Origin of the sequence: Acinetobacter sp. MYb10, from assembly GCF_002980175.2 — a bacterium.
In the GTDB taxonomy this organism is placed as follows: Bacteria; Pseudomonadota; Gammaproteobacteria; order Pseudomonadales; family Moraxellaceae; genus Acinetobacter; species Acinetobacter guillouiae.
In genome coordinates, this window is the sequence record NZ_CP058272.1 from 518,921 (window position 1) to 576,591 (window position 57,671).

Below are 57,671 nucleotides of genomic sequence, written 5' to 3' on the forward strand. Positions count from 1 at the left end.
TTATAAAGGCGGCCATGATAAGTTTAGTGGAATATCTTCCTGATCAGCGCCTTTGGTATGCCAAACTCGAATTGGGTTTTCAGGCTCAAACTGAGCGAACGATATTGGCGCATCGTAGACATTTTGGACCTGTACGTGTGCAAAAGATGCTGTGGCCAGAAAAAACTGGAATTTGTCATGCGATTATTGTCCATCCGCCTGCGGGTATTGCAGGTGGCGATCATTTAACATTTGAGATCAGTGTAGATGATGCTGCCCATGCCTTAGTCACAACCCCAGGTGCTGGTAAATGGTATCGAACCAATGGCAAACAAGCTTATCAACATATCCATATCTCAGTTAAACACAATGCTGTATTTGAATGGCTTCCTCAAGAAACCATGTTATTTGATGGTGCCAATGCTCACTCAGAAACATTGATTCAGCTTGATCAGACAGCAAGCTTTATCGGTTGGGATATGTTGGTAATTGGTCGACAAGCTCGAGATGAAAAATTCCAATCTGGTGCTTATCACAGTCATTTTAAATTATGGCGAAATCAGCAATTACTGGTGGCAGACACACTGAGTTTTAAAGGCAATGATCGTTGGCTAAGTTCTTGTCTAGGCATGAATAATCATGCCGTTATGGGGAGTTTATGGGCAGTTCCTCCTGAAAAATACCGAACAAACATTTATTTAGAGGCACATATCGATTTAATTCGTGAGTTGATGATGCGAATGGATATGCCTGTAAGGTTAACCTTATTGGGTGATGTCATCAGTGCACGTTTTTTAGGCGATGATGTTCGACATTGCCATGACGCCTTTGCAGCAATTCGCGCCAGATTAAGGCGATATTGGTTTGATTTGGATGAAGCATTTCCACGCATTTGGCGAACTTGATTCATTCAAAGATCACCTTTTAGAAATAAAATCTGCGTGTTTAATTTAAAACTGAGCACATATTTTGCATAAAAAATGTGAGAACTTTAGGAAATACATATGGAACTCAATCCTACTGAAAAAGATAAACTGCTGATTTTTACAGCGGGTTTGGTTGCAGAACGTCGCAAAGCACGTGGATTAAAACTCAATTATCCTGAATCTATTGCATTTATTTCCGCAGCACTGCTTGAAGGTGCGCGAGATGGAATGACTGTCAGTGAGTTGATGCATTTTGGCACTACCTTACTCAGTCGTGATGATGTGATGGAGGGTGTGCCTGAGATGATTGCCGAAGTGCAAGTAGAGGCTACTTTTCCAGATGGCTCGAAGCTCGTCACAGTCCATCAACCGATTGTATAGAACACTTCTTCAAAATTAGGATAAGCATATGATCCCTGGTGAAATTATTACACCTGATTGTGATATTGAAATGAATGTCGGTCGTGACGTACTGAAAATTTCAGTGTCAAATATAGGTGATCGACCGATTCAAGTGGGTTCACATTTTCATTTTTATGAAGCCAACGATGCTTTGCAATTTGATCGTGAACGTGCCAAAGGTTTTCGTTTAAATATTGCGGCTGGTACAGCGGTTCGGTTTGAACCGGGGCAGCGACGTGATGTAGAAATCGTTGCACTGGTCGGAAAACGTGAAGTCTATGGTTTCGCAGGGCGTGTGATGGGTAAGTTGGACTAAAAGGATAATCAAAATGAAAATGTCACGTCGAGCTTATGCTGAAATGTTTGGTCCTACCGTTGGGGATCGAGTACGTTTAGCAGATACCGAACTTTTTATAGAAGTTGAACAAGACCTCACGACCTATGGTGAAGAAGTTAAATTTGGTGGTGGCAAAGTTATTCGCGATGGGATGGGACAATCTCAATTACTTGCAGCAGATGTTGCCGATACGGTGATTACCAACGCATTGATCGTCGATTGGTGGGGAATTATTAAAGCCGATGTGGGATTAAAAAATGGGCGAATTTGGAAAATAGGTAAAGCCGGCAATCCAGATATTCAACCCCATATTACCATTCCACTGGGTGCTGCAACTGAGGTGATTGCAGGTGAAGGGCAAATACTTACAGCAGGTGGTATTGATACTCATATTCACTGGATTTGCCCCCAACAAGTTGAAACAGCGTTAATGTCGGGGACAACGACCATGATTGGTGGTGGTACTGGTCCTGCTGCAGGAACATCGGCAACAACAGTAACACCGGGGCCATGGCATATTTCAACCATGCTGCAAGCCATTGATGATTTACCTATGAATATTGGCTTATTGGGCAAAGGTAATTTGAGTCAACCTGAACCGATTGCGGAGCAGATTAAAGCGGGTGTGGTGGGGTTGAAATTGCATGAAGATTGGGGTTCTACCCCTGCTGCAATTGATAATTGTCTAACTGTGGCAGATGAATATGATGTACAAGTGGCGATTCATACCGATACTTTAAATGAAAGTGGTTTTCTTGAAGAAACACTGGGGGCATTTAAAAATCGTACTATTCACACTTATCATACTGAGGGTGCGGGTGGTGGTCATGCACCTGATATTTTAAAAGCCATTGGTCAGACAAATGTTTTGCCATCTTCAACCAATCCAACCCGTCCATATACCATCAATACCATTGATGAACACTTAGACATGCTCATGGTCTGCCACCATTTAGATCCAGCGATAGCTGAAGATGTTGCATTTGCTGAGAGCCGTATTCGTCGTGAAACGATTGCCGCAGAAGATATTTTGCAAGATCTCGGCGCAATTTCAATGATGTCTTCTGACTCTCAAGCCATGGGGCGTGTGGGTGAGGTGATTTTACGCACTTGGCAAACGGCGCATAAAATGAAAGTGCAACGTGGGCCATTGGAAGGTGATAATCAGTACCATGATAATAATCGGGTGAAGCGTTATATTGCAAAATATACAATAAATCCCGCCATTACTCATGGTTTAAGCCATGAAATTGGTTCTATAGAAGAAGGGAAACTTGCTGATTTGGTGTTGTGGAAACCTGCGTTTTTTGGAGTAAAACCATCGATGATCATTAAAGGTGGTATGATTGCGGCAGCGCCAATGGGGGATATTAATGCCTCAATTCCAACACCTCAGCCGGTACATTACCGTCCAATGTTTGGGGCATATCCAAGAGGCGTACATAATACCTGTATTACTTTCTTGTCACAGGCCGCAATTGAACTTGGTGTTGCTGAAAAATTACAATTAAAGAAGTTAATTTCACCTTGTAAAAATACCAGAAACATCACTAAACAAGACATGAAGCATAATAGCTACTGTCCAGTGATGGATGTGCATCCTGAAACCTATGAAGTTCGTGCAGATGGTGTACATCTAACTTGTGAAGCTGCTGAAGTATTACCAATGGCACAGCGTTATTTCTTGTTTTAATTCTAAGTATATCAACAACAAGAAGATAAAACTCCTTTCTTATGATAAGAGCGGAGTTTTTCTATTTAAAATCAATAGATCTATACCCAATGCAACCAAAGACAACTTTATTTATTCAAAAAGCTATGTTTAATATTGGGTGGTATTGGTACAGCGATATAACCTTTTCCTTTTTTTTTTGAGTTTTATTGATGACGCAATTTTGGTCTAAATTTTTTTCCAAGTTATTTTCTACGTTGTTTTCAAAACCATTGAATAAACATCATCAAGCTTATTCTGGTTCAGACATTGCAGTGGCCGTGGATACAGATGCTGAGATTGGCTTTGCACAAGATCAAATTACTCATGTAAGTCCTCAAGGTGTGGATTTGATTTGTGGTTTTGAGGGATTAGAGCTTAAAGCCTATGATGATGGTGTTGGTGTGTGTACCATCGGTTATGGAACGACGATTTACCCGCATGGAAAAGCTGTTCAGTATGGTGATACTTGTACCATTGAACAAGCAAAAAACTATATGCAATATGACCTTAGGCGTTTTGAACAAGCAGTAAGTGCTGCTGTAAATGTGCCGTTAAATCAAAATCAGTTTGATGCGTTGGTTTCATTGAGCTATAACATTGGTATCGGTGCTTTTAAAAACTCAACTTTATTAAAATTATTGAATGCCTCTGATTATCACGCTGCCAGTCATCAATTTGATGTTTGGATCAAAGCAGGTGGCAAAACAGTACAAGGTTTAGTAAACCGAAGAGCAGTAGAGAAACTCTTATTTAACTCATAATTTTAAAGCTCTTTGCTAAATTAAAAAATGATCATCTGGAGTGAATCATAGCTATAGAAGGTTCTTTCTCCCTTGGGGGAGAAGGCTAGGATGAGGGGGTTTTTATGTTGATTTATGATTTAAAAAAGAGCTGATGAAAGAAGCCTTTTGAAAATAAAGATGATTTTAAAATATCAAAAAAGAGAAAAAATAAGGGCCAATTTGATGATTAGAGTATTAAAAATAGCAATTTTTATTGCTTTTATAGGAATGAATAAATTTGCGTATGCGGATGTACGGTCTGAATTAAATTTAATAAGCCAAGATTTATTAATAGCATGTAAAAATGAAGATGATTATAGACCAATAAAAAATTTGAATAACTTCTTAAATGACTCAAAAGGAAGTGATATTCATGTATATGATCTTATGTTTATATTTAATTCAGATTTTTTACTTTTTATAAAAGATAAAAATTGTGCTTTGGCAGCAAGTAAATTTTCAGCTAATGGTATTTCAATTAAAGAAAAATATTTTAAAGATAAATATGATATAGAGAGAATGTTGGATAATGAAGTTTATAGGCAAGCAGGTTATGCTAATTTAATTGAGTATTCTTGGACGATGGATAACCAAAAATTACAACAAGCTCAAGAAAATTTTAATATTTATTTAAATAGAAATATTATTTCAAAAAATGAGAAAAGCCGATGTGGAGAGTTATGTAAAGATTATGTATATCTAAAAGAAGATCATGGATTTTATCTTCCTCTTCATTATGTGGGTATTTTAATGGCATATCATGATCTATTTCAACATCATTATAAAAATTTTAAAAAAACAGAGCAGCAGATCACACAACTTCAAGAAATATTTGATTTAACTAATGATTTTGAAATCAAATATATAAAAAAAACAGGTTTAAATTCTTTCCCCTTCGAAGTTGCATCAATTGAAAACTTTAAATTCATTTTTAAAATTGATGACCGAAACATTAAAAATATTTTCTATGCAAAACTAGATGCTTATATAAAATATCGTATTGAAAACAATCTTCTTGATGATCGCATGATAGAAAATATATATGAGATTTTAAGCAAAGAAAGCAGATACTTGTACACAAAGGTTGAATATCTAGGTACACATGAGACTAAAAGCAAAAGTGTAACGAGTTATCAATTAGGTCAGCACATTTATAGTTTTATAGTTTCAGACAATAAGTTAAAACTAATTATGGAGCCGATAAATTTTTCTAACCAAAATTCTGGATGATTAATCTTCAAAAATGATGATTGAAATATGAGTTGTAAATTGATTGACTAAAAATTATTGATTATTTTCAAAATAAAGGTGAGGTAAGAGAATTTTATGAGTATTTATTTAATTCGTCATGCGCAAAGTTTAGGTAATGTAAACGGTAAAACTGAGTCACATGCAAGTATTCCCTTAACCGAATATGGACATAAACAGGCGCAAAAACTTGTTGATGTTCTACCACCAGCAAAGCAGATTTTTATCTCTCCATTCCTCCGTACACGTCTAACAGCTGAACCAATTTTATTACGAGATCAGATTACACCTCAAGTTTTGGATATTCAGGAGTTTTCTTACTTATCCGATACGCGATGTAAAAATACCACTTTAGAGGAACGAAAACCTTGGGTAGATGATTATTGGAATCAAGCAGATGTGAACCTAGTGACAAGTGAAGGCGCTGAATCTTTTGCCAATTTTTATCAACGCGTTACGGACTTTATTTCGCACTTGGATTCATTAAAAGCACATTATCAACATGATCATTTACTGGTATTTAGTCATGGTCAGTTTTTACAGTTATTGAAAATGCTGGTAGAGCAAAAGCGAGAATTATCATCACAATTAATGCGTGATTTTCGTTATGCATTGTTAAATCATCAATTAGACAATACAGAGTTTTTTATTTTTAAATAAAATGAGATTAACAGCATGAATTTTATAATAAGAAAAATTGCTCTATTGACATTTTTACTTGTGTTGCAATTTTCTTATTTAATTTGTATACAATAAATCAAATATAAAATTAAAACCCTTCTATATTAGACTTCTTTCATAAGTCCTTTTTAAAACCATAAATCAACATAAAAGCGCCCTCATCCTAACCTTCTCCCAGCGGGAGAAGGAACTTTCTATACCAATATGATTCACTCTATATGATCATTTTTTGATTTATGAAAGATCTTTATTAAGTAAAGGGTTTAATAATTAATGGATTTTAATAATTATTTTTTATGGAATTTATGTTAATAGAGCAAGATTCTTCTGTTGTATTAATCGGATGTTCTAAAATAGGACTACCACTCCATTTTATAAATGTAGCTAATATATTTAAAGATAAGATATTCCAGTCAGAGCGTAAATCACTTTGCATAACTGAATATAAAGCTTCTTCTTTTTTTAGTTCATTTTTGTTTAAAATATTGTATGAATTTGGGTCATTTTTTCTAGAGCTATCAATTTTACTATACGATGCAATTTGTAATAAAAGATCATTTTCAAATATTTTTAATGCTGATAATTGTTTCTTAGTACAACTGGATTGAATTGTTTCAGATGCTTTTAATAATAATAATTCAAGTTTTTTTAATTCAAAATTAGCTTGGTCGTAAGCATTAAAAACATCTTTACGTAATGGTAGTGAAGCTTCATTAACTATATGGTTGCCTAACCTTTGATAGGTTTTAATTTTTGTATCAGATTCCTTAAGTTGGTCAATAACTTGTTCTATTATTTTTTCCTTATTATTAAGATAATGTTGATCCTTCCAATTTCCAAAAGAGATAAAAGTTGCAATGACAGTTAAAAAAGCTAATAAGAACATCCCTAAGTTAATTGTGTTTGATAAATCGATATTAGGATATTTTTTTTAGAAAAGTATATAATCCCCAAAAAGATAGTGTAAATAATGCTAAAAAAATGAAACCTAATAAATAATATGACATATGGATGAAAACCTTATTTTAGTTAAAACATAAATCTATTTAAAATATTTGAATTTAATATCACGTTTGATAAAGAGCTTCAACCAGTTTGTTTCATGTTGGCACAAAAACTGCTTGATCATTCACACTAAAAAATGGTGATTGAAAAGTTTAAAGGCGGTTTGAGTGAGTAAAACTTATTTACGTGGGCAAGACTTAATAGACCAAATCCAAAATACTCCCTATTCACGAGATCTCATTGGCTATCACGGTCAAGTACCTAAAGTAGCATGGCCTAATCAAGCCCAAATAGCAGTACAGTTTGTCCTTAACTATGAAGAAGGTGCTGAAAACCATATCGAACATGGTGATGCCGGTTCTGAACAGTTTTTATCTGATATTGTGGGAGCAGCAAGTTTTCCCGACAAACACATGTCGATGGATTCGATGTATGAATATGGTGCTCGTGCAGGATTCTGGCGTATTCATCAAGAGTTTAAAAAGCGTAACTTACCCATGACCATATTTGGAGTGGGCATGGCGCTGGCACGTAATCCATATATTGTCGAAGCCATTCAACAAGCCCATTACGATGTGGTTTCACATGGACAGCGTTGGTTAAATTACCAAAATATAGATATTGAAACGGAACGTCAGCATATTGATCAAGCGATCAGCATTCTAGAAACCTTATTTGGCACTACACCAATGGGTTGGTATACAGGGCGAGATAGCCCAAATACGCGTAAATTATTGGCTGAATTTCCACAGATCAAATATGACTGCGATTACTATGGTGATGATTTGCCATTTTGGACAAGCTTAACCAATTTACAAGGCCAAAGTCGCCCGCACCTGATCATTCCATATACATTAGAAAGTAATGATATGAAATTCTGTGCGCCTGCTGGTTTTAATAGTGGCGAGCAATTTTACCAATATTTAAAAGATGCCTTTGATGTGCTTTATGCAGAAGGTGAAACTGAGCCGAAAATGCTATCGATTGGAATGCATTGTCGTATTCTGGGACGTCCCGGTCGTTTTAAAGCATTACAGCGTTTTTTAGACTATATACAGGCACATGAAAAAGTCTGGATCTGTCGTCGCGGTGATATCGCTGAACATTGGTTTAAACACCATCCAGCCGCATAATTGTCGCTATGAGGATGTGGCTTTTAAGGTAAGCACTTTATTTTTAATTGAATGCAGTAAAGCGCGCAGCAAAGTTTATATAAAAGTGTTTGAAAATTTTAGCGAACTCAAGCATAGGTATTATTCGTGAAAATAGAAGAATTTAATCAAGCATCATCAGAAGAGCTTACAACCTTGCTCAAGCATTGTGTGCACATTCAACGTTGGTCAGATGAAATTTTGTCACAACGTCCATTTGTCAGCACTCAAGCGTTAATGGATTTTGCAAAAGCACAAGCCTCAACTTGGACATGGTTAGAAATTGCAAATGCATTAGCGACACACCCACGGATCGGTGAAAAAAAGGCTCAGGCAGTGCTGAGTGAAAAAGAGCAAGCATTTTCTCATCAAGAGCAATCAGCAATAAAACAGAGCACTGAAACACAACATGCTTTATTGCAAGGCAATATTGCTTATGAAAAGAAATTTGGTCATATTTTTTTAATTCGTGCTATGGGCTTAGATCAGACTGAAATTCTACAAGCGCTGAAATATCGTTTATTAAATGATCCTGAAACAGAACAGCGTATTGTTAAACAACAACTTGGTGAAATTGCAATGTTAAGACTCAATCAAGAACTGAGTGAAAATGAAAGCTTAAATGATTGATTGCATTAAAATAATGTTTAGAAAGGAAATAACATGATCAGTACCCATATCTTAGACACGCATCTTGGCAAGCCTGCCGTAAATGTTCTGATAAAATTATTGGATAGCCAAGACAATATTGTTGCAGAATCAAGGACCAATGAAGATGGACGGGTTGCAGATTTTAATTTAAGTGGAATTAAAACAGGAGATTATAGTTTGGTTTTTTATACTGCTGAATATTTTGACCGTTTAGCCTTAGCAACGTTTTTCCCAAAAGTTGTGATTCATTTTTCAGTCCTTGATTTGGCACAACATTATCATATTCCTTTATTAATCAGCCCTTTTGCTTATTCCACATATCGTGGAAGCTAGCTTTTATAGAAATAGATTTTATCATCATGATTTTAAAGCCCATTGATTTGGGCTTTTTTTATGAAATTTTGACCAAGTGTAAAAAATTGGCTTTGTTTTTGCTTATTCACGCAGGTGTTTACCGCTATTTCTGATGGGGAATTTATACAATGAAATTAACACAATTTGCTGCGCTTTCAACTTTCGTTTGCACCGCTTTTAGCACCCATGCTGCGCCTATTTGGCAAGACTTTAGCATTACTGGATTATATGGAAAAAATTATGAATTAATTGCTCGGGAAGATGATCAATCGACCATTACTTTTGAATATGCAGCCAAATTAAAATATGGGGACTTCTTTGCATTTGCGGATCGTACCAATAATGATGTTTCAGGCAATGAGACCTATTTTGAAGTTTCACCACGATTGAGCTTAGGCGCGATTTCAGGGCATAAGTTGGAAGCAGGGCCAATCAAAGACGTTCTCATTGCCACAACATGGGAAGGCGGTGAAGGGTTTAACAATTATCTGTATGGGATCGGGGTAGATTTGGCGATTCCATATTTCCAATATGCACAATTAAACTTTTATAAAGCAGACAATTACAAGAACACAAATGATGATTATCAGCTGACTTTTGTTTTTGGTGTGCCTTTTAAAATTGCATCAGAAGATTTTCTTGTTGATGGTTTTCTGGATTGGTCAACCGCTGAAGATGATCATGCCAGTGAGTTAAACTGGACCACCCAATGGAAATGGAATGCGGGTAAACATATTTCACCAGATACGAAATTGTATTTAGGTGTTGAATATTCCGTTTGGAATAATAAATATGGAATTTCTGGTAAAGATGAAAATAATGTCAGTGCCTTAATTAAATATCATTTTTAAATGATCTTTATCTGATCATGTTTTTAAATGCATGAATAGGATTGAGATAAGCTTAAGATCATTTTTCCAAACCAGCGCAACACTGAATAATGCTGCACTGGTTTTTTAACAACATAGGGTAAAATCTTATCTCAGTACTTCTCAGCACTTTTAGTGTGAATGTTTTGATCCATGCATTTTTTATTTGCTGTTATGAAATGGTGATTATAAGGTCAGGACAATATTTTCATTAAATTGAAAAACATCACAATTGTGACCCTCACCAATCCGATCGATTACAGCAAAGTCGCTGGGTGCTTCAAGCGTTAATAACGGATGATGCCAAGTGCCTGCACGATAGTTTACAGCCTGTTGGCCATTGCTTATAAAGGCATAAATATGATCAAGATCAGGTTGATCCTGATCTAAAGCCGCTGCAACAACAACCAAGAAGGATTGACCTTGCATCGGGATAAATGCCTGTGAACCGATTGGATGGCGTTCAAGCATTTGAATTTCGCAAGGCACTTGGGTTTTTTGAATATTTCGGAAAATACTTAATCCGACTTCAGCATTAGCCGCTTGAGCCAAGGATAAAGCATGATAGCGTTCCGTATGCGCGCCATTGATATGGAAAAAGTCATTGCCAGCACAGGCAATGACCTCACCAAATGCTGCAAAAGCTTCAGCAGTTAATGGCTGAATTTGGATATATTTCATAAAATCACTCTGCAATTTTACCCCATAATCGGATACGGCTAATGCCACCGTCTGGAATCATATTGACCCGAATATGTGAAATTTTTTCATGGTTTAAAATGTCTGCTACATAATCATGAATATGATCCATTTGCATATCCTGAGCATTGAGTAGAAATGGCCAAAACATACTTTGCGGAATCAATTGTGGATCAGTCGCATTTTCAATATATATCGCCTGAATCGATACTTGAGCGGGGAAATTGCCTTTGAAATGTGCGGTATCAATTTCAATTTTTTCAATTACACCACTTTGACCTAGGGCCAAAATACACCAGTCAAATCCAGGTGCACGGCGGCGTTTGGTTTCCCAACCATCACCCATATTGATCCCACGATTCGGATTGATCAAATTACGAGGATGACCAAAGTGTGCATCACTATAGGCAATCACACGTCCACCATTTTCTAGTGCCAGTAAATCTAATGTACGTTGGCGATCTTGGATCTGTATTTGCACTTCACCATAAACGCGAAAACGTGCAATACCACCATCAGGAAAAATATTTAAGCGTACATGGGTAAAGACTGCTGAGTTTTTAATGTCAAAAATATGATGTTGGCTGGGGCCAAGAACGGAATTATCTAGAATGGGCTGCCATAGTGCATTGCTTAAGTCCCCATTTGGTGCATAACAGGCTTCAATTGAAGCGGAAGCAGGATAATTCCCAGTAAAAAAAGTGGTATCAATATCAAATGCAGTAATTTTTCCAGCAACACCTAATTTAATAATTGCCCAGTCATAGCCTGCATGGCGTTTACGGCGGGTTTCCCATCCATCCATCCATTTGCCGTGATCATCAAATTTATCTTCTACAAAAATGGGTGGATTAAATTGCAACATTCGTTGTGCTTCTGCAAAAAAATCATCTGAACATTCAAGTACTTTTGTACCAATTCGGGGATCTGCCAAATTGCTGTATTGTTGCAAATGTGCAGGAAGCTCAAAACTTGGTGCAAGTAAAGTTGCCATATTTATTTACCATTCATATTACGATTTATATCATTTTATTGATTGATATCAGTGTTTAAAGTTCAATAAGCACTCATAAAAACAATATCTTACCGTCCTCATCATGCATAGCCTATGCCAACTTTGCTTAAGGAATGTTGTGATTTTTAAATAAATGGCACGTTTTTAGCATTTTAGTCATAAGTGTTAAAGAAACAGACAGAGGAGAAATAGATGGAGATTACTATTATCGGTGCAGGTATGGGGGGATTAACCGCAGGTATTGCACTAAAAAAATTCGGACATTCGGTCACCATCTATGAACAAACTGAACAAATTCTAGCTGTAGGTGCTGCTATTTCTTTATGGTCAAATGGTGTTAAGTGTTTAAATTATTTAGGCTTAACGGATCAAGTTTCCAAACTTGGTGGTCAAATGGATCATTTAGCCTATATCGATGGCCTAACTGGTGAGCACATGACCCAGTTTAGTTTAATGCCTTTGATTGAAGAGGTCGGGCAACGGCCTTATCCAGTTTCCCGCGCAGATTTACAAAACATGTTGATGGATGAATTTGGCCGTGACGATATTCATCTTGGGAAAAAAATGGTTGCACTAGAACAAGTAGATCAACACATAAAAGTTCAGTTTGCAGATGGCAGTGAAGTCACCACAGCATTGTTAATTGGTGCTGATGGAACACATTCACTGACCCGCCAATATGTACTGGGTGAACAGGTTGAACGTCGTTATGCAGGTTATGTCAATTGGAATGGCTTAGTCGAAATTTCAGATAAGTTTGCCCAAGCCGATCAATGGACAACCTTTGTTGGAGAGGGAAAACGTGTTTCGCTTATGCCAGTGGCAGACCAACGTTTTTACTTCTTCTTTGATGTGCCATTACCTGTAGGTTTAGAAAACAGTAAGGCCCAATATAAAACACTCTTTAAACAATATTTTAAGAACTGGTGCCAGCCCGTTCAAAACTTAATTGAAGCGATTGATGAGCAAAAAACCAATCGAGTAGAAATTCATGATATTGAACCTTTTACCCAGTTTTATAAAGGGCGAGTGGTGATTATGGGGGATGCGGCTCACAGTACCACACCTGATATTGGTCAGGGCGGTTGCCAAGCCATGGAAGATGCAATTTACTTAGCACGCGCTTTGCAAATCAATACATTAGGCTTAGAGGATGCGTTAAAACGTTATCAAAATAAACGTAATGAGCGTGCCAATGAGCTGGTATTACGTGCACGTAAGCGCTGTGATGTGACCCATATGAAAGATGAAGCTGTGACCGAAGCGTGGTATCAAGACTTACGTCAAGAACAAGGCCCACATATTATGCGTGGCATTATCAGTAATATTATTGGTAATCCTTTAGATTAAATGTTGGTAGGTCGATGCTGAATTTAAATTACTGAATCTAAATTCAGCATTGGAAATCTAACGTTTTTGATTCATATATATGTTTAGGGAGTTATTGCTAGTCATCACTCAGCCACACGTGATTGCTTTGTTGCTTAAGGGTTATTGTTCATGTATTACAACATAGCTAAAGCTGATTATTGATAAGGGATCAGCTTGAGCTTAAATGCTTCGATTTGTTCAATAAGATGCTTAATCATAATTTGCGATACACGTGAAAGTTGTCGTTTTGGCGCAACACATAAAGCCAGTGTTAATGGATATAAACCCTTTTCTCGAATCGGCTTAAAAACAAGTTCGTCACGTTCTAAATATGGATATGCATCAATAAATGACAATAAACCAATGCCTAAATTCTTTTGAATTAATGACATAATCATTCGAATGTCATTACAATCTAAGTGCTGCTGTGGGCTAAATTTATGGTGCTTATACAAGGTCTGCACATAATCATGAATAATTAACGGTGCACCAGGAATTAAGTGTTTATCGTTGACACTATCTGACAAATAAACTTTCTCATTTTTTGTTAAAGGATGATCTTTAGGTAAAACAAAACCGATTGGGATTTCGACAAAAGATAAAACCTCTAATTGATGATGGCCTTTCGGGTTTAATAAAATTCCAAAGTCAATTTCAGCGTCCATAATCATATTTGACACAGTTTCACTATCTTGGATATGAAAATTAAAATTAATCCAAGGGTAGTTGTCATACATATATTGAATTGAATCTAAAACAAAGCCATCACTAAGTGCGGAAATCAATCCGCAGTCAATTGTTCCCCGAGAAAGCCCTTGGATTTCATCAAACCGATTACGGGTTAATTGAAATTCTTTTTGCCACTTAATCAAATCCGCATAGAGTAACTCTCCAGCAAGTGTCAGTTTTAAACCACTGGGTAAACGTTCAAACAGATCAATGCCAAACTCTTCCTCAGCAAGTGCGATTTGACGATGTACCGCTGATACTGAAATATAAAGTTGATCTGCTGCTTTTCTTAAGCTGCCTGTCTTGGCAACCGCAATAAAATAATCAGAAAATCGTGAAAATGTTGTATTCACAGGCATATGGGCTGTCCATTATTTATATTTCACGGACTTATTCCTAAGCAATGAAAATCAAGGAAATTTGAAACTCGCTAAAATCACAGATCACTAAGCGATTTTTATGCCAATGATGAGTTTTTTCTAAAAATAATTTTCAGATAGGTGTTCTATTTTTTAGAATGAGATAAGTAAAACATTCTAATAGACAGAATTAGACAAAATTCGTAATGTAAAACTCAGCCATGATTTTAGCTGACCGTTATGCTGAAATCACAGCATAAGATCATGACATTAAATATATATTCTGTGAGTTTTGTATGAATGCAATTCCAGTTCTGAACTTGTTTAGTCAGCCACAATGTAGTGGTTTTGAACCTAAAGACTGGGAAATACTTGCTCAGCATTGGTATCCTGTCGCACGTGTGCAAGATGTCACAACAGACCCACAACAAGTACAACTCCTCGATGTGAAAATGGCGCTTTATCAAACGGCAAGTGGTGCGATTCAGTTGGTGCGTGATATTTGCCCGCACCGTGGTGTACCACTCAGCAAAGGTTGGGTGCAAGGTGAAGAGATTGTTTGTCCCTACCATGGATTGCATTACAACACAGCAGGTCAATGTACAAAAATTCCAGCGCAGCCAGACCTGACAAATATCTCAGAGCGCTTTAGTCTCACCAAATTTCCTGTAGTTTTAAAATATGGTTTGGTTTGGACAAGTTTATTTAGTCGTGATGCAAGCCATGCAAACTTTCCAATATTGGACACTTGGGATGATCCTGAGCATCAGCCCATACTGCCACCATTTGTTGACATTGCGGGTTCAAGCGGGCGGCAATTGGAAGGCTTTATTGATGTCGCACATTTTGCTTGGGTACATCAGCAGTCTTTTGCTGATGCTGAAAATCCTGTCGTACCCAAATACACCACCGAGCGTACAGACTATGGTTTACATACTGAATATGTCAGTAATGTGAGCAACTACCCGCATGGCTTACAGCATCTGGCACCAGAGGGTTTTTTATGGAAACGAATTTTTGATGTTTACCCACCATTTTCAGCGGTGTTAAAGGTTGAATTTCCACGCGAGGGTATATTGAAAATTTTAAATGCCTGTTGTCCTGTATCACATAACAAAACTCGATTATTTGTACCACTCACCCGTAATTTTGATACCACAGGCGATTTGCAGGCAGTTTACGATTTTAATGCACAAATTTTTGCAGAGGATCAGGACATGGTAGAGAGTCAAAAACCAGAAGAGCTTCCATTAGATATTACAATGGAAGCACATTTTGAAGCAGATCGTTCATCTACAACTTACCGTCGAATATTGGCAGAATGGGGGTTAAGCAAACGCTATATTGTGTAAATTTTCCTTATATCATCAGGAGCACTTTCAATCTTTCTTTTTGACTGATTGAGTGCTCTTTCGGGTTTACAATTTTAACTCAGCCAATCTAAACCATTTTGTACAATTACAGTTGAATCCATGTGGTTTTTAACTGTGTAAATTTATCAATTGCATGTAAAGATAAATCACGCCCATAACCAGACTGTTTATATCCTCCAAATGGAGTACTCACATCTAAAGCATCTACTGTATTAATAGAGACTGTGCCGACTAAAAGCTGTTTAGACAGAAGAATTGCTTTCTGAATATCTTGGGTCCAAATTGAGGCAGCTAATCCATAAATTGAGTCATTAGCAAGTTCAATCGCTTCATCTTGGGTTTCAAAAGTTGTGATTGAAACTACAGGACCAAAAACTTCGTCATGGAAGATTTTAAAATCAGGATTGACACCGATTAGAATGGTTGGTGCTACATAGGTTGCTGGATCTAAAGCAGCATCTAAATTTATCGGAATAATATGAGATTGCGCACCTTGCGCCTTAGCTTGATCAATAGCAGCTCTGACATTATCCGCATGTTGATGATCAATTAAACAGCCCATCGTGGTATTGGGATCTAGAGGATCTCCAATCTTAAGTGTTTTGGCTTTGGCTATAAATTTATCTATAAATTGTTGTGAAATGCTTTTTTCTAATAAAATCCGTGAATTTGCCGAACACACTTCACCTTGATTATAAAAAGCACCAAAAATCGCTTTATCGACCGCTTTATCTAAATCAGCATCAGCAAAAATTATATTGGCACTTTTCCCACCTGTTTCTGGCCAAACAGGTTTCATATTTGATTCAGCAGAATAAGCCAAAAACTTTTTTGCAGTTTCGGTCGATCCAGTAAAGACTAAACAATCGACATCTGGATGGCGTCCAAGTGCTTGACCTGTGATATGTCCTAAGCCAGTAACCACTTGCAATACACCATCTGGAATACCAGCTTGTTTTGCGAGTTCAGCAAGTTTTAATGCAGTAAAGGGCGATTGCTCTGCAGGTTTTAATACAACACAATTTCCAGTTGCTAAGGCAGGTGCAAGTTTCCAACTTGCCAAATCAAGCGGAAAGTTCCACGGGACCACAGCTGCGACAACACCTACAGGTTCACGACTGACTAAGGCCAGTTGATCTACACTTGTGGGGGAAATTTCATCATAAATTTTATCAATACTTTCTGCATACCATTCAAAACAAGATGCTGCACCAGGAATATCAACATGCAGTGAATCCTGAATCGGTTTACCTACATTGAGGGTTTCGAGTAAGGCAAGCTCTTCAGCATTTTCACGAATAAGTTCAGCAAGTTTTTTGAGTATTTGCTTACGTTCACGCGGTGCTAACCGAGACCAGACACCATTGTTAAAGGTCCTTCTCGCATGTTGAACAGCTTGATCAACGTCATTGGCATCACATGCTGACATATCGACTAAAAACTCAGCGGTGGCTGGATTTGATACTTTATAGGTCTGCGTGGTATTTATAAATTGTCCGGCGATAAAGGCACAACTTGGCATTGTTATCTGCGCGCGTTGTTCTAGCCAATCCTGTTTTAGTTTCATTCATCTTCCTTAAAATTTTAGCGATAGAGTAGGTTTAACCGTATTATTTTTCGCCAATTTTGTGAATTTGTTTTATACAAGCCTTGGGTTTAGAAAAAACAAATTAAAAGCGTTGCTTATTTTTTTAACTAACTTTTTAAATCCACAGTCACGTCTTAACGCTTAATATGATTGAGCAAACGTTCAAAAAATGCATCACATTGTTGCATCTGCGAGATTTCAATATATTCATCAGGTTTGTGCGCAACTTGAATAGAACCAGGACCACAAACCAATACCGCAGAATTTAATTGTTGATGAAATAATCCTCCTTCTGTACCAAATGAAATCTTCTGTAGTTCGGTTGCTGGATCAAGGAGGTTTTGTAAAAATTTGACTGCTTGAATAGTGGTTGAAGTATTCAGTCCAGGGTATTGGTTGATTTCTTGAAAACTGACAAATTTTGCATAAGGGCTTTGCTCGATATATTCAAAAATTTTCGCTTGAACTGACTCCGTATTCTGTTCTGAAACATTACGAATCTCATAATCTAGAACACATTCATTGGGAACGATATTTAAAGCTTTACCACCCTGTATTTTCCCGACATGTACAGTGGTATAAGGCACATCGTAGCCCATATCGACAATCGGACCTTCCGCAATCTGTTTTTGTGTCGTGGTAATGGCCTCAACAACATTTTGAGCACAATAAATCGCATTGACATATAACGGGGCTAAAGCAGAGTGACCCTCTCGTCCACGACAAATTGCTTTAAATACTGCTTTGCCTTTATGGCCTGTGGCAATATTCATACTGGTAGGTTCACCAATCACACAAAGCTCTGGTTGAATAATTAATTCAGAGAGTAGGCCAAGAATTCCGCGTACACCAATACAGCCAATTTCCTCATCATAGGAAAGGCAAAGGTGCAGTGGTTTAGCCAATTCTGGCATTTGTGCTGCTTTTAGCATGGCATGTATCGCGCAGGCGATAAAACCTTTCATATCAGCAGTACCACGACCAAAAATTTTATCGTCTTTGATTAGGGCTTGGAAAGGTTCGCTACTCCACGCTTGTCCTTCAACTGGAACCACATCGGTATGTCCAGAGAGCAGTATACCAGCTTGGTCTTTAGGACCAATACTTGCCAATAAGTTGGATTTAGTCTGCTCTGGATTAAAATTTAAAGTGATACTGATTCCCGCAGGTTCAAGTAAGTTTTTGATGAACATGATTAGTTCTAGATTACTTTTGTAGGACGTCGTATCAAATGCAACAAGTTTTTTAAGTAGTTGAATACTCGACAGATTAGACATCTGAGGAATCCTTTTGTGTTTGGGCTTTTATATAGGGATCGTAGAAATGCGGCGAACTCATACCCGAAATAAAATGATCGGAGATAAAGCTTTTACAACGACTAATGAACGCTTCTACAACAATATTTTTGGGTACATTTTTCGGTGTCGCAATGCCGATATACATCGGGCGATGTTCATGCGCAATACGAATACGGACCAGACGTTTACCATCAAGGCTATAGGTGTTTTTCGGGCGAACATTCAAAATCGTGTAGCCAATATTATTGGCAACCATTGAACGAACGACATCGATATTTTTTGAAGAACGCACAACATTGGGCGTAAGATTTTGAGCTCTAAATAATGATAAGAAATATTCATTGCTAAAGGGCATGTCTAAAAGAATCATCGGGTACTGTGAAAGTTCTTCTAAGCTTACAACAGGCAATATTGCTAAAGGGTGCTCCTCACTGACCAATACATGAGGTGGCAATTTCGTTAAAGCTTCAAAATGAATAATATTTTCATCAATATTGAGATCGTAAGTTAAAGCTAGATCAATATCATTACGTATAAGCGCATTTAGAAGTGCTTGTTGATCATCTTCGTAAAGGTCTAAAGAAACTTGCTTATATAAGTTGGAAAATCCATTGATGATATCGGCATAGATCATCGGGGTAAAAGCAGGGAAGCAGCCTACTTTTAACGGCCCACGTATGGAACCAGAAAATTCTGCCGCAAGGGAATATAAACTTGAAGCTTGGTTTAAGATCTTCTTACATTCCAACATCACACTTTTACCAACAGTGTTGAGGATTAAGCCTTTGGCATGTTGGCGAATAAATAATTGGGTTTGTAATTCTGATTCAATATGTGCGATTGCGGCAGAAATAGACGGAGAGGATACATGTATCTTCTCCGAAGCAATAATGATGCTGCCACATTCAGCTGTTGCAACAAAGTATTCCATTTGTCTTAAAGAAATTCGATTTAACACTTTGGATACACCTCCATTGTATACCCTCGAAAAATTTATTCATTTCCTGGAACACCATAGCTGCGAGCATTGATCGGGTTTAAAGCTCTTAAAACATAATCATCAATTTGCGGTTCATATATCTGCCATAGTGCGATAAGGTCGGAAATGGGTTGATCTGACCAGTCCACGCGTAAGTCAACAATTGGCCATTCCAATTTGTCAACAACCAAAAGACCAGCAGAATGTACTGCTCCTGCTTCTCCACCAGCCTGTTTTCCTGCGTCTAATGCATAAAGTAAACGCTCAGCTAACGTGCCTTTACTTTGTTCGAAGTGTTTGAGCATAACATGAGTAACATTCTCATTTGCAAGTAAATTACCTGCACAAACGACATGTTTCCCTATATGTTGTGTATAAATTCCTAAGCTATTTTCTCCACTAAAGGCAAAAGGCTCATTCACCGCGTCAAGTAAAGTTAATTGGCGGTATTCAATAAAATCGGTATTTTTAGTTAATTCTGTAATCGCATTTTTAGGCGATATATTATATTTGGTCATTTCAAGTAAAATGCTGGCCAATTGAGGATCGGTTATATTCTGGCTTGCTGCAACACCAATCCCAGCTTTGGCACGTATACATCTTGATGCAACGGCTGGAGAGGATGAACTAATCGCTGCACCGAATTGTCCTGTTTCACTGCATCTCGCAATAATTGAAAATGTCATATTTCCCTCACATCTTGATGGTTTTTAGTCTGGAATAACGGCAATTGCATCAACTTCGACAAGCCATTCTGGACGTGCCAAAGCGGAGACAACGATACCCGTTGAGACAGGGTAAACCCCTTTGAGCCATTTACCGACAACACCATAGACATCTTCACGGAAGCGTGGATCAACGATATATATGGTAATTTTACATATATCTGCCAATTCTCCCCCAGCTTCTTTGAGTAGCATGTCAATGTTATACATCGCCTGTTCGGTCTGACCCTTGACATCACCTATCGCAACACTTTGCGATGTATCCAGATTTTGTCCAATTTGACCACGAAGAAAAACGGTTCGCCCACGTGCAACCACAGCTTGGCATAGATCATTGTCTAAATTCTGCTCTGGATAAGTTTTCTTGGTATTAAATGTTCGAATGCGGGTATGTTTCACAGCTCAATCCTCAGTTAATTATGATGTTCCTCTAGTATGCTTACTTCGTGGGCGCTCACAATTTGTGTTTTCCTTTCTAGTAATTTACTTTTTCCGTAGTAATAAAAAAACTTAAAAAAGAATGATAGCGTGGCATATATTTTTTATTTATTTCATGTGCTTAGTGTATAGCTTCAGATTTTTTGATGCACTTGTTTTGGATATTCTATTTTCGCTTTGCTGCTGGGCTCCCTATATTTTTCTTAAATCATGTTTTGTGCAGCTTTGATATTTCATTTTTTGAACAAGAAATCTGCAGCAAACACATGTGATTGGCTGTAGTTGGTAAATGTCTATTCAGCAAAAGAGTTGTTGTTGCAAGGACGTTCCTCGATCTGACAAGGGAAAAAAGATGAGTTTAGATAAATTAGAAATAGATACCGTTGTGGTTGGTGCTGGTCAAGCTGGAGTCGCGATGAGTGAGCACCTGACAGAGCTTAAAATTCCACATGTAGTACTAGAAAAAAACCGTATTGCAGAAGCTTGGCGTACACGCCGTTGGGATTCTTTGGTAGCGAATGGACCTTGTTGGCACGATCGCTTTCCCAATATGGAATTTGATCTTGATCCAGATAGTTTTGTACATCATGACCAAGTTGCTGAATACTTTGAAAAATATGCCAAGCGCTTTAATGCACCGATTTATAGCAATGTTGAAGTTAAAAAGGTCCAAGCAAATGCGCAAGCTGCGGGTTTTGTTGTTGAAACCTCTAAAGGCACTTTAATAGCACAACGTGTCGTTGTAGCAACAGGGCCTTTTCAAAAAGCCATTATTCCTTCGATTGCGCCTCAGCAAACGGGTTTATACCAAATCCATTCAGACCAATATAAAAATCCACAACAAATCCCTGAGGGTGCTGTTTTAGTAGTGGGTGCTGGTTCTTCTGGAATTCAAATCGCAGATGAGTTAAATCGTGCTGGTAAAAAAGTCTATTTGTCTGTGGGAGCGCATGAACGTCCACCACGTGTTTATCGTCAACGCGATAATGTTTGGTGGCTCGGGGTGTTGGGTGGATGGGATAGTGTTAAAACCGATACAGGACCGTTGAAAGGTTTGGCTGTGAGCGGTGCACATGGTGGGCATTCCATTGATTTTAGACGTCTCGCACAACAAGGCATCACTTTACTGGGCATGACGATGCAATTTGAAGCTGAGCGGGTTCGTTTTCAAAATGATTTGCAACAGTCATTAGCCGACGGTGATAAAGCATATTTTGAGTTTTTAGATGCTGCGGATGCCTATGTTCAGCGTACCGGTATAGATTTACCTGAGGAGCCAGAAGCTCGGATTATTTTAGATGATGCTGAATGCATTCAACAGCCTATTTTAGAGCTTAATTTAGCCCAAGCAGGGATCACTTCAATTATTTGGGCCTCTGGCTTTGGTTTTGATCATAGTTGGTTAGAAGTCAATGCTTTTGATGCAAATGGGCGGCCCAACCATAAGCTTGGTGTCTCAACAGAACCCGGTATTTATTTTATTGGTCTACCTTATTTATCTGGGCGTGGTTCAAGCTTTATTTGGGGCGTTTGGCATGATGCAAAACGCGTGGCAGGCCACATTGATATTCAACGTCAGTATTTAAAGTATCAAGATAAAACTCAAAGAAATTTAATCAATAAAGAAGAAAAAACTGCATGAAATAAGTTTTAAATTTCAAGGTTTAATGCCCACTCTAGGAGGGAGGAGCACATGACAGGAAAAAACAATAAGCAAGGAAGTCGTTTAATCGATCAGGCAAAACAGGTGAATGCAAAAAAGTTAACTTTGTTTAACTTGATCGCCATTGCAGTAGGTTTAGTGCTATCACAAGGTGTGATGGTGATTATTTTGCAAGGATTTGGCTTAAGCGGAATAAGTTTTTTTATTCCGCTGATTATCGGATTCTTTTTAGCACTGAGCTATGCGACCTCTTTTGCAGAGTTGGCATTATTAATCCCTAAAAGTGGCAGTATCAGTGATTATAGTCTAGTCGCAACAGGGCATTTACCCGCGATGCTTTCGGTATTTTGTGGTTATATTTTGGTGGCAATGTTTGCTGTTTCAGCAGAACTGATTTTAATCGATGATGTGATCAAAAAAATATTTAAGCTGGATGTTCCCTATTTTGGTATAGGTTTTCTGATTTTATTTATTTCAGTCGGTTTAAATCTGCTGAAAATTGATATCTTCTCCAAAGTTCAAAATACCGTGGCTTTTGTCATGGTGGTTTTATTGCTTTTGCTCGGTATATTTGCAATCAGCGGTTGGGTTTACCCACATACACAAGTGGTTGATTATACAATTACTTTTGATACAAATACCGTGGCACTGGTTGCGTTGGCTTTTTGGGGATTTGTTGGCGTCGAGTTTGTTGTTCCGATGATCGAAGAATCCAAAAATCCCAGTAAAAATATCCCAAGATCGATGTATATCGGTTTAACTACGATTTTTATCACCATTTCTTTATATGGCGTTGGTGCACTGTATTTCTTACCCCAAGAGCACTTGGTTAATTCTTTGACCCCACATATTGAATATGCAACGGCGGTATTTGGCCCGACTGGCTTACTGTTTATTGCGATTGGCGCTTTATTTGCCACCTTAAGTACCTTAAATGCGACTTTAGCTGCCTTACCACGTATGTTACAGGGCATGGCGAGCAATAAACAAGTGTTATCAATTTTTGCCCGAGTCAATCAGAAAAATAATGTGCCTTGGGTGGGCGTTGTATTTGTTGCTGTCATCATCATGATACCGATGTTGTTTTCACAGAGTGAAACCGATGTGATTAAAGTTCTGTTAACAGCAGCATGTATCTCTTGGTTGATCGCTTATGTGATTGCACATATCAATGTGATTGTATTGCGTAAACGCTACCCACAGATGGCAAGACCTTATAAAGCACCATTTTATCCATTCCTGCAAATCATTGGCATTATCGGGATGGTACTTACGATTTTCTATGCTGTACCTACCCCAGATTTGAGAGTCAAAATATTTACCTGGGTCGGAATCGTGATTGGTTTTACCACAATCATCAGTATTCTTTGGATCAAATTGGTGATGAAAAGACAACTCTTTCAACCAGAATCCATCGAAAGTTTGACCAAATAAAAGCAGAATTTTAACAAGGAGTTATCTTATGAAGCAGTTATCAACAACAGAAATTACAGAAGTTTGGAAAAAAGATAAAGATCACCATATTCATCCATGGACTGACTTTGCAACCTTTAAAGATGAAGGCGCCATGATTCTTGCACACGGTGAAGGGTGTTATGTTTTTGATGCTGAAGGTAATAAATATTTGGATGGTATTGGTGGTTTATGGTGCGTCAATGTCGGTTATGGGCGGCAAGAAATTGCTGATGCTATTTCAGAACAAATTATGCAAATTCCTTATTATTCTGCATTTGGTCACCATACTTCGATCCCCGCTGCAAAATTATCTGCAAAACTGGCTGAATTAGCGCCTGGAAATTTGAATCATGTACTGTTTGGTTGCGGAGGTTCAGTTGCCAATGATACTGCGGTACGACTCATTCACTTTTATTTCAATCAACTTGGTCAACCAAGCAAGAAAAAATTAATCTCGCGCAAAGATGGTTATCATGGCAGTACCTATATCAGTATGTCATTAACTGGTGTTGAGTTTGACCATATCGGTTTTGATATTGATCGCGAATTGGTCCACCAGATTTCATGTCCAAATCCATATCGTAGAGCGGAAGGTCAAAGCTTAGAAGCGTTCTGCAATGAAAAGGTACAAGAGTTAGAAAATAAAATTTTGGAACTGGGCCCAGAAAATGTCGCTGCATTTTTTGCAGAACCGATCATGGGTGCTGGTGGTGTTATCGTACCTCCACCGGGATATCATAAAAAAGTCCTTGAAGTATGTCATAAATATGGGGTTTTATATGTGTCCGATGAAGTTGTGACTGCGTTTGGGCGCTTAGGGCACTTTTTTGCTTCAGAATCAGAGTTTGATATCGTTCCAGATATTATTACTTGTGCCAAAGGCTTATCTTCAGGTTACTTACCCTTAGGTGCAACGATTATATCTGATGATATCGCAAAAGTGATTGGTAAGCCTCAGGCGGATGGTGCGTTATTTACCCATGGATTTACCTATTCAGGTCATCCTGTTTCTTGTGCAGCGGCACTAAAAAATATTGAAATTATCGAGCGTGAAAATTTACTGCAACATGTCAATGATGTAGGTCAATATTTTGAAGATCAATTACACACATTGGTTGACTTAGACATTGTCGGGGAGGTTCGTGGTAAGAAATTTATGATGTGTATTGAAAACTTAGCCAATAAGAAAACCAAGGAACTTTTCCCAAGTTCAGTCAATGTAGGTTCTCGAATTGCAGATTATTGCCAGAAAGATGGGTTAATCATTCGTCCAGTTGGCCATATGAATATCATGTCGCCACCCTTAATTTTAAATAAACAACATGTAGACTTTATCGTGACAACATTACGTAAAGCGATTCTGAGTACCACGGCGGATCTTAAACGTGAAGGTTATTTGTCTGGTTAAACTTACAGATAAATCTAAGTAAACAAATTAAGTAATTTATGGCCCCTTAACTGAATCAAAAGTAGCGGGGCCATTTACTGAGTTGATCCTTCAATATGGATTAAATGCAGCTTAAGCTGTTGAATGATTGCTTGGATGGTATTTATTTAAAATGCTTGCTGATCGGCAAGCATTTAATTTAACACACTGAATAGTTTATCTTTTAATTGTTGCCAATTTGTCGAAATCCAACACACCAAAGAGCCTGAAGTCACCAAGATCACGCCATACCAAAACTCTGTTGGTAGATTGGTTTGTAAGATAAACATTGAAATCAAAGTAGAGATGACTGGACTAAAATAAGATAAAGTCACCAAAATCGTAATATTGCCTTTGATAATGCCAATATTCCAAGCGGCATAACCCAAAGCCATCACCACTGAAACAATGCCTAATAATCCTATTGTTGTAAGTTCAACTTCTGGAATTGCATTTAGACTCAATCCATTTGACCACAGGTATTTACTCCACAGCACTATACTGATCGCCACAAAGAAAAATGAAATTGGATTATGCCCATCACTATATTTTTTGGTAATGACACAATATAAGGACCACAGCGTTGCCCCAACAAATGCCAAAATATAACTGATTGGATTTTCGAGAATATTGGATAAAATATTAGACCAAGTTAAAGCACCTTGCCCAGTTTGAATCAAAATAATCCCACTTAAGCTGATGGCTAAACCGACAATAACAAAGACATTAAATTTAATTTCTTTAAAGAGGATCAGCATCGCAACAGTTAAGCCCGGCCAGAGGTAATTGACCAGACTGACTTCTATGGCTTGTTGGGCGGTTTGTGCCAGTGCAATCGCATAAGAAAAACATAATTCATAAATAACAAACAATAAGGTAGAAAAAATCAGATATTTTTTTGAAATTAATTTTAAATTTGGGATTTTAAAAAATATTAATAAAATACACGTGCTCAGTGTATACATCAGCAGCACAGCCAACTCAGCACCCAAACTAAAACTAATTTTTTTCAATAAGCCGACAATGGAAGACCATTGTAAAATGGCACTTAAACCAATCAGGGTTGCGAGATTTTTTGACATATTGAGCTTTAAAATCTGAGGATTCAGATTAAGGTAAGTAATGAAACAATTATAGCTTAGAATTCTGCGATTATTTTTAAAATATCACCCAGCATAAAACAAATAATATGTCAGGATGAGCTCAATTAAAAAACGGAGGATTTAAGCAAAATTTAATATTTGAGGAAAAAATTAAGTATTAAAAATGATAAAAAAGCTTTGTTTTTAGTTCAATTTTTTATATAAACATATGCATAAAGATTAAAAATTAACGAGACATTCAACAGAGATAAACAAATGAGAAGATTACCCGTATATTTATTATTAGATACCTCAGGTTCGATGCATGGTGAACCGATTGAAGCCGTTAAAAATGGTGTTGAAATACTGGTTTCTTCACTCAGACAAGATCCTTATGCGCTTGAAACAGCCTATTTATCTATTATTACTTTTGATACTCAAGCCAAACAACTGATTCCCTTAACTGAAATTGCGATGTTTCAACCCCCTCAATTACAGGCAACGGGGACTACACAGTTGGGCGAAGCACTTGGATTACTGGCAGATAAAATTGATCAGGAAGTGCAAAAAACCACACCAGACACCCGTGGTGACTGGAAACCCTTAGTTTTTATTATGACAGATGGTGCACCAACAGATGATTGGACCAAAGGTTTTGCAAAACTAAAACAAGCCAAGACGGGGATGATTATTGCTTGTGCAGCGGGACATAATGCAGATAGCAGTATTCTCAAACAAATTACAGAGGTTGTAGTAGAACTTGCAACCGCAGATTCAAATACCATTAAAGCCTTCTTTAAATGGGTTTCTGCAAGTATTTCTACTGGTAGCCAAAAAGTAGATGCAGGTCAAAAAGAAGTCACAGGCTTAAATGATCTTCCACCACCACCACCTGAAGTAAATGTGGTTCTATAAAAATAAAGGAAACTAGCATGGCAATTACATTGGCGAAAGGTCAAGGACTCAGCCTTGAAAAATCTAAACATGATTTAGAGTTAGTGACGATTGGACTCGGTTGGGATATCACTGAGCAAAAGAAAGGCTTTTTAGGCGGATTATTTTCTGGTGCAAAGAGCGAAGAACACGATCTAGATGTGGTGGCATTTTTATGTGATGCCAGTGGAAAAGTAAAAGATCTGGGCTGGAATGCCGCAGGTCAAGCCACACTCGAAAATAGTGATGTTATCTTTTTTAATAATTTAAAGCATCGTTCAGGGCAAATCTGGCTGACTGGAGATAACCGTACGGGTGCTGGTGACGGGGATGATGAGCAAATTATTGTCAAATTAAATAGCTTGGCAGCTGAATATCACAAGATTGTTTTTATTGTGCAAATTTATAATGGTGCAAAAAATAATCAGCATTTTGGTCAGGTTAAAAATGCCTTTATTCGTGCTGTCGATGGTACTGGCAAAGAAATGGTACGTTTTGATTTATCAGGTATCGGTCAATATGATCAACAACGTTCATTATTATTTGCTGAACTGGTCAGAGAAAATAGTGGTTGGAAATTTAATGCGGTCGGTAATGCATCACCCGCGGATAATTTCGTGGAATGGTTAAAAAAATATAGTTAAAAAATGAGAATATAATGCGCCGTTTACCTGTATATATTTTATTAGATACATCTGGCTCTATGCGTGGTGAGCCAATTCACTCGGTGAATGTTGGCTTGCAGTCGATGCTCAGTGCATTAAGGCAAGATCCTTATGCGCTTGAAAGCGTGTATTTAAGTGTGATCACTTTTGATATTGAAGCAAAAGTTTATTTACCGCTTACCCCTTTGGATCAAGTTCAAATTCCAGATCTAGATGTACCCAATGTGGGAGCAACATTTATGGGTGCAGCATTGGAATTACTGGCACAGGAAGTACACCAGAATGTACAGAAAAGTAGCAATGATGTTAAAGGCGATTGGCGCCCGTTATTGTTCTTGATGACAGATGGTTCACCCTCAGATGTCTATGCTTATCAGCAAATCGTTCCCACAATTAAACAGCTTAACTTTGCCACGATTGTCGCTTGTGCTGCGGGGCCAAAAGCGAAAACTGAATCCTTGCTACAACTGACGGATCAAGTGGTTGTGTTAGACACCATGGACTCAAATAGTTTTGCCAGCTTCTTTAAGTGGGTTTCTGCAAGTGTGGTCGCTGGTAGCAGTAGTGCAGGAGTATCCGATTCAATTTCTTTACCACCACCACCCGCCGAAATTCAGCTGGTTTTATAACTGAATATTACGTGACGATAAAAATGTTAAATCAAACAGATCAGTACTTGTCTGTTTGATTTAGGTATTTGAATAATATGATAAAAATAATGTAGGTGAAGTTATGCGCCGTTTACCGGTATTTTTTGTTCTTGATTGTTCTGAATCAATGGTCGGGCAACCGCTTGAATCAGTTCAAGAGGGTGTGGAATTTATTTTAAGCAGTTTAAGAAAAGATCCTTATGCACTTGAAACTGTATATGTTTCAGTGATTGCATATGCAGGTATTGTCAGAACATTGGTCCCTTTAACTGAGTTATTTGCCTTTAATCATTTTAATTTGCCCTTGGGTGGTGGGACACATTTGGGTAAAGCTTTAGATCATTTGGGTCAGGAAATTGATCGTTATGTGATGAAAACCACCAGTGAAGTCAAAGGCGACTGGAAGCCAATGGTCTATATATTTACCGATGGTCGTCCAACCGATGAATATGATCAGGCAATTCAACGCTGGAATGCCAAATATGCGCATAAAGCAACAGTCGTCGCCATCGGTCTAGGTGCAGATGTTGATTTTTCTGTGCTAAGTAAGATCACTGAAAATACTATTTCAATTGATCAGATCAATCAAGAATATGTCAAAGGTTTGTGTAAGTGGATCACAGCCTCTGTGGTCTCACAAAGTATCAGTATTGGTAGCCATCAACAAAAAGATGACCTGTTGCCGATTGATGAGCGTTATATGCGCTTGGCAAAAGATGCATTATCCCTGCAAAAAAATAAAGCCGATGATCATTGTGCGATATTTGTGGGTCGCTGCCAAAAGATGAATAAACCTTATATCATCAAATATATACGTAACTTACAATATAAAGGTCCAGCTGATTTAAATATCAATATCTATAATTTTAAGTTAGATACCTGTAGTGCGATATCTGAGGAGTATTTTACTTGGTCAGATCATAATGCATCAAATAAGCAGATCAATACGGCTGAACTCGATGGTTTCCCTGAATGTCCACATTGTTTTTCTGAGACCGCTTTTGCGGTATGTGGATGCGGTAATTTGATGTGTTATGACGGCTATCGGGAATCTGTGGTTTGCCCGTGGTGTCGTCGACAAATCAGTTTCTCGTCTGGTGATGGAGATTTTGATTTAACCCGTGGGCAAGGTTAGGCTTTATCGGTTGATGTGTTGATACATTATTAAAGCATTGCTGCATTGAACAATATTAAAAATCTATATCGCTTAATGCTTAAGTGCATCGTGATTGGTGAGTGACCAAGTGGCCAAGCGAATAGAACAGAAAATGGGTAGAGGGTAAAATGGACAGTGATGTATGCAAATTAAAGCAGATTTTGGAACAAAATCCCGCTGATTTCAGTGAGACATTTTCACAATTTCTATTAAGTGATCCGCAAAATCTCAAACAACTTTCAAAACTCATCAATGAATTGGAAAAAGTGAAGATAGCTGCACCGCGTTTGAACAATATCGATGAAGCTGATTTATTGGATAACGCATCTGCTGCACAGTCTCAGCATGAAACTATATGCTCGGATACAACTCAAGCTACTGTACAAAAGAATGTTCAAGAGCAAGTCGGTCTTAATCAGCAAACAGAAACCAATCAACACGCTAGAGTTGATGACCAAGTCATGCTAGATGAAAATATTCAACAAAATTGTGATGATCCTTTAGTCAATGTGGATCAACTCCATACATCATCTGAAAACACCAACTCAGTTGGAGCAATTTCCGAAACGCAAAATATCACTTTAGATCTTCACACAACATTGCAACTGGCACCGATCCTACAAGTTGAACAGCAAGTTGTTGCAGATCAAGTCGAGCAAGCATCAGCCCCTACAATTGAACCCAATTTAGAAAACAAGCCGACAATTGATTCTGAAAATATAAACTCAACCCCTGAAATAATATCTTCTGAAACTGAGAAGAATAGATTAGAGATCGAATCTGTGTTTAGACGAAGTAAATATGAAGACATTAAATTTCAGGTTGAAAATGCCCGAGTTGGACAACACTATCAATCTCAAATTTCAGTGATTTCTCAACATGATGTCAATCAATTAACATTCAAATCTGAAAGCTTTAAATTTCCAGATAGCAGCTTTTATTTCGATGAAACCACACAACGTATTCATGGTGAACCACAACACGCAGATTCAATCGAATTTTCTTTTCAGTTTGTTGCTGATGGAGAAACACGCTCCGCCCAGTGTCGGTTGAATGTCATTGCAGACCCACGCAGTTTATGGAAAGTCATTGAACCTGAGTCTGGGCAAAAATTTAGCAAGCCACATTTGGATCAAGCTTTGATTGATGCGGTGGACTATAAAATTATCGCTGCAAGTCGTCGTGGCCGTTCACATGAACACGCAGGCTTATTTAGAGATGACGATTTTTCCATTACCTTAATCGACAATACACCTTGGTCGGTCTTGACTGTGGCAGATGGTGCAGGCAGTGCGCAATACTCAAGAGAAGGCTCTCGAATTGCGGTAGAGATTGTTGAAAATGAGTTTAAAAACTATTTAAATCCACACACGGTTGAAAGCCTGATTGCTGATTTAGAAAAGTGGCAAGTGAGTAGTCAGGATGCTGAAACTGTTGCAGTTGCCAAAAAGTTAAATGAGCAGTTTCATCATGTATATTATGAAATTTATAAATCAATTATTAACCAAATCAAATTACAAGCAGAGCATATTGGGGTAAATACTAAAGATTTTTCAACCACATTGCTGGTTGCGGTCGTATGTAAATTAGCTGACAAAACCTTTATCAGTGCATTCTCAGTGGGAGACGGTGCAATCGCAGTATATAGCGAGGACAATGTGCGTCTGATGAATGTTCCAGATGGTGGTGAATATGCAGGACAGACCAAGTTTCTAGATCTGAGTATTGCAACAGAATTTCCAAACCGTTTAAAAATAGGCTGCTTTAAAGATACCCATGCGATTATGTTGATGACAGATGGTATTTCAGATCCAAAATTTGAAACAGATTCTGGCTTATCCAACTTTGATAAATGGCAAAATTTATACCGTGAACTGGATCCGTTGCTACAGAATGAAGCAGCTGATACTGCATTGTTGGAATGGATGCATTTCTTTACAGCTGGGCATCATGATGATCGTACCATGGCTGTATTATGGAATAAGCATTCAACAACATCTGTATAAATAATATCTAAGTATTTGAAGAATATAGTGTAAGGTGGCAAGTATGTCAGCAAAAATTATTAAATGTACCACCGTTGATGGACGTGAAATAGAATTTGTAGATGAAATTATCGGTTCAGGTGCAATGAAAGATGTATATTTTTCACCTGATCGTAGCTATGTGGTGTGCTTTTTCAGTAAAGAAAAGAATAAATTTTATGAATCTAAAGCCACCTTTGAGCAGCAAAAAGATCGTTTAAAAGAAATTGTAGGCAATAAATGGCAAAGTATTTTTAATGGGATTGGTGGGGATTATTGGAAAAATATTTTCTGTTGGCCCGATGGTTTAGTTGAATATAATAATTTGCTTGGGATTACCGCCCCAACCTATAGAAAACAATTTTTCTTTGAATATGGTTCAAAAAATAATGATTTTCTGCAAATCAAAGGCAAAGAAAAAGAAGGGAAATGGTTTGCAAGTGCAAACAACCAAAACAGATTTCTCGACGATAAAGAAAAAGGTACTTGGCTAAATTACCTTAAAATAGGAATTCTAATTTCCCGCGCAGTACGCCGTATGCATGCTGCAGGTTTGGCCCATTCAGATTTATCTTATAAAAATATTTTGGTCGATCCTGTTTCTGGGAGTGCCAGCGTTATCGACGTTGATGGTTTGGTAGTACCTGGAAAATACCCACCGGACGTTGTCGGTACTCCTGATTTTATTGCGCCAGAAGTGGTACGCACCAGCCATTTATCCAAAGACAATCCTGATCGTTATTTACCTAGTATTGCGACAGATAAACATGCTTTGGCGGTATTGATTTATATGTATTTGCTCTATCGACATCCGTTACGTGGTGGAAAAATTCATGATATGAATGATCCGCAAAAGGATGAAACGCTGGGAATGGGTGAAAAAGCGCTGTTTATTGAACACCCAACAGATCATAGCAATCAGGTGAAACCGACTCAACTTAAAGTCAGTCAGCAACCGTGGGGTGATCCTGCAAAAGTACCTTTTACAGTGACTGGACCGTATTTGTCTGAGTTATTTATGAAAAGCTTTGTCGAGGGGTTACATGATCCTGCCAAGCGTCCTTCAGCTAACGATTGGGAAACAGCTTTGGTTAAAACAGTGGATTTGGTTCAGCCTTGCCATAATCACCGTTGTGGTCAAAAGTGGTATGTCTTTGATAATTCCACTAAACCTGAGTGTCCATTTTGTCATACGCCGTTTAAAGGTAAATTACCTATTCTCAATTTATACTCAGCACGGCAGCAAGGTAATTTTAGACCCGATAATCATCGTTTAATGGTGTGGACAGGCCAATCTATTTACGCATGGCATACCAATAATATGATTGCACCGAATGAACGCTTAACCGCAGAACAGACCAAGCGAAAAGGGTATTTTGTTTTACATAATGATGTGTGGTGGTTGGTCAATGAAGATATGCCTGATCTTACCGATGTTGCCAATAAAACGCAGATCCCGATTGGTGGTAAAATTGAGTTAAAAGATGGGGTTCAAATTTTATTTTCTAAACAAGATGGCGGTCGTTTAGCTGTGGTACAAATGGTTGAAGCATAATGCGATGCTTCAACCTCTAATTAAGGCTTATACCACCAATATTTTGTCGTGTGTTGAACAAGATGATTTGACCAAACCAAAAGTTTTATATCTGAGTAAAATCATTTCAGCCCAATTTTTATGGGTGGCAGGTTCAATCATTGAACCATGACTTTTAAATACACTCTTAGCATCGTGTGCTAAGATTAATTGAGCTTCATGGAAATCTTCAGGCTGAACTTGTAAGGCATGATGAATATGACCAATTTGAGCAGGATGAATTGCTGTTTTGGTATAAATTCCATTATTCATGTCTTGTTCCAGCTCTTGCATCAATAGCTGTGTATTTTCAAAATGTTCACACACGGGTGAACTCAGCTGAAAGCCATTGGGAATAAATAATCCCGCCAATTGTGAAATCAGAATACCCACAGGTGTTTGATAAATCGTAGTATTTTTGGGTCTACGCAGATTTAAACAGGACAAGAGATCATTGCCACCAATTCTTAAACATAATGTTTTATGAAAGTCATATTTAAGAGCTTGGTAAAGTTCAATATTGTGCGCAACATCAAAGATTTCTTTGGTTTCAAGTGTCGGCATATATTGCAAATTGGCAGGTAATACATTCATCCAATTTTTTAGATTAAATACATTAAACTTAGGCAAAATCATACCATTAAATGTTTGATTTAGATCCCAGTCTACAATGTGCTTCGCCATTTCCATATTTCTTGGACGGATAAAAATGGCAGGGGCTTTTAAACTGGGTTCATCCAGTCGTCTTTGCAATAAAAGTTTTAAATTCACCATAGCTGTTTGAACATCTGATTCAAGTACAGCATCTTCAAGGCATACCGCAATTGATTTAATCTGAGGAAATTTAATTCCTTGGGTAACTTCCCACAATTGTTCATGTGTTGCAGGAATATACATGGTCGCGCCAAGTTCAATGGCGTGTAAAAGTGGCTTCATTTTTTCTTCTCTACTTTTTTTATCAATGTTGCTGCGTGATAAGGACCTAATTTTGTTCCCAGAATATCGACTGGAATATTTCGCTCACGTGCAAAGTGCAATAATAATTGTACATGAGGGTTAGATTCATCTTTCAATAAGATTCGTTCAGGTACGCGTCTTAAAACTGCACGGGTTGCTTCAGCAATACTGGGTTTTATATGGTTAATATTTTGAATCGCATATTGTGCTGCAATCCATTCAATCGTTTCTGCACATTGCTGCTGTTGTGCTAAACGAATTTGATTGTTCCAGCTCACCTGTTTATCCGTTGGATTTTGTTCAATCAACAGTCGTATTTGCTCAACAAAATTGACAGAAAGGTCATAAGGTTTTAGCTGATCATAGATTAAACAACTGTGCCATTTTTGTGTCTGATAGCAATTTTTACGGGCATCTTGCTGTTCAATCGTTTCTTTTAGAATCGTCCGAGAAGTCAATCCAGAAATCACTGAACCCAATATACCAAATGGAATCAACCAATCATCTGTACTGGCACTTAACCAAGAATAACCACCCAAATCAGATAGGGTAACTAAACGCGGGATCTGCCAATTTTCATCAAAGAGCTCAGGAATGTCTTGTAGATTTTTTGTGAGTTCTTTGCATATCGCACCTTTACCTGTCCAGCCATCTACAAAAACGATATTCTGAGCACCATGTTGTTCAATAATCGCTTGCAGTGCAGCAAAGTCGACACCTCGATCACGAATAATACTAATACCATAGTGATAACAAGGCTGATGCTTTTCAAGGTAATGCTTGAGTAAGACACCTAAAGGAACACCAGCGCGAACCAAGCTCACCAAAACAATCTCTTGTTTGGGAAAACGTTGCATCAAACTGTTGCCAATTTTTTGAACTTCTTCGGCAAGGCGCTGTGCACCTTGTTCAAAGGCATGCTGATAATGTTGCATTTGTTCATCCGTTGGCGCATGTTCAGCACTGATCATTTGTGAATAGTGCATTTTTCCTGACTGGATCAGATATTCTTTTTCTTCAACTGCAGTGGGTTGAATATCATCAATCTGCATCAAAAAAGTGACATCTTCGGGACGATATGAACCGTGAAAGCCAAGTTCGTTCAATATTGGATTGAGTGGTGTGATCAATGAATTAGACATGACCTAAATATCCTTTAGTGTCAAAATCATGGCTTAAATGCGTATTGAGAAACTTATCCAACTGACTGCTTTTCGGCATTCCAAACCAGTCGCAACAGCTGAGGAATCCAGCATCTGATAGACTATCGCCCCAACCTAAAATAATACGTTCCCGTTGCGGATCATGTTTCTGAATATAAAACTCAACCGCGCTTTGTTTGCTGACATGATGTGGAATAATCGCCAGATTATTGCCATTGATATGGATATAGCACTGTTCCAGTAGCGGTTTAGGTAATTTCTCAACAAGCCGATCTAAAAATAACGCACCAGCTTGTTTTTGCTTCGCAACAGAATAAATACTCAGTTCATTTTCAACTAAAGTCCAAGTTCTTACTGCACCCAAATCTTTGGCATAGTCATGCAAAGCTTCTGGCAAGTCAGTCAGTATGCCATTGAGTTGAATTTCATGTTGTTTTTGAAGATCAAACCAGTCAGTATCCACAGCTAAATTTTGATCCAGAATCGTGCCACCATGGGAACAAATCGCACCATATTTAAAAGGGATTTGTACACGTTTAAAGCCTTCAACTGAGCGAGCAGTTACAGGCACAACCTCAGCAGATTCAAGCAACCAATTCAAAAAAGACTGCTGTTTTGGACTCATATATGAAAGCGGTTGTCCTGAAACATCTGTAGTCACCATTTGATGTTGTGGAGTCGGTTGCTGTTTTCGATAAGTTTGAAATAAAGTGTCATCCAAGTCGACAAAGACTAAAGGTTTAGGGTTCATAACTGATCACTTCCAAATTTTTAATTTGTTCAAACAAGCTTGGGTCTACGCTATCTTGGTGTGTTTCAATCACCAAAAGCACCCGATCAAATTCTTGATGTTTTACGTTATAAGCAAAGTTTTGGATATTTAACCCATAATTATCATGAAACTGGCAAATACTTTTTATCGCATGTCCTTGCATGATCGGTGAACGTGTTGTTGAACTAAAGTAAGTTTCAGCACCTTGTTGTTCCAACTGTTCTGCAATAAGAAAAGGGATCCAACTAAACTCACCTGAACCCAGTACAAGTATTTTTTCGCCTGGATGATTAATGTGAATATGTTCCCATGGCGTACATTCTAAATAACCTGGCTCACGTCCCCAATTATTTGGTGCAATAATTTTCTGTGCCTGTTGCTCAGTGGAGCTGACATTGGGCATATTAATCTGAATATTGTGCTGATTCGCTTGCCACTGCCAATTCCCTTGCAATAATGAAACCACTTCCACAGGGATATCAAGTTCATCCGTTGCAAGACTGTGCTCAGCCCAGTTCACCAACGTGACCAAGATCACGCGTTCAACTTGCTGCAAACCAGAATTGGTTAAGCTGTTGATCAGGTTTTTAAAGGTTTTTCCAGTCGAAATTTCATCATCAACTAAAATCAAAGTCTTTGAATCAATCACTTGCTGATGTTTGGCTAAATCATGGCTGCTTAGAATAAACTGATCCTGAGCATGGCTATGTTCTTCTAGGAAAAGCCCCAACGTGGGTAAAGTCGATACAGGGTGTCGTGTTGTGGTTAAGAAAATCGCATTTTTGCCATGTTGTTTTTTTAATTCACGATAAACCCCAGCACCCAAACCGACTGCTGTTTCGGCCATACCAATGACACAGATTGGCCCAGCCAAATCTGTAGGTACTAAACTGGCTAAATCGCTATAACTGCGCTGCATGACAGAGGGTGTGACAGGGATATGTTTCCCCAATACTTTGGAAACAAATAAAAATGCTCTTTTAGGATTAATTCTTTCTGCAAAATCTAATAAATCATCTAAAGCCCAATGGCTATGTTGTTGGTTAACTTGAACACTGATTCGCCCACGACTTAAATCTATATGCTTCATCTATCTTACAAATCCAATTTTATACTATGGGCAATCGGTAAAGCTTTTACAGGCGATTGGTGTGGTGCTCGAACTAAATTCAAATTTAATTTTTCAGCAATCAGTTCAGCAATCAAATTGACTCCAGTATGTTGTGTATAAGCAAAACCACCAGCAGGGCGTGGATTGATCTCAAGAATATGCCATTGCAAGCTTTCATCTTGTTTAAATTGGATATTAATTAGTCCATCACATTGAAAATAATCGACTAAATCTATACAAATTTGATGACAAGGATGTTGCAAAAAACACTCTTGAAAATAAACATGTTTAATTCTGGTTACTTGAGCAATGATCTTTCCTTGACTACAAGCAATATCAACTGAGCATTCTTGCCCAGCCAAATAAGGCATAATCAGATATTCAACAGGCTCTTCCTGCTGACTATATGCCTCTATAAATTGCTGAGTATTACATTTGGTCGGTGAGCTAAAGTTTTTAAAGTACGACACATGATTCTGTAAGCGGACAAAGCCGGCACCATAAACCCCATAAACAGGTTTAGCGCAGATCTCACTATGTTGTAGCTGTAATGTTTCAATGGATGTCTTCAGCGTTTCTGTGGAATTGGCTAATAACGCTGGAATGACAGATAAATTTTGCGCTTCACAATGTAAGGTAAATTGGTATTTATTGTTCATCAACTCATGCTGTTCTGAGCTGAGTGTACCAGTAATCAACTGAATAGCATGTTGTTCAAATTGGGTTCTAAACGGCTCAATATGCTGACTGTGTTTTCCACAGAAGAGCAGTTGAATATTATGTTCAATACATTGTTCTAATAACCATTCAGCGCTCTTTGAAATAGCAGGTTGCTGAAGATAAACATCAGCACTTAAGGCAAGTTCGGGACGGTTACGGCTGTGAGAACAAAATATAGTCAGTTGTTTTGATATACTCGAACTTTTCAGTAATTGAATCATATCATTTTGACAGGAATAACACTCGGCGATCCAAATTTTATATTGCTGTAGCACGGGTAATTTAATCTCAAATTTTTATAAAGAATAACGAAGTTTTTAAAGCGACTATCTGATGCGCTGGAAAATATAACAATTCCCCATAGTGATACAATATTTAATTTTAATATTTTGTAAAAGTAATGAAACATAAAGAAAAAAAACACTGAAACACTTGAGATTAGGAATTTTTATGGTAAAACATAGCATATCTATTTTTATTTGTTTTTTATAAAGAAAGTTAATTTAAAAACTTCATTTGAATAACGCATGATTTTAAATTCATTTTATCAAAAAGCGATAATATACCTATAAAGTGGAGGATTTATGCAGCTGGTTGCTGGTGGAAATATTCAAATACCTGCTCAGGATATTGAAATTTGTATAAAAACAGGTTTTTCATCTGACATTGAATTAGATGTTACAGCATATTTACTGGCCCAAGGCATGCTTAAAGTGCGTGGTGATCAGGACATGATTTTTTATGGACAACGTCAAACCTCCAATCAAAGTGTGGTTTTGCTAGAATCATCATCTAAGAACCCAAATCTCACTAAATTAAAAATCAATACTGCACTTTTAGATGCACAAATTCAAAAAATCGCTATTTGTGTCACGATCAATGAACCAAACACCATTGGAAATATTGTTCCGATTGATATTGAGCTTTATGCAGCGCAACAGCGTATTGCGACTGCACATTTGGATACTCGGAATAGAACTGAAAAAGCCTTAATCCTTGCAGAGATTTATTTACATAACAGCCAATGGAAATTTCGCTTTGTTGGTCAAGGATTTAATGGTGGATTAAAGCCATTGGCAGAAAACTTTGGTGTTGTGATTGCCGATGAAGTGAAAAATACTACACCTACACCTACACCTACACCTACACCTACACCTACAAATTCAAATATTAATCTTTCTAAAATTCGACTGGATAAAAACAATTCAACCATCAATTTAACCAAGAAAGGCAATGGTTTTGGAAAAATTTCAGTCAATTTAAACTGGAATAAAAGCCAGCCCAAATCCCAATCATTTTTTCAGAAACTATCGGGTTCAAGTGCAATAGATCTAGACCTTGGCGCGATGGTGCAACTTAAAAATGGTGAAATTGATTTAGTACAACCGCTGGGTAATCGTTTTGGCCGTTTTGAGGTCAAACCATTTATTCAGCTTGATGGCGATGATCGTACAGGTTCATCTGTACAAGGTGAAAATCTACATATCAATGGTAATCAATGGGATCAAATTGAACGCATTGTGATTTATGCTTATATTTATCAGGGTGCTGCGCAATGGGCTGCAACAGATGGTGTGGTCACCATTAAGATTCCAGACCAACCTGAAATTGAAGTTCATTTGACCGATGGTAATCAATTAACAACATGTTCTATTGTAGAATTAAAGAATAACAATGGCACTATACAAGCCAACCGAGAAGTTCGTTATTTTAAAGATCAAAAATATTTAGATGAACATTATGGTTTTGGGTTCCGATGGACACATGGTTCTAAAAATTAATTGACTGCATGTATTTAAACAATGAATGCACACTGCAATAAAGTAGAGGAAATATAAATGGCAATTTCATTAAACAAAGGTGGCAACTTATCTTTAAGCAAAACTGACCCAAGTTTAAACCAAGTTTTGGTCGGCTTAGGTTGGGATGCGCGTGCAACCGACGGAACAGATTTTGACTTAGATGCTTCGGCATTTTTATTGAGCGAAAGCGGTAAAGTTCGTGGTGAACACGATTTCATTTTCTATAACCAAACACGTTCACCTGAAGGTTCTGTTGAACATACAGGTGATAACCGTACAGGTGCGGGTGATGGTGATGATGAAGCAGTTCGCATTAATCTCGCACAAGTACCTGCAGATGTTCAAAAAATTGCAATTACAGTCACCATTCATGAAGGTGAAAGTCGCGGTCAAAATTTTGGTCAAGTTCAAAATGCGTTTATTCGCGTGGTAAATGATCAAAGCAATACTGAAATTGTGCGTTTCGATTTGAATGAAGATTATTCAACAGAAACTGCCATGATTTTTGGTGAATTATATCGCCACAATGGTGAGTGGAAATTTAGAGCTGTAGGACAAGGTTATGCTGGCGGTTTAAGCGCAATGTGTCAACAGTTCGGAATAAGCATCTAATATAAGAGTTCAATGGATGAAACATTTTCGCTTTTCGATTCTTTTTACCATCATTTGTCTAGCAATTTCTGCGTATTGGGGTTTTACACATGGTCCCCAAGCCGGCCTAATGACCATGTTCAAGGCATTGGCAATTACTGCAATTCTTGCAGTGATGGAAGTTTCTTTATCGTTTGATAATGCTGTAGTAAATGCTTCGGTACTTAAACACTGGAATCATTTCTGGCGAACCTTATTTTTAACAGTCGGTATTGTTATCGCTGTATTTGGTATGCGTTTAATCTTTCCATTACTCATTGTTGGCGTCACTGCAGACATGGGCATGATAGAGGTTGCAAAACTTGCGCTGAACGATCCAAAAACCTACTCTGAAAAGCTCATGGCACACCATGCTGAAATTGCAGCGTTCGGTGGTATGTTCTTGCTCTTAGTTTTTCTTAACTTTTTATTTGATGATGAAAAAGATGAGCATTGGTTCCATTGGTTGGAGTCAAAACTCGCTGATCTAGGCAATATTCAAGCGATTTCAGTGTTTATTTCATTATGTGCATTATTGGTTATGGCTAATTTTGTACCTGAAACTTCTCGTCTTGTTGTAACTATGGCAGGGATCTGGGGAATTGTGGTTTATGTCGGTGTTCAGGTGATCGGACACTTGCTTGAAGGCGGTTCACATGATGATGAACAAGAAGTAACTGAACAAACAACTTCAAATAATGGTGCACCAGTCACAGGTACAATCATCAAAGGCGGTATCGGTGGCTTCTTGTATCTTGAAGTACTTGATGCGTCTTTTAGTTTCGATGGTGTAATCGGTGCTTTTGCAATTACCAGTGATGTGGTAATTATTATGCTGGGCTTGGCAATCGGTGCAATCTTCGTGCGTTCTATGACGGTTTACCTTGTAGAAAAAGGTACGCTTGATGCTTATGTTTACTTAGAACATGGCGCGCATTATGCGATTGGTGCACTTGCATTCATCATGCTTGCAAGTGGAACAGGCTTACATATACCTGAAGTCGTAACAGGCTTGATTGGTGTCGCATTTATTGTTTGGGCAGTAATCTCATCAATTTCATATAGTAAAAAACAATCTCTTGAAACAACTGGAAAAGGAAATTAAAAATGGCTATTAATTTATCAAAAGGCGGTAACATCAACCTGTCTAAAACAGCGCCTACAATGAATAAAGTAGACTTAGGTTTAGGCTGGAATCCTCGTGTGACAGATGGTAAAGCATTTGACTTGGATGCGGTTGCTTTTCTGACTGGTGAAAATGGCAAAGTTCGTTTAGATGGCGACTTCATCTTCTTTAACCAAAAAACCTCTCCTTGTGGTTCTGTTAATCATAACGGTGATAACCGTACAGGTGACGGTGATGGTGATGACGAAACAATTTCAGTTGATCTAGCTAAAGTACCTGCTGATGTCGCAAAAATTGTTTTTGCTGTAACCATTCATGAAGGCCAACAAAATGGTCAAAACTTCGGTATGGTGGACAAAGCTTATATCCGTGTAATCAATCAGGATAACAATGCAGAAGAACTTGCACGTTTTGACTTATCTGAAGACGGTAGTACAGAAGTTGCCATGATTTTTGGTGAGTTATACCGTCATAGCGGTGAGTGGAAATTTAAAGCAGTCGGCCAAGGCTTTAACGGCGGCTTAGGTGCTTTGGCTGCAAGTTATGGTGTTGCAGTTTAATTTTTAAAATCTGTACTAAAAGATTTATCTTTTAGTACTTGAAAGTGATTCGGTTTAAATCGGTTCATTTATGAACACAGTAAAAATTATTTTCAAGTACTAAATAGAGAACAACAATGCAATTCATCACTGGACAAAAACTGGCACTTCACCAATTGTTGCAGACAGAGACACAGTTTAAACTACGTGTACAGGTTCAAGCACCTTTTGAAATCGATATTTCTAGTTTTGGTATTGCGCCAAACGATAAACTTTTCCATGATGATTATATGACTTTCTATAATCAGCCACAGACTCCGAAAGGCGAAGTTCAATATCAGCTTCAAGGCAACATGCATAGTTTTGCCTTTGATTTAAACAAGATAGATACAGCGCGAACATCACGTTTTGTGATCTGTGCCACTTTATCCAATGAGCAGTCTCAAATCCACAATATACAATCGATTCTGGTCGAGTTATGTAATCAACAAGGGCAGGTGCTTGCGAGTTATCTTTTAAATGGTTCTAATTTTAGCCAAGAAAAAGCTGTGATGCTGACTGAGATTTACTTTAAAAGTGATGCTTGGCGTATCGCTGCAATTGGTCAAGGTTTTAATGGTGGCTTAAAGGCTTTGGTTGAGCACTTTGGGGGAGAAGTTGAAGAAAGTACAGCAGCTGCTCCATCAACAGTAAACCCATCGACAAGCAATACACCATCAACAATCGATCTGAAAAAGAAAGTGGTACTGGATAAAATCCAAAATGCAGCTCCACATTTGGTAGATATTACTAAAAAGTCTTTAATCAGTTTAGAAAAAAACAATTTACTCGATGTAAAAGCTCGTGTCGCTTTAGTGCTAGATTATTCAGGTTCAATGCACCAACAGTATATAAAAGGTGATGTGCAAAAAGTACTTGACCGAATTATGCCCTTGGCAGTCAATTTTGATGATGATGGCAGTTTTGAGTGCTGGGCATTTGCAGAAAAATCATTGCGATTAAGCGATGTAACCTTGAACAACTTAGAAAATTTTGTCAATACAGATCAAGGCGGTCATCCAAAGTGGAAAGCTGGTGCACGTTACAATAATGAACCCGCTGTACTTGAAGCCGTGATCCAATATTTTACCCAAGAAAATCCATCTCATTTACCGGTATACGTGGTATTTGTTTCAGATGGCGGGGTCAGTGAAAGTAAAAAGATTAAAAATATTCTTAAAAATGCATCCAGTTTTCCTATTTTTTGGCAGTTCGTGGGTATCGGCGGCCGTAACTATGGTGTGTTGGAACAACTCGATACGATGGATGGGCGAGTAGTAGATAATTGCAATTTTTTTGAAATGAGCAATATTCAAAGTATGCCTGAAGCACAACTGTATGATGCACTGCTTCAGGAATTTCCACTGTGGTTAAAAGAAGCGAAAAATAAAAACATTATTCGATAAAGTGAGGGCAATCGATGGCTAAATTTGAACTTGTAGGCAGTCCAGAACCATTTCTATTGGTCGATTTGGTACAGGGAGAAAAAATATTTTGTGAATCTGATGCAATGGTCATGATTGAGCAAAATTTAGAATTGGCAGGAAATTTACGCGGCGGATTATTTCAATCATTTATGCGTAGATTTACCACAGGTGAATCACTGTTTCAGCAAGAAATCAAAGCATCATTTGGTCATGGACAGTGTTTGCTTTCTCCAAACATAGATGGTGATATGCAAATTCTTAACATAGGACCTCAGCAATACACTTTATCTGATGGGGCTTTTGTTGCAGCAACAGAACATGTCAATGTCAAAGCCAAGATTCAAGCAAATTTAGGTGGTGGATTCTTTGGTGATACAGGTGGTTTTGTGGTGATGGAATCATCTGGACAAGGACAACTGTGTATTTCAGGCTGTGGTACCTTGATGGAAGTCGATGTCAGTACCCAGAACGGAGAAACCACCATTGATAATGGCCATGTTGTGGCATGGGATTCGTCTTTAAGTTACAACATTGGTATGCCAAGTTCACAAAACCGCGGAATTGTTGGAAATCTTTTAAACAGTTTTACCAGTGGTGAAGGTATGGTGCTTAAGTTTAGGGGCAATGGCAAAGTCATTATTTGTTCCCGAAATCGCAAGAGCTACCTCACCTGGTTATCTTCAGCTTTAAATTTAAATAGAAACAATTAAATCTATGAGGGAAACACATGAGTATTAGTTTAGTAAAAGGTCAAAAAATCTCTTTAGAAAAAGGTGATGGTTCATCTTTGACCAAAATTTATCTTGGTGCAGGCTGGGATGTGGCTAAGAGTGGCGGATTTTTAGGTGGTCTTTTTGGTGGCGGTGGTGGTGATTCAATCGACCTTGATGCTTCAGTCATTATTTTTGATGAAAACAACCAACCGCTTGATGCAGTATGGTTCGGTCAATTAAAAAGTAAGGATGGCAGTATTTGGCATTCAGGGGATAATCGTACAGGTGCCGGTGATGGCGATGATGAAGTGATCCATGTTGATCTAACCAAAATTCCACCGCAAGTCAAAGCACTGGTTTTTACAATTAGTAGTTTCCGCGGTCAAACTTTTGAAAAAGTTGAAAATGCTTTTTGTCGTTTAGTTGACTCAAATACCAATACTGAAATTGCAAAATATAACCTTTCAGCAAAAGGCAATTATACTGCCTTGATTATCGCTAAAGTTTATCGCCACAATGGCGCATGGAAAATGTCTGCGATTGGCGATACCTGTAATGGTAAGACCATTCATGACATGCTTCCTTCGATCATTCCGGTGCTTTAAGAGCGGCTGTAAAAATTTTTAATCAACAAAGCCATTTCTAGAAATGGCTTTTTGTTTAAAGTATTTTCAATCTTTCCATTCTAAAGTTATCAATTGTGTAAAATAATTCTATAATAGCGTCCATTATTACTGACCTCAGTTGAGGTTGGTTCATTTTTAAGTCAATTTCTTCTCCGTGATTCGGCTTATTTTTCAATATTTAAATTTTATGTGTCCATGCCAACACATAAGAATATTTAGGTGCCCACATGGAAATCAAAGTCAATTACCTCGACAATCTTCGACAAGAAGCCAAGTTCGATGACTTTACAGTAATTGCTGATCAACCCATTCGCTATAAAGGTGATGGCTCTGCGCCGGGTCCTTTCGATTATTTTCTTGCATCATCTGCTTTGTGTGCTGCTTACTTTGTCAAAGTATATTGTGCAGCTCGTGATATCCCGACAGATAATATTCGTTTATCTCAAAACAATATTGTCGATCCTGAAAACCGCTATAAACAAATTTTTAAAATTCAGGTTGAACTACCTGCGGATATTTCGGATAAAGATCGTCAAGGTATTTTGCGTTCGATCGACCGTTGTACCGTTAAAAAAGTCATCCAAACAGGTCCTGAATTTGTTATTGAAGAAGTTGAAAGTATTGATGCAGATGCACAGGCATTGCTCATGCCAAACTTAGCACAAGAAAGCTCAACTTATATTGAAGGTAAAGATCTACCTTTAGAGCAAACTATTGCCAATATGTCAGAGATTCTGGCAGGTTTGGGAATGAAAATTGAAATTGCCTCATGGCGAAATATTATTCCAAATGTATGGTCATTACATATTCGTGATGCGCAATCTCCAATGTGTTTCACCAATGGTAAAGGTTCAACCAAAGAAAGTGCCTTGGCTTCGGCATTAGGCGAGTTCATTGAGCGTTTAAATTGTAATTTCTTCTACAACGACCAGTTTTGGGGGCAAGACATTGCCAATGCTGAGTTTGTACATTATCCAGATGAAAAATGGTTTAAACCAGGACCAAATGGAGCGCTACCTAGAGAAATATTGGATGAATATACATTAGAGATATATAACCCAGACAATGAATTGTTAGGTACACATTTGTATGACACCAACTCAGGTAATACTGAGCGTGGGATTTGTTCATTACCGTTTGTACGCCAATCAGATCAAGAAGTTGTATATTTCCCATCAAATTTGATTGAAAACTTATATCTAAGCAATGGTATGAGTGCAGGAAATACCTTAGCCGAAGCTCAAGTACAGTGTTTATCTGAAATTTTTGAACGTGCGGTTAAACGTGAAATTTTAGAGGGAGAAATTGCACTTCCAGATGTACCTGAAGACGTTTTAGCAAAATACCCGCGTATTGTTGAGGGCATTAAAGGCCTAGAAGAACAGGGCTTTCCTGTCTTGGTTAAAGATGCATCGTTAGGCGGTGAATTTCCAGTGATGTGTGTCACACTGATGAACCCACGTACAGGCGGCGTATTTGCATCGTTTGGTGCGCATCCTAAGCTTGAAGTTGCTTTAGAGCGTAGCTTAACCGAGTTATTACAAGGTCGTAGTTTTGAAGGTTTAAATGATTTACCTAAACCAACCTTTAGCAGTAATGCGGTGACTGAACCGAATAATTTTGTTGAACATTTTATCGATTCAAGTGGTGTGGTGTCTTGGCGTTTCTTTAGTGCAAAATCAGACCATGACTTTGTTGAGTGGGATTTTAGCAGTGCAGGTGAAAATGCCAATGCTGAAGAAGTAAAGACCATGCTAAACATTCTTGAGGAAATGGGCAAAGAAGTCTATATGGCAGTCTATGAGCACTTAGGGGCGACAGCTTGCCGTATCATTGTGCCTGATTATTCTGAAATTTATTTGGTTGAAGATTTAATTTGGGACAATACCAACAAAGCATTGTTATTCCGTGAAGATATTTTAAATCTTCATCGTTTGGATGATGAGCAACTTGAAGCCTTAGTTGAACGTCTAGAAGAAGTTGAAGTGGATGATTACACCGATATCGTGACTTTAATTGGGATTGAGTTTGATGATAATACTGTGTGGGGACAACTGACCATCCTTGAGTTAAAGCTGTTGATTTATCTTGCTTTACAACAGTTTGAAGAAGCCAAAGATTTAGTTGAACAATTCCTGCAATACAATACCAATACTGTAGAACGCGGCTTGTTCTACCAGTGTATGAATGTAATGCTTGAAGTTGAACTAGATGACGACATGGATTTAGATGACTATGAAGCGAATTTCCGTCGTATGTTTGGTGATGAACGAATGGATGCAGTTATTGGTTCTCTAGACGGCAGTATGCGTTTTTATGGTTTGACTGAAACCAGTATGCAGCTTGAAGGGCTTGATCGTCATTTAAGACTTATAGACAGCTATAAGAAGTTACATAAGGCACGTGCTAAAGCTGTTGGCTTAGCAAGTTAAACGAATTTTTCTTTAGAACATAAGTGAAATACCCAAGATTCGTCTTGGGTTTTTTATTTTTAAAAATAATACAAGATTTAAAAAATCACTCAATCAAAGGATTAAGTTTATACTGATGATGAAATGGGCTATCCCTAATATCTCTTATGAATAAGTGAATGACTAATCCATCAATAAATTTTGATATTTATCAGCTTGTGTTCTTAAAAAATCCCAAACCAATTTAATACGCGGTTCATGCTGTAAATCGACTAAAGTTAGCATCCAGAAGGTATGAATAAAACGAACTTCGTCTTGTAACACCTGTTTAAGTTCTGGTTTATTTTCTGCCAAAAACTTCGGCAAAATTGCCAATCCAGCACCTGCACTCACAGCAACTTGTTGGGCCAAAATACTGCTACTTCTAAAATTTGCATTGAGCTGTAAGGGCAGACGTTCTAAACAATACAGTTCAGGGCTATAAATTAAATCGTCAATATAGTTTACAAACTGATGGTTTTTTAAATCTTCAAGTTTTTTAACCGCTTGGGTACTTTCTAAATAGCTTTTACTGCCATAAATTTTAAGACAATAATCGGTTAAACGGGTAATGATATAAGGTCCTGACTTAGGACGATCAATGGAAATCACAATATCAGCTTCACGATGCGACAGCTTAATCATTTTTGGAACCGGGATAAGATCAATCGTGAGTAAAGGGTATTGTTTAGACAGTTCTGCCAATAGCTGGGCTAAAAATGCTGTTCCAAAACCCTCAGGTGTGCCAATTCGCACATGTCCTTGTAACGGTAAGTTGGGCTTTTCAATTTGCAAGAATGCTTGTTCCATTTGCTCAACACGGGGCACCAGTGCCAAGCCTTCCATAGTCAGTTCATAGCCTGTGGCTTCGCGTCTAAACAACGGCGTTCCTAAAGCTAATTCTAGCGCCTGTATCCGTCTAGACACGGTACTGTGTTCGACCCCAATAATACGAGCTGCATTGGTTAACGTCTTGGCACGCGCTAAAACTAAAAAAAACTGTAGGTGATCCCAATCGACTTTCATTGTGTATGACATCCTTGTGCATATTTGCACATTCATTGTGCGTTAATTTCTATTGGTCATCTATATTTTCTTTGTTAGTTTGATTTGAAACAGCACTGATGAAAATACTGCTTTTGGCTATTTTCTAAAAATGTAACAACAAAAAATATTGCCTATGGAGAGGTTATGAACACAATGTCAAATATTCATTCGACGACGGCTAAATTGTTAATTAATGGAAAATTTACCGAATCAAATACTACTGAGTGGCAAGACATTCTAAATCCAGCGACCCAAGAGGTACTTGGTCGTGTCCCAATGGCAACTTTAGACGAAGTTGATGCTGCAATTGCTGCTGCACAAGAAGCATTTAAAACTTGGCGTTTTACACCGATTCAAGCCCGTATGCGTATCATGCTGAAACTGCAAGATTTGATTCGTGACAATATGAAAGATATTGCCCGTGTTTTGACCGCAGAACAAGGTAAAACCTTGGCTGATGCAGAAGGTGATATTCAACGTGGCTTAGAGGTGGTTGAACATGCTTGCTCAATTGGAACCTTGCAAATGGGTGAATATACTGAAGGTGTAGCCCGTGGTGTAGATACTTATACCTTGCAGCAACCATTGGGTGTATGTGCTGGAATTACCCCGTTTAACTTTCCTGCCATGATTCCACTATGGATGTTTCCAATGGCGATTGTTTGCGGCAATACCTTTGTACTTAAACCGTCTGAGCAAGATCCATTATCGACCATGATGCTGGTTGAATTGGCATTACAAGCGGGTGTACCTGCTGGTGTACTCAATGTGGTACATGGTGGCAAACAAGTGGTAGATCGTCTATGTACGCATCCAGACATTAAAGCCATTTCATTTGTAGGTTCAACTGCGGTAGGGACGCATGTCTATAACTTAGCGGGTCAGCATGGTAAACGTGTGCAATCGATGATGGGTGCAAAAAACCATGTCGTGGTCATGCCAGATGCCAACAAAGAACAAACCTTAAATGCTTTAGTTGGTGCTGCATTTGGTGCGGCTGGACAACGTTGTATGGCATTGTCTGTTGCTGTCATGGTCGGTGAAACTAAAAACTGGGTGGATGAATTGGTTGAAAAAGCCAAAACACTGAAAGTCAATGCTGGGCATGAACCGCAAACAGATATTGGTCCCGTGATCTCACCCCGTGCCAAAGCTCGCGTTATAGATTTGATTAATAGCGGTATTGAACAAGGTGCACAACTCTTACTTGATGGTCGAGGCGTACAAGTCCAAGGCTACGAAAATGGCAATTTTGTTGGTGCAACCATATTCAATCAAGTCAGCACTGATATGCGCATCTATACAGAAGAAATTTTTGGTCCTGTTTTAGCCATTATTCATGTTGATACGCTTGAACAAGCCATTGAATTGGTCAATGCCAATCCGTTCGGGAATGGTGTGGGTTTATTTACTCAAAGTGGTGCAACAGCGCGTACTTTCCAAAGCACTATTGATATCGGCCAAGTTGGTATCAATATTCCAATTCCTGTGCCGGTTCCATTCTTTAGCTTTACCGGGTCAAGAGGTTCAAAATTAGGGGACTTAGGGCCTTATGGTAAACAAGCAGTACAGTTCTATACTCAAACCAAAACCATTACCAGTCGTTGGTTCGAAGACACACAAGAAAAAGGTGAAGTGAATACCACCATCAGCTTGCGTTAATATAGGAGTTCAAGGATGAATATTGCATTTATTGGTTTAGGCAATATGGGCGGTAAAATGGCCCATAATTTACTCAAAGCAGGCTTGACGGTTTATGGCTTTGATTTAAGTGATGTTGCAATCGCACATTTCACCGAAGCAGGCGGAATTGCCTGTAATAGTCCACAGAAAGCAGCAGAAAATGCAGATGTCGTAATCACCATGCTGCCAGCCGCAAAGCATGTTAAAGAGGTGTATTTGGGTGAAAATGGGGTACTTGCTGTGCTTAAACAAGGCAGCTTATGTATCGACAGCAGTACCATTGATCCACAAACCATTAAAGACATTGCTGCAATTGGTGCAGAGCAAGGAATTCAAATTTGTGATGCACCTGTTTCAGGTGGCACGATCGGGGCCCAAGCAGGTACGCTAACCTTTATGGTAGGAACTGATGATAAAGCCTTTGAACAAGTCAAATCTGTGCTTGCACCAATGGGTAAGAACATCGTGCACTGTGGTGAAGTGGGTGCAGGACAAATTGCTAAAATTTGCAATAATCTCATTTTAGGCATTTCAATGGCCGCAGTGGCTGAAGGCATGGCGCTAGGGGCAAAACTTGGTATCGATGCACAAGCATTAGCAGGCGTAATCAATAGTTCAAGTGGTCGTTGCTGGAGCTCGGAAGTGTGTAACCCATGGCCGGGTATTTCTGCAAATGCACCTGCTGGACGTGGTTATAGTGATGGCTTTGCCTCTCAACTGATGCTTAAAGATTTGGGTTTGGCTGTTGAAGCCGCAGGCCAAGTCAAACAACCTTTGCTTTTAGGTGGTTTGGTACAGCAGCTTTATCAGCAACTGTGTATGCAAGGTCATGCTCAACTCGATTTTTCCAGCATCATTCAGCAATATTTGCCTAAAGAAACTTAATTATCAATCGAAGCATAGTCAATTTCACCACCAATGGGTGGTGAAAAACCAATAGATTCACTCGTGTCATGAATAACAATAAATCCAGGCCGGAGTATATAATATGTTGAATTATCATGATGTTGCTAAAACATTTAATTTAGATGGTGCGGTTCAAGAAATGCTCTCAGGTTCGGTTGATCAACTGAATGCCTGTTATGAATGCTGTGACCGACATGCAGAAGCAGATCGCGAAAAAGTTGCCCTATATTGGCAAGGTAAAGATGGCCGTAAAGAACAATACACCTTTGCTCAACTGAAAAAATGGTCGAGTCAGTTTGCCAATTTTTTAAAGTCACAGGGTATTCAAGCAGGTGATCGTATTTCGGGTTTATTACCAAGAACTCCCGAATTATTGGTGGTGATTCTCGCTGCTTGGCGAATTGGTGCAGTTTATCAACCGCTATTTACTGCATTTGGCCCAAAGGCGATTGAACATCGAGTTCAGCTGGCAAAAAGCAAATTGGTTGTGACCGATATCGGCAATCGTAGCAAACTGGATGAAGTTGCACAGTGTCCACAAATTATGACTGTCGCTGATCAACAGGGTCATGCTGTACAACAAGGTGATTTAGACTTTTGGAAAGAACTCAATCAACAGGCTGAGCAATGCGATCTGGTCATGCAAAGCATTCAAGATCCATTTTTACTGATGTTTACCTCAGGTACCACGGGACCTGCAAAACCTTTGGAAGTTCCACTCAAAGCCTTAATTGCTTTTGGCAACTATATGAAAGATGCGATCGGCTTACGCGCAGATGATGCATTCTGGAATATTGCTGATCCAGGTTGGGCATATGGACTTTATTACGGTATCACAGGACCCTTGTTGTTAGGCCATGCCACTTTGTTTTATGAAGGTGGTTTTAGCATAGACAGTTTATGTCAAATTATTGATGATTATAAAATTACCAATTTGGCAGGGGCACCTACAGCATATCGGATGATGATGGCCGCAGATCCCACTCAAATGGCACAACTAAAGGGTAAATTCCGGGTTGTGAGTAGTGCTGGTGAACCTTTAAATCCAGAAGTTTTTCGTTGGTTTAAACAAGTGCTTGATGCGCCTATTTTTGACCATTATGGACAGACAGAGGTGGGCATGGTGGTGTGCAACCATCATGGTTTAAGCCACGAGGTCCGTGCAGGCGCTGCTGGTTTTGCCAGCCCAGGTTATCGTGTTGCTGTGGTGGATGATCAAGGCAATGAGTTGCCTGCCGATACCGCTGGAATTTTAGCGGTAGATATCAGTCAATCACCGATGATGTGGTTTGGTGGCTATAAAGAAAGTCGTAAATCACCATTTATCAAAAATTATTATTTGACCGGTGATACTGCTGAATTACATGCAAATGGGAGTATGAGTTTTGTTGGACGTAGTGATGATGTGATTACCACCTCTGGATATCGTATTGGACCTTTTGATGTAGAAAGTGCATTACTTGAACATGAGGCAGTGATTGAAGCTGCTGTTGTTGGAGTCCCCGATCCAGAGCGAACCGAAATCGTTAAAGCTTTTGTGATTTTGGCAGAAAATAAAACACCATCTGAGGAATTGGCTGAACAACTTGGGCAATTTGTCAAAAAACGTCTGTCTGCCCATGCTTATCCAAGACAAGTTGAATTTGTTACTGAACTACCCAAGACCCCAAGTGGCAAGATTCAACGCTTTTTACTACGAAATCAAGAAATTGCTAAACAACAATTAAGTGTATAAAGCCAGTAAGGATCATCCTACACAAGCTAAACTTGCCGAATGTAGGATGTTAAATGATGCTAAGGAATATGAAATGCAATTTACTGAAGAACAATTATTGATTCAGGACATGGCGAAAAGTTTCGCCCAAGAACAAATTAAACCAAATGCAGCGGAATGGGATAAACACAGCATTTTCCCCAAAGAGACCTTGTCACAAATGGGGCAATTGGGATTTATGGGGATGCTGATTTCAGAGCAATGGGGTGGTTCAGATACCGGCAACTTAGCCTATGTTCTTGCACTTGAAGAAATTGCGGCAGCAGATGGTGCAACCTCCACTATCATGAGTGTACATAATTCAGTTGGTTGTGTTCCGATTGCTAAATTTGGTAGTGAAGAGCAAAAACAAAAATATTTAATGCCTTTGGCACAAGGTGAAATGATAGGTGCTTTCGCATTGACCGAACCGCATACAGGCTCTGATGCAGCAGCACTGAAAACCCGAGCTGTCAAAGATGGTGAGGATTGGATTATTAACGGTGCAAAACAATTTATTACTTCAGGAAATAATGCTGGTGTAATTATTGTATTTGCAGTGACCGATCCAAGTGCTGGTAAAAAAGGTATCAGTGCCTTTATTGTGCCACGGGAAACTGCGGGCTATGAAGTGATTCGGACTGAAGAAAAACTGGGATTGCATGCTTCAGATACCTGTCAAATTGCATTGACTGATGTGCGTGTACACAAAAGCTTAATGTTAGGTCAAGAAGGTGAAGGGCTTAAAATAGCACTGTCTAATCTGGAAGGCGGTCGTATTGGTATTGCTGCGCAAGCGGTGGGTTTGGCACGTGCTGCCTTAGAAGAAGCCAGCAAATATGCCAAAGAACGGATTACTTTTGGAAAACCGATTTTTGAACATCAGGCAATCGCTTTTCGTTTGGCCAATATGGCAACAGAAATCGAAGCAGCTCGTCAATTGGTCCATCATGCCGCACGATTGAAAGAAGCAGGCAAGCCCTGTCTCAATGAAGCCTCAATGGCAAAATTATTTTCCTCAGAGATGGCAGAGCGTGTCTGTTCTGCTGCACTACAAATCTTTGGTGGTTATGGTTATTTAAAAGATTTTCCAATTGAACGGATTTATCGTGATGCACGTATTTGTCAAATCTATGAAGGCACCAGTGACATCCAGCGTTTAGTGATTGCGCGAAGTTTATAAATAGAGTTAATCGCTGTGTATCAGATGATGGGATAAAACAGATAAGGAAATGAATATGCAATTTGAAACGATTTTACTGGAAAAACATAAAGGTGTAGGTTTAATTACACTCAATCGCCCAAAGGCTTTAAACGCATTAAATTCAAAATTAATCCAAGAAGTAAATTTAGCTTTAGATGACTTAGAAAAGGATCAGGATATTGGTTGTATGGTGCTGACTGGTTCAGAAAAAGCCTTTGCAGCAGGTGCTGATATTAAAGAAATGGCGGGATTGAACTTTCCCAATATTTATTTTGATGATTTTTTTAATCTTGCCGATCGAATTGCGCAACGCCGTAAACCCTTAATCGCAGCTGTCAGTGGTTATGCCTTGGGTGGTGGTTGTGAGTTGGCACTGATGTGTGATTTTATTTACTGTGCGGATAATGCCAAATTTGGCTTACCTGAAGTCACTTTAGGCGTGATTCCAGGCATTGGGGGTACGCAGCGTTTAACCCTTGCCATAGGTAAAGCCAAAGCGATGGAAATGTGTTTAACCGCTCGACAAATGGGGGCAATTGAGGCAGAACTGAGTGGTTTAGTTGCCCGTGTGTTTAGCCCCGAAGAGCTTTTAACCCAGACTTTAAGTGCTGCTGAAAAAATTGCTGAAAAATCATTGGTGGCGACAATGATGATCAAAGAATCAATTAATCGTGCCTTTGAAGTGAGTTTGGCGGAAGGTTTACGTTTTGAACGACGAACCTTTCATTCAATTTTTGCTACTTTGGATCAAAAAGAAGGCATGCAAGCCTTTGTTGATAAACGCCAAGCCAACTTTAAAAATCAATAACAGGATGAAGATGGGATGAATACTGAAAATCATTTAATCGTCGAACAGAACGCAGCTCTGGGTGTGATTACCTTAGATCGAGTGTCCAGCCTGAATGCACTGACTCTGGATATGATCAATGGTATCCGTATACAAGTTGAAACTTGGCAAAATGATGCTGGCATTCAAGCGATACTGATCAAATCTAATAGCCCAAAAGCATTTTGTGCAGGTGGTGATATTCGTTATCTTTACGATTGTTATCAAAATGGTACAGATGGACATAAAGGCTATTTTATTGCTGAATATGACATGTTGAATAGCATTCGCGCGTCTAAAAAACCGGTTGTGGTATTGTTAGATGGCTATGTCTTAGGTGGCGGTTTTGGTCTGGCACAAGCCTGTCATATTATTGTCAGTAGTGAAAAATCACGTTTTGCCATGCCTGAAACGGCGATTGGTTTCTTTCCTGATGTTGCAGCAACGCACTTCTTGTCACGTTTAGATGATATTGGGGTCTATCTGGCAACCACAGGTGACCAAATCAGTAGCAGTGATGCCTTATATTTAGATTTGATTGATTATCATGTTCCTAACCAACAATTTAATGACTTACTTGATGCGCTGAGCCAATCAAGCAATTTAAGCAAAGACCATATTGAACAGATAATTTCTAAATTTATTACCCGCCCTGTGGAAAGTGAACTCAGTGCATCGGTTGAGAACATTCGTAAGCATTTTGGCTTTGAAAATTTGCAAGATATTGAAAAAAGTCTTGAAAATGAAAAAGATCAACAGCATCAAGCCTGGGCAAGCAAAGTCTTAAGCACTTTGCAACAGCGTTCTTGGGTGGCGAAAAAGACCAGTTTACGGCTGCAATACTTGGGACGGGGATTGTCATTACAACAATGTATGCAGCTGGAACGAAATTTACAGGATATCTGGTTTGAACATGGTGATATTCTTGAAGGTGTTCGCGCTTTAATTGTCGACAAAGATAAACAGCCAAAGTGGCAAAAAAGCAATATTGTTTTAGATAAAATATTGGCTGAATTAGGTTAGTCTTTTTAATGCGTATATCAGTTCTGTTTTTATAAACGTTCAGATACTTTTAAAGACAACAAAAAAGGAAATCATGCGATTTCCTTTTTTCACGATGATCAAAATCACCTATAAATCAATCTTATCGTATATAGCGTTGGCTTTCTCTGTGATTGCGGTCATATGAATTGCACCATGAATCATTCCTGCTAGAAAATGAAATTTCACCGAGACACCAGCATCTCTCAATCTTTCAGCATATTGTTCGCCATCATGACACAGTGGATCATATTCACAGACAAAAATTGTTGCCTCAGGTAAGCCTTGTAATGATTGTGCCAGTAGAGGACTCACCAACTCATTGGTTTTGTCAGAATCACTATTTAAATATTGATCCCAACAATACGCCATTGTTGCAGTCGTTAAGCCATAACCATCCGCATAAGTTTCATAGGATTTACCATGCATCGTGGCATCTAAGGCTGGATAAAACAGCAGTTGTTGACTAATCTGGATTTCTGGTTGCGCTTTAGCGAGTAAGCATGCAGCTGCTGCAAGGTTAGCTCCCGCACTATCACCACCCACAGCAATACGATTTTGATCAAGCCCTAAACTTAAAGCATGTTCTTGAATATAACGAAGTGCTGTAAAAAAATCTGTCAGCGGTACTGGAAATTTGAATTCAGGCGCTAGGCGATAATCCACTGAAAAGATAACATGCTGTGTTGATTCTGCCAGTAAACGGCATGAACGATCCCACGCATCTAAACTCCCCAAACACCATCCACCACCGTGGGCAAATACTAAAGCTGGGTTGCTTTGTAGCTGTACCAAAGCATAGGGCGTATATACCCGAACTTGGATTTGAGCTTGATCAGAAGTTGTAATCCAAAAACTGGTTTGATAGCTGGAATCTTGCTCAATACCTTGCTGTTGTATGATGTCCTGATTCACCTGCGCTCTTAATTCACAAAGTGTATTTGCAGCTGTTGCAACAGGTCTAGCGTTAAGCCAGTCTGCAATTTGATGGTCTAAAGACATCTTATTGCTCCTGTTGTAGAAATTCTAAAATCAGGGAACAAAACGCTTCGGGTTGTTCCTCCATAATAAAATGACCACAATCTTTGACAATTGCACTGGTTAAATGCGGTGCAACTTTTTTCATGGTTTCATAAGGTGCATCATTGGTTGCCTGTTCTGCACCAATCGCCAATACAGGCATTTCTAGATTTTTAGTTGCGCGGATTTTATTTTGACGAATGGTTTCGGGGATTGAACGATAGTAATTAAAACCTGCCGTTAAACGTCCCGATACTTTATAAGCCTCAATATACGTTTCAGCGGCGACTTTATCTCTGTGCCACGACCACTTATCAAAAATATAATTAAGATAAGTTTCTTCACGTCCACTGACCAAAGCTTCAGGTAAGTCCATCACTTGATTAAACATGAAATGCCATAGAAAAATATTTTCATCAGGTGAAACAAAAATAGGCGGTGGCGTTGCCAATCCGGGAATAACGGCTTCAGTCACAGCCAGAGAAGTAACAGATTGGGGAAAATCAGCTGCAAGTGCATAAGCAACCCACATCCCGATATCGTGACCAATCACTGAATAAGTATCATGTCCAAGTTTTGACATTAAGCTTGATAAAATTGTCGCAATTCGCCCCGTATCATAACTTCCATTCAGCGGGACAGAATATCCTGTTCCCGGTGGATCCACAGCAATTGCCTGATAACCATTGTCCGCCAATACGCTCATTACATTTCGCCATGCGTACCATGTTTGTGGCCAACCGGGGATAAGTAATACGACAGGACCACGACCTGTAGAGACATAATGAAGCTTTTTACTGTCTATATGGATGTAAT

General features: G+C 38.5%; 54 protein-coding genes (1 of these 54 cut by a window edge). 36 read left to right on the forward strand and 18 right to left on the reverse strand.

Translation table 11 applies throughout. The annotated features are described in order from the left end of the window. Nucleotides 1-14: 14 nt before the first annotated feature. The 7 genes from CQZ96_RS02415 (at nt 15) to CQZ96_RS02445 (ending at nt 6,048) form a co-directional block, all read left to right on the forward strand. Entirely contained in the window at nt 15-884 is an 870-nt protein-coding gene (locus tag CQZ96_RS02415; protein ID WP_105712579.1) for an urease accessory protein UreD, read from the forward strand. A 99-nt stretch (nt 885-983) separates the two neighbouring features. Continuing rightward, a complete protein-coding gene (ureA, locus tag CQZ96_RS02420; RefSeq protein WP_004720298.1) occupies nt 984-1,286 on the forward strand; it encodes an urease subunit gamma in 303 nt (100 codons plus the stop codon). Nucleotides 1,287-1,314: 28 nt separating this feature from the next. Then, nucleotides 1,315-1,623, forward strand: a complete 309-nt coding sequence (locus CQZ96_RS02425) for an urease subunit beta (RefSeq protein ID WP_004720299.1) — start codon at nt 1,315-1,317, stop codon at nt 1,621-1,623. A 13-nt stretch (nt 1,624-1,636) separates the two neighbouring features. Beyond that, entirely contained in the window at nt 1,637-3,337 is a 1,701-nt protein-coding gene (ureC, locus tag CQZ96_RS02430; protein ID WP_105712580.1) for an urease subunit alpha, read from the forward strand. Nucleotides 3,338-3,528: 191 nt separating this feature from the next. Further along, nucleotides 3,529-4,119 carry a lysozyme gene (locus tag CQZ96_RS02435; RefSeq protein WP_004720303.1) on the forward strand — a complete coding sequence of 197 codons (591 nt, stop codon included), beginning with the start codon at nt 3,529-3,531 and terminating at the stop codon, nt 4,117-4,119. Nucleotides 4,120-4,278: 159 nt separating this feature from the next. Next, nucleotides 4,279-5,370, forward strand: coding sequence for a hypothetical protein (locus CQZ96_RS02440; RefSeq protein ID WP_105712581.1), 1,092 nt, complete (start codon nt 4,279-4,281; stop codon nt 5,368-5,370). Nucleotides 5,371-5,466: 96 nt separating this feature from the next. Continuing rightward, entirely contained in the window at nt 5,467-6,048 is a 582-nt protein-coding gene (locus CQZ96_RS02445; protein WP_004720306.1) for a histidine phosphatase family protein, read from the forward strand. A 301-nt stretch (nt 6,049-6,349) separates the two neighbouring features. Here the strand turns inward: CQZ96_RS02445 and CQZ96_RS02450 are convergent, their stop codons facing one another. Further along, entirely contained in the window at nt 6,350-6,955 is a 606-nt protein-coding gene (locus CQZ96_RS02450) for a hypothetical protein (protein WP_004720311.1), read from the reverse strand. A 286-nt stretch (nt 6,956-7,241) separates the two neighbouring features. Here CQZ96_RS02450 and puuE point away from each other — a divergent pair, with 286 nt between their 5' ends. From puuE to CQZ96_RS02470, 4 genes are all read left to right on the forward strand, one after another. Continuing rightward, nucleotides 7,242-8,207, forward strand: a complete 966-nt coding sequence (gene puuE / locus CQZ96_RS02455; protein WP_105712582.1) for an allantoinase PuuE — start codon at nt 7,242-7,244, stop codon at nt 8,205-8,207. 126 nt (nt 8,208-8,333) lie between these two features. Continuing rightward, the gene (uraD, locus tag CQZ96_RS02460) at nt 8,334-8,855 is read left to right on the forward strand and encodes a 2-oxo-4-hydroxy-4-carboxy-5-ureidoimidazoline decarboxylase (protein ID WP_105712583.1); all 522 of its coding nucleotides are present in this window, start codon (nt 8,334-8,336) and stop codon (nt 8,853-8,855) included. 33 nt (nt 8,856-8,888) lie between these two features. Next, nucleotides 8,889-9,209 (forward strand): hydroxyisourate hydrolase, encoded by a 321-nt coding sequence (uraH, locus tag CQZ96_RS02465; RefSeq protein WP_105712584.1) that lies wholly within the window; start codon nt 8,889-8,891, stop codon nt 9,207-9,209. 149 nt (nt 9,210-9,358) lie between these two features. Continuing rightward, a complete protein-coding gene (locus CQZ96_RS02470) occupies nt 9,359-10,081 on the forward strand; it encodes an outer membrane protein OmpK (protein ID WP_105712585.1) in 723 nt (240 codons plus the stop codon). Nucleotides 10,082-10,285: 204 nt separating this feature from the next. On the opposite strand, the gene CQZ96_RS02475 is transcribed toward CQZ96_RS02470, so the two are convergent. Together CQZ96_RS02475 and alc are read right to left on the reverse strand one after the other, a co-directional pair. Continuing rightward, on the reverse strand, nt 10,286-10,780 hold the full coding sequence (locus tag CQZ96_RS02475; RefSeq protein ID WP_105712586.1) for an ureidoglycolate lyase: 495 nt from the start codon (nt 10,778-10,780) through the stop codon (nt 10,286-10,288). Between the two features lie 4 nt (nt 10,781-10,784). Further along, entirely contained in the window at nt 10,785-11,792 is a 1,008-nt protein-coding gene (gene alc / locus CQZ96_RS02480) for an allantoicase (RefSeq protein WP_105712587.1), read from the reverse strand. 213 nt (nt 11,793-12,005) lie between these two features. On the opposite strand from alc, the gene hpxO reads away from it, so the two are divergent. After that, nucleotides 12,006-13,163, forward strand: a complete 1,158-nt coding sequence (hpxO, locus tag CQZ96_RS02485; protein WP_105712588.1) for an FAD-dependent urate hydroxylase HpxO — start codon at nt 12,006-12,008, stop codon at nt 13,161-13,163. Between the two features lie 176 nt (nt 13,164-13,339). On the opposite strand, the gene CQZ96_RS02490 is transcribed toward hpxO, so the two are convergent. Then, nucleotides 13,340-14,272 (reverse strand): LysR family transcriptional regulator, encoded by a 933-nt coding sequence (locus CQZ96_RS02490; RefSeq protein ID WP_004720328.1) that lies wholly within the window; start codon nt 14,270-14,272, stop codon nt 13,340-13,342. Between the two features lie 296 nt (nt 14,273-14,568). On the opposite strand from CQZ96_RS02490, the gene CQZ96_RS02495 reads away from it, so the two are divergent. Continuing rightward, complete coding sequence (locus CQZ96_RS02495) at nt 14,569-15,624, forward strand: aromatic ring-hydroxylating oxygenase subunit alpha (protein WP_105712589.1); 1,056 nt, start codon at nt 14,569-14,571, stop codon at nt 15,622-15,624. A 106-nt stretch (nt 15,625-15,730) separates the two neighbouring features. On the opposite strand, the gene CQZ96_RS02500 is transcribed toward CQZ96_RS02495, so the two are convergent. From CQZ96_RS02500 to CQZ96_RS02520, 5 genes are all read right to left on the reverse strand, one after another. Beyond that, nucleotides 15,731-17,212, reverse strand: coding sequence for an aldehyde dehydrogenase (locus CQZ96_RS02500; RefSeq protein WP_105712590.1), 1,482 nt, complete (start codon nt 17,210-17,212; stop codon nt 15,731-15,733). Between the two features lie 155 nt (nt 17,213-17,367). Further along, complete coding sequence (gene argE / locus CQZ96_RS02505; protein ID WP_105712591.1) at nt 17,368-18,510, reverse strand: acetylornithine deacetylase; 1,143 nt, start codon at nt 18,508-18,510, stop codon at nt 17,368-17,370. Beyond that, the gene (locus tag CQZ96_RS02510) at nt 18,503-19,489 is read right to left on the reverse strand and encodes a LysR family transcriptional regulator (protein ID WP_004821644.1); all 987 of its coding nucleotides are present in this window, start codon (nt 19,487-19,489) and stop codon (nt 18,503-18,505) included. Before CQZ96_RS02510 ends, argE begins: the two co-directional genes overlap by 8 nt. A gap of 35 nt (nt 19,490-19,524) precedes the next feature. Beyond that, entirely contained in the window at nt 19,525-20,196 is a 672-nt protein-coding gene (locus CQZ96_RS02515) for a DUF1028 domain-containing protein (protein ID WP_105712592.1), read from the reverse strand. A 24-nt stretch (nt 20,197-20,220) separates the two neighbouring features. Next, nucleotides 20,221-20,634 (reverse strand): RidA family protein, encoded by a 414-nt coding sequence (locus tag CQZ96_RS02520; RefSeq protein ID WP_004720340.1) that lies wholly within the window; start codon nt 20,632-20,634, stop codon nt 20,221-20,223. Nucleotides 20,635-21,025: 391 nt separating this feature from the next. Between CQZ96_RS02520 and CQZ96_RS02525 the strand changes: the two genes are divergently transcribed. The 3 genes from CQZ96_RS02525 to CQZ96_RS02535 are packed head-to-tail and all read left to right on the forward strand — an operon-like array spanning nt 21,026 to nt 25,199. Beyond that, nucleotides 21,026-22,315, forward strand: a complete 1,290-nt coding sequence (locus CQZ96_RS02525; protein WP_004720341.1) for a flavin-containing monooxygenase — start codon at nt 21,026-21,028, stop codon at nt 22,313-22,315. Between the two features lie 51 nt (nt 22,316-22,366). After that, entirely contained in the window at nt 22,367-23,770 is a 1,404-nt protein-coding gene (locus tag CQZ96_RS02530; protein ID WP_105712593.1) for an APC family permease, read from the forward strand. A 28-nt stretch (nt 23,771-23,798) separates the two neighbouring features. Further along, complete coding sequence (locus CQZ96_RS02535; protein WP_105712594.1) at nt 23,799-25,199, forward strand: aminotransferase; 1,401 nt, start codon at nt 23,799-23,801, stop codon at nt 25,197-25,199. 173 nt (nt 25,200-25,372) lie between these two features. Here CQZ96_RS02535 and yddG read toward each other — a convergent pair whose 3' ends face one another. Then, on the reverse strand, nt 25,373-26,299 hold the full coding sequence (gene yddG / locus CQZ96_RS02540) for an aromatic amino acid DMT transporter YddG (protein WP_105712595.1): 927 nt from the start codon (nt 26,297-26,299) through the stop codon (nt 25,373-25,375). Between the two features lie 276 nt (nt 26,300-26,575). On the opposite strand from yddG, the gene CQZ96_RS02545 reads away from it, so the two are divergent. From CQZ96_RS02545 to CQZ96_RS02570, 6 genes are all read left to right on the forward strand, one after another. Continuing rightward, complete coding sequence (locus CQZ96_RS02545) at nt 26,576-27,214, forward strand: vWA domain-containing protein (protein WP_034613146.1); 639 nt, start codon at nt 26,576-26,578, stop codon at nt 27,212-27,214. A 17-nt stretch (nt 27,215-27,231) separates the two neighbouring features. Next, nucleotides 27,232-27,876: a TerD family protein gene (locus tag CQZ96_RS02550; RefSeq protein ID WP_096734160.1), complete on the forward strand. Its 645-nt coding sequence runs from the start codon at nt 27,232-27,234 to the stop codon at nt 27,874-27,876. Between the two features lie 14 nt (nt 27,877-27,890). Continuing rightward, nucleotides 27,891-28,526 (forward strand): vWA domain-containing protein, encoded by a 636-nt coding sequence (locus CQZ96_RS02555; RefSeq protein ID WP_105712596.1) that lies wholly within the window; start codon nt 27,891-27,893, stop codon nt 28,524-28,526. Nucleotides 28,527-28,629: 103 nt separating this feature from the next. Beyond that, nucleotides 28,630-29,682, forward strand: coding sequence for a TerY-C metal binding domain-containing protein (locus CQZ96_RS02560; protein WP_034613144.1), 1,053 nt, complete (start codon nt 28,630-28,632; stop codon nt 29,680-29,682). Nucleotides 29,683-29,831: 149 nt separating this feature from the next. Continuing rightward, a complete protein-coding gene (locus CQZ96_RS02565; RefSeq protein WP_105712597.1) occupies nt 29,832-31,709 on the forward strand; it encodes a PP2C family serine/threonine-protein phosphatase in 1,878 nt (625 codons plus the stop codon). Nucleotides 31,710-31,752: 43 nt separating this feature from the next. Continuing rightward, nucleotides 31,753-33,282: a helix-hairpin-helix domain-containing protein gene (locus CQZ96_RS02570; protein ID WP_105712598.1), complete on the forward strand. Its 1,530-nt coding sequence runs from the start codon at nt 31,753-31,755 to the stop codon at nt 33,280-33,282. Between the two features lie 27 nt (nt 33,283-33,309). On the opposite strand, the gene CQZ96_RS02575 is transcribed toward CQZ96_RS02570, so the two are convergent. The 5 genes from CQZ96_RS02575 to CQZ96_RS02595 are packed head-to-tail and all read right to left on the reverse strand — an operon-like array spanning nt 33,310 to nt 38,244. Then, entirely contained in the window at nt 33,310-34,236 is a 927-nt protein-coding gene (locus tag CQZ96_RS02575; protein WP_056511232.1) for an HpcH/HpaI aldolase/citrate lyase family protein, read from the reverse strand. Continuing rightward, a complete protein-coding gene (locus CQZ96_RS02580) occupies nt 34,233-35,399 on the reverse strand; it encodes a cysteine protease StiP family protein (protein ID WP_105712599.1) in 1,167 nt (388 codons plus the stop codon). The genes CQZ96_RS02575 and CQZ96_RS02580 overlap by 4 nt, the downstream gene beginning before the upstream one ends. Then, nucleotides 35,392-36,171, reverse strand: a complete 780-nt coding sequence (locus tag CQZ96_RS02585; protein WP_004720362.1) for an HAD family hydrolase — start codon at nt 36,169-36,171, stop codon at nt 35,392-35,394. The genes CQZ96_RS02580 and CQZ96_RS02585 overlap by 8 nt, the downstream gene beginning before the upstream one ends. Continuing rightward, the gene (locus tag CQZ96_RS02590; protein WP_105712600.1) at nt 36,161-37,282 is read right to left on the reverse strand and encodes a phosphoribosyltransferase domain-containing protein; all 1,122 of its coding nucleotides are present in this window, start codon (nt 37,280-37,282) and stop codon (nt 36,161-36,163) included. The genes CQZ96_RS02585 and CQZ96_RS02590 overlap by 11 nt, the downstream gene beginning before the upstream one ends. Before the next feature lie 5 nt (nt 37,283-37,287). Further along, nucleotides 37,288-38,244, reverse strand: a complete 957-nt coding sequence (locus tag CQZ96_RS02595; protein ID WP_016539365.1) for an ATP-grasp domain-containing protein — start codon at nt 38,242-38,244, stop codon at nt 37,288-37,290. 363 nt (nt 38,245-38,607) lie between these two features. Here CQZ96_RS02595 and CQZ96_RS02600 point away from each other — a divergent pair, with 363 nt between their 5' ends. The 8 genes from CQZ96_RS02600 to CQZ96_RS02635 all read left to right on the forward strand — a co-directional run bounded on the left by CQZ96_RS02600 (nt 38,608) and on the right by CQZ96_RS02635 (nt 47,357). Further along, a complete protein-coding gene (locus CQZ96_RS02600; RefSeq protein ID WP_105712601.1) occupies nt 38,608-39,804 on the forward strand; it encodes a TerD family protein in 1,197 nt (398 codons plus the stop codon). Between the two features lie 57 nt (nt 39,805-39,861). Next, nucleotides 39,862-40,437, forward strand: a complete 576-nt coding sequence (locus tag CQZ96_RS02605; protein WP_056511216.1) for a TerD family protein — start codon at nt 39,862-39,864, stop codon at nt 40,435-40,437. Nucleotides 40,438-40,453: 16 nt separating this feature from the next. Beyond that, a complete protein-coding gene (locus tag CQZ96_RS02610; RefSeq protein WP_105712602.1) occupies nt 40,454-41,560 on the forward strand; it encodes a DUF475 domain-containing protein in 1,107 nt (368 codons plus the stop codon). Between the two features lie 2 nt (nt 41,561-41,562). Further along, entirely contained in the window at nt 41,563-42,141 is a 579-nt protein-coding gene (locus tag CQZ96_RS02615; protein ID WP_004720368.1) for a TerD family protein, read from the forward strand. Between the two features lie 116 nt (nt 42,142-42,257). Continuing rightward, nucleotides 42,258-43,565: a vWA domain-containing protein gene (locus CQZ96_RS02620; protein WP_105712603.1), complete on the forward strand. Its 1,308-nt coding sequence runs from the start codon at nt 42,258-42,260 to the stop codon at nt 43,563-43,565. 14 nt (nt 43,566-43,579) lie between these two features. Further along, nucleotides 43,580-44,296 (forward strand): TIGR00266 family protein, encoded by a 717-nt coding sequence (locus CQZ96_RS02625; RefSeq protein ID WP_004720370.1) that lies wholly within the window; start codon nt 43,580-43,582, stop codon nt 44,294-44,296. 17 nt (nt 44,297-44,313) lie between these two features. After that, a complete protein-coding gene (locus CQZ96_RS02630) occupies nt 44,314-44,904 on the forward strand; it encodes a TerD family protein (RefSeq protein WP_004720371.1) in 591 nt (196 codons plus the stop codon). A 248-nt stretch (nt 44,905-45,152) separates the two neighbouring features. Beyond that, on the forward strand, nt 45,153-47,357 hold the full coding sequence (locus CQZ96_RS02635) for an OsmC domain/YcaO domain-containing protein (RefSeq protein ID WP_105712604.1): 2,205 nt from the start codon (nt 45,153-45,155) through the stop codon (nt 47,355-47,357). Between the two features lie 162 nt (nt 47,358-47,519). On the opposite strand, the gene CQZ96_RS02640 is transcribed toward CQZ96_RS02635, so the two are convergent. After that, a complete protein-coding gene (locus CQZ96_RS02640) occupies nt 47,520-48,401 on the reverse strand; it encodes a LysR family transcriptional regulator (RefSeq protein WP_105712605.1) in 882 nt (293 codons plus the stop codon). Between the two features lie 165 nt (nt 48,402-48,566). Between CQZ96_RS02640 and CQZ96_RS02645 the strand changes: the two genes are divergently transcribed. The 6 genes from CQZ96_RS02645 (at nt 48,567) to CQZ96_RS02670 (ending at nt 55,817) form a co-directional block, all read left to right on the forward strand. After that, nucleotides 48,567-50,084 (forward strand): CoA-acylating methylmalonate-semialdehyde dehydrogenase, encoded by a 1,518-nt coding sequence (locus CQZ96_RS02645; protein ID WP_004720376.1) that lies wholly within the window; start codon nt 48,567-48,569, stop codon nt 50,082-50,084. A 15-nt stretch (nt 50,085-50,099) separates the two neighbouring features. Continuing rightward, a complete protein-coding gene (gene mmsB, locus CQZ96_RS02650) occupies nt 50,100-50,990 on the forward strand; it encodes a 3-hydroxyisobutyrate dehydrogenase (RefSeq protein WP_056511205.1) in 891 nt (296 codons plus the stop codon). 103 nt (nt 50,991-51,093) lie between these two features. Next, nucleotides 51,094-52,746, forward strand: coding sequence for an AMP-binding protein (locus tag CQZ96_RS02655; RefSeq protein WP_105712606.1), 1,653 nt, complete (start codon nt 51,094-51,096; stop codon nt 52,744-52,746). Nucleotides 52,747-52,819: 73 nt separating this feature from the next. After that, nucleotides 52,820-53,947 (forward strand): acyl-CoA dehydrogenase family protein, encoded by a 1,128-nt coding sequence (locus CQZ96_RS02660; protein ID WP_105713009.1) that lies wholly within the window; start codon nt 52,820-52,822, stop codon nt 53,945-53,947. A gap of 55 nt (nt 53,948-54,002) precedes the next feature. Next, a complete protein-coding gene (locus CQZ96_RS02665) occupies nt 54,003-54,776 on the forward strand; it encodes an enoyl-CoA hydratase (RefSeq protein ID WP_105712607.1) in 774 nt (257 codons plus the stop codon). 15 nt (nt 54,777-54,791) lie between these two features. Next, on the forward strand, nt 54,792-55,817 hold the full coding sequence (locus tag CQZ96_RS02670) for an enoyl-CoA hydratase/isomerase family protein (RefSeq protein ID WP_105712608.1): 1,026 nt from the start codon (nt 54,792-54,794) through the stop codon (nt 55,815-55,817). A 108-nt stretch (nt 55,818-55,925) separates the two neighbouring features. Here CQZ96_RS02670 and CQZ96_RS02675 read toward each other — a convergent pair whose 3' ends face one another. Both CQZ96_RS02675 and CQZ96_RS02680 read right to left on the reverse strand, forming a co-directional pair. After that, the gene (locus tag CQZ96_RS02675) at nt 55,926-56,837 is read right to left on the reverse strand and encodes an alpha/beta hydrolase (RefSeq protein ID WP_105712609.1); all 912 of its coding nucleotides are present in this window, start codon (nt 56,835-56,837) and stop codon (nt 55,926-55,928) included. 1 nt (nt 56,838) lies between these two features. Next, nucleotides 56,839-57,671 carry the 3' portion of an alpha/beta fold hydrolase gene (locus CQZ96_RS02680; protein WP_004720390.1) on the reverse strand. Its footprint extends 40 nt past the window's final position, so only the last 833 of its 873 coding nucleotides appear in the window; its start codon lies off the right edge, out of view; its stop codon occupies nt 56,839-56,841.

Excerpts from the sequence above, each read along its gene's own strand:
- CQZ96_RS02475 (WP_105712586.1), bottom strand. The coding sequence starts at position 10,780 with ATGAAATATATCCAAATTCAGCCATTAACTGCTGAAGCTTTTGCAGCA.
- CQZ96_RS02470 (WP_105712585.1), top strand. The coding sequence starts at position 9,359 with ATGAAATTAACACAATTTGCTGCGCTTTCAACTTTCGTTTGCACCGCT.
- CQZ96_RS02545 (WP_034613146.1), top strand. The coding sequence starts at position 26,576 with ATGAGAAGATTACCCGTATATTTATTATTAGATACCTCAGGTTCGATG.
- ureC (WP_105712580.1), top strand. The coding sequence starts at position 1,637 with ATGAAAATGTCACGTCGAGCTTATGCTGAAATGTTTGGTCCTACCGTT.
- yddG (WP_105712595.1), bottom strand. The coding sequence starts at position 26,299 with ATGTCAAAAAATCTCGCAACCCTGATTGGTTTAAGTGCCATTTTACAA.
- CQZ96_RS02590 (WP_105712600.1), bottom strand. The coding sequence starts at position 37,282 with ATGAAGCATATAGATTTAAGTCGTGGGCGAATCAGTGTTCAAGTTAAC.
- CQZ96_RS02425 (WP_004720299.1), top strand. The coding sequence starts at position 1,315 with ATGATCCCTGGTGAAATTATTACACCTGATTGTGATATTGAAATGAAT.
- CQZ96_RS02640 (WP_105712605.1), bottom strand. The coding sequence starts at position 48,401 with ATGAAAGTCGATTGGGATCACCTACAGTTTTTTTTAGTTTTAGCGCGT.
- CQZ96_RS02600 (WP_105712601.1), top strand. The coding sequence starts at position 38,608 with ATGCAGCTGGTTGCTGGTGGAAATATTCAAATACCTGCTCAGGATATT.
- uraH (WP_105712584.1), top strand. The coding sequence starts at position 8,889 with ATGATCAGTACCCATATCTTAGACACGCATCTTGGCAAGCCTGCCGTA.
- CQZ96_RS02530 (WP_105712593.1), top strand. The coding sequence starts at position 22,367 with ATGACAGGAAAAAACAATAAGCAAGGAAGTCGTTTAATCGATCAGGCA.
- CQZ96_RS02615 (WP_004720368.1), top strand. The coding sequence starts at position 41,563 with ATGGCTATTAATTTATCAAAAGGCGGTAACATCAACCTGTCTAAAACA.
- CQZ96_RS02630 (WP_004720371.1), top strand. The coding sequence starts at position 44,314 with ATGAGTATTAGTTTAGTAAAAGGTCAAAAAATCTCTTTAGAAAAAGGT.
- CQZ96_RS02570 (WP_105712598.1), top strand. The coding sequence starts at position 31,753 with ATGTCAGCAAAAATTATTAAATGTACCACCGTTGATGGACGTGAAATA.
- hpxO (WP_105712588.1), top strand. The coding sequence starts at position 12,006 with ATGGAGATTACTATTATCGGTGCAGGTATGGGGGGATTAACCGCAGGT.
- CQZ96_RS02670 (WP_105712608.1), top strand. The coding sequence starts at position 54,792 with ATGAATACTGAAAATCATTTAATCGTCGAACAGAACGCAGCTCTGGGT.
- CQZ96_RS02495 (WP_105712589.1), top strand. The coding sequence starts at position 14,569 with ATGAATGCAATTCCAGTTCTGAACTTGTTTAGTCAGCCACAATGTAGT.
- CQZ96_RS02450 (WP_004720311.1), bottom strand. The coding sequence starts at position 6,955 with ATGTTCTTATTAGCTTTTTTAACTGTCATTGCAACTTTTATCTCTTTT.
- CQZ96_RS02620 (WP_105712603.1), top strand. The coding sequence starts at position 42,258 with ATGCAATTCATCACTGGACAAAAACTGGCACTTCACCAATTGTTGCAG.
- CQZ96_RS02595 (WP_016539365.1), bottom strand. The coding sequence starts at position 38,244 with ATGATTCAATTACTGAAAAGTTCGAGTATATCAAAACAACTGACTATA.
- alc (WP_105712587.1), bottom strand. The coding sequence starts at position 11,792 with ATGGCAACTTTACTTGCACCAAGTTTTGAGCTTCCTGCACATTTGCAA.
- CQZ96_RS02515 (WP_105712592.1), bottom strand. The coding sequence starts at position 20,196 with ATGACATTTTCAATTATTGCGAGATGCAGTGAAACAGGACAATTCGGT.
- CQZ96_RS02585 (WP_004720362.1), bottom strand. The coding sequence starts at position 36,171 with ATGAACCCTAAACCTTTAGTCTTTGTCGACTTGGATGACACTTTATTT.
- CQZ96_RS02665 (WP_105712607.1), top strand. The coding sequence starts at position 54,003 with ATGCAATTTGAAACGATTTTACTGGAAAAACATAAAGGTGTAGGTTTA.
- CQZ96_RS02440 (WP_105712581.1), top strand. The coding sequence starts at position 4,279 with ATGATTTTAAAATATCAAAAAAGAGAAAAAATAAGGGCCAATTTGATG.
- CQZ96_RS02415 (WP_105712579.1), top strand. The coding sequence starts at position 15 with ATGATAAGTTTAGTGGAATATCTTCCTGATCAGCGCCTTTGGTATGCC.
- CQZ96_RS02575 (WP_056511232.1), bottom strand. The coding sequence starts at position 34,236 with ATGAAGCCACTTTTACACGCCATTGAACTTGGCGCGACCATGTATATT.
- CQZ96_RS02435 (WP_004720303.1), top strand. The coding sequence starts at position 3,529 with ATGACGCAATTTTGGTCTAAATTTTTTTCCAAGTTATTTTCTACGTTG.
- CQZ96_RS02625 (WP_004720370.1), top strand. The coding sequence starts at position 43,580 with ATGGCTAAATTTGAACTTGTAGGCAGTCCAGAACCATTTCTATTGGTC.
- CQZ96_RS02560 (WP_034613144.1), top strand. The coding sequence starts at position 28,630 with ATGCGCCGTTTACCGGTATTTTTTGTTCTTGATTGTTCTGAATCAATG.
- CQZ96_RS02565 (WP_105712597.1), top strand. The coding sequence starts at position 29,832 with ATGGACAGTGATGTATGCAAATTAAAGCAGATTTTGGAACAAAATCCC.
- CQZ96_RS02525 (WP_004720341.1), top strand. The coding sequence starts at position 21,026 with ATGAGTTTAGATAAATTAGAAATAGATACCGTTGTGGTTGGTGCTGGT.
- CQZ96_RS02605 (WP_056511216.1), top strand. The coding sequence starts at position 39,862 with ATGGCAATTTCATTAAACAAAGGTGGCAACTTATCTTTAAGCAAAACT.
- CQZ96_RS02580 (WP_105712599.1), bottom strand. The coding sequence starts at position 35,399 with ATGTCTAATTCATTGATCACACCACTCAATCCAATATTGAACGAACTT.
- CQZ96_RS02610 (WP_105712602.1), top strand. The coding sequence starts at position 40,454 with ATGAAACATTTTCGCTTTTCGATTCTTTTTACCATCATTTGTCTAGCA.
- CQZ96_RS02660 (WP_105713009.1), top strand. The coding sequence starts at position 52,820 with ATGCAATTTACTGAAGAACAATTATTGATTCAGGACATGGCGAAAAGT.
- CQZ96_RS02635 (WP_105712604.1), top strand. The coding sequence starts at position 45,153 with ATGGAAATCAAAGTCAATTACCTCGACAATCTTCGACAAGAAGCCAAG.
- CQZ96_RS02655 (WP_105712606.1), top strand. The coding sequence starts at position 51,094 with ATGTTGAATTATCATGATGTTGCTAAAACATTTAATTTAGATGGTGCG.
- CQZ96_RS02490 (WP_004720328.1), bottom strand. The coding sequence starts at position 14,272 with ATGCCTGTGAATACAACATTTTCACGATTTTCTGATTATTTTATTGCG.
- CQZ96_RS02645 (WP_004720376.1), top strand. The coding sequence starts at position 48,567 with ATGAACACAATGTCAAATATTCATTCGACGACGGCTAAATTGTTAATT.
- ureA (WP_004720298.1), top strand. The coding sequence starts at position 984 with ATGGAACTCAATCCTACTGAAAAAGATAAACTGCTGATTTTTACAGCG.
- CQZ96_RS02500 (WP_105712590.1), bottom strand. The coding sequence starts at position 17,212 with ATGAAACTAAAACAGGATTGGCTAGAACAACGCGCGCAGATAACAATG.
- argE (WP_105712591.1), bottom strand. The coding sequence starts at position 18,510 with ATGTCTAATCTGTCGAGTATTCAACTACTTAAAAAACTTGTTGCATTT.
- mmsB (WP_056511205.1), top strand. The coding sequence starts at position 50,100 with ATGAATATTGCATTTATTGGTTTAGGCAATATGGGCGGTAAAATGGCC.
- CQZ96_RS02675 (WP_105712609.1), bottom strand. The coding sequence starts at position 56,837 with ATGTCTTTAGACCATCAAATTGCAGACTGGCTTAACGCTAGACCTGTT.
- CQZ96_RS02445 (WP_004720306.1), top strand. The coding sequence starts at position 5,467 with ATGAGTATTTATTTAATTCGTCATGCGCAAAGTTTAGGTAATGTAAAC.
- CQZ96_RS02555 (WP_105712596.1), top strand. The coding sequence starts at position 27,891 with ATGCGCCGTTTACCTGTATATATTTTATTAGATACATCTGGCTCTATG.
- CQZ96_RS02535 (WP_105712594.1), top strand. The coding sequence starts at position 23,799 with ATGAAGCAGTTATCAACAACAGAAATTACAGAAGTTTGGAAAAAAGAT.
- CQZ96_RS02550 (WP_096734160.1), top strand. The coding sequence starts at position 27,232 with ATGGCAATTACATTGGCGAAAGGTCAAGGACTCAGCCTTGAAAAATCT.